The sequence below is a fragment of the Pontivivens nitratireducens genome, from assembly GCF_011290545.1.
In the GTDB taxonomy this organism is placed as follows: Bacteria; Pseudomonadota; Alphaproteobacteria; order Rhodobacterales; family Rhodobacteraceae; genus Pontivivens; species Pontivivens nitratireducens.
On sequence record NZ_CP049811.1, the window covers coordinates 2,760,546 to 2,814,815 of the forward strand.

The 54,270-nt window shown below is 63.3% G+C and carries 62 protein-coding genes (1 of these 62 cut by a window edge); 24 read left to right on the top strand and 38 right to left on the bottom strand.

Annotated features, from left to right (window positions below; genetic code table 11):
* A protein-coding gene (locus G8E03_RS13555; protein ID WP_166192958.1) for an electron transfer flavoprotein subunit beta/FixA family protein crosses the window boundary here: on the top strand, positions 1-716 show its 3' portion. Its footprint begins 46 nt before the window's first position; the window shows 716 of its 762 coding nt (coding positions 47-762); the start codon falls outside the window, past its left edge; it ends in the stop codon at positions 714-716.
* A 1-nt stretch (position 717) separates the two neighbouring features.
* Positions 718-1,647 (top strand): electron transfer flavoprotein subunit alpha/FixB family protein, encoded by a 930-nt coding sequence (locus G8E03_RS13560; protein WP_166192961.1) that lies wholly within the window; start codon positions 718-720, stop codon positions 1,645-1,647.
* A gap of 101 nt (positions 1,648-1,748) precedes the next feature.
* On the opposite strand, the gene G8E03_RS13565 is transcribed toward G8E03_RS13560, so the two are convergent.
* A complete protein-coding gene (locus G8E03_RS13565; protein WP_166192964.1) occupies positions 1,749-2,453 on the bottom strand; it encodes an NYN domain-containing protein in 705 nt (234 codons plus the stop codon).
* 58 nt (positions 2,454-2,511) lie between these two features.
* Complete coding sequence (locus G8E03_RS13570) at positions 2,512-3,354, bottom strand: DUF6473 family protein (protein ID WP_166192967.1); 843 nt, start codon at positions 3,352-3,354, stop codon at positions 2,512-2,514.
* Between the two features lie 122 nt (positions 3,355-3,476).
* Between G8E03_RS13570 and G8E03_RS13575 the strand changes: the two genes are divergently transcribed.
* From G8E03_RS13575 to G8E03_RS13585, 3 genes are all read left to right on the top strand, one after another.
* Positions 3,477-4,352, top strand: coding sequence for a 3-hydroxybutyryl-CoA dehydrogenase (locus G8E03_RS13575; RefSeq protein ID WP_166192970.1), 876 nt, complete (start codon positions 3,477-3,479; stop codon positions 4,350-4,352).
* A gap of 159 nt (positions 4,353-4,511) precedes the next feature.
* The gene (locus G8E03_RS13580; protein WP_166192973.1) at positions 4,512-5,081 is read left to right on the top strand and encodes a YceI family protein; all 570 of its coding nucleotides are present in this window, start codon (positions 4,512-4,514) and stop codon (positions 5,079-5,081) included.
* A gap of 52 nt (positions 5,082-5,133) precedes the next feature.
* Entirely contained in the window at positions 5,134-5,724 is a 591-nt protein-coding gene (locus G8E03_RS13585) for a cytochrome b (protein ID WP_166192976.1), read from the top strand.
* A 44-nt stretch (positions 5,725-5,768) separates the two neighbouring features.
* On the opposite strand, the gene G8E03_RS13590 is transcribed toward G8E03_RS13585, so the two are convergent.
* Genes G8E03_RS13590 through G8E03_RS13615 form a run of 6 tightly spaced genes read right to left on the bottom strand, consistent with a single transcriptional unit; the run spans position 5,769 to position 10,170 of the window.
* On the bottom strand, positions 5,769-6,035 hold the full coding sequence (locus tag G8E03_RS13590) for an HPr family phosphocarrier protein (RefSeq protein ID WP_166192979.1): 267 nt from the start codon (positions 6,033-6,035) through the stop codon (positions 5,769-5,771).
* A gap of 4 nt (positions 6,036-6,039) precedes the next feature.
* Positions 6,040-6,450, bottom strand: coding sequence for a PTS sugar transporter subunit IIA (locus G8E03_RS13595; protein WP_166194263.1), 411 nt, complete (start codon positions 6,448-6,450; stop codon positions 6,040-6,042).
* Positions 6,451-6,458: 8 nt separating this feature from the next.
* Positions 6,459-7,367, bottom strand: coding sequence for an RNase adapter RapZ (rapZ, locus tag G8E03_RS13600; RefSeq protein ID WP_166192982.1), 909 nt, complete (start codon positions 7,365-7,367; stop codon positions 6,459-6,461).
* Positions 7,345-7,791 (bottom strand): HPr kinase/phosphorylase, encoded by a 447-nt coding sequence (locus G8E03_RS13605; protein WP_240910365.1) that lies wholly within the window; start codon positions 7,789-7,791, stop codon positions 7,345-7,347. Before G8E03_RS13605 ends, rapZ begins: the two co-directional genes overlap by 23 nt.
* 2 nt (positions 7,792-7,793) lie before the next feature.
* Positions 7,794-9,470, bottom strand: a complete 1,677-nt coding sequence (locus tag G8E03_RS13610; protein WP_166192985.1) for an ATP-binding protein — start codon at positions 9,468-9,470, stop codon at positions 7,794-7,796.
* Between the two features lies 1 nt (position 9,471).
* Positions 9,472-10,170, bottom strand: coding sequence for a response regulator transcription factor (locus G8E03_RS13615; RefSeq protein WP_166192987.1), 699 nt, complete (start codon positions 10,168-10,170; stop codon positions 9,472-9,474).
* Positions 10,171-10,467: 297 nt separating this feature from the next.
* Between G8E03_RS13615 and G8E03_RS13620 the strand changes: the two genes are divergently transcribed.
* Positions 10,468-12,072, top strand: coding sequence for a phosphoenolpyruvate carboxykinase (locus G8E03_RS13620; RefSeq protein ID WP_166192989.1), 1,605 nt, complete (start codon positions 10,468-10,470; stop codon positions 12,070-12,072).
* Positions 12,073-12,148: 76 nt separating this feature from the next.
* On the opposite strand, the gene G8E03_RS13625 is transcribed toward G8E03_RS13620, so the two are convergent.
* Positions 12,149-12,526, bottom strand: a complete 378-nt coding sequence (locus G8E03_RS13625; RefSeq protein ID WP_166192992.1) for a VOC family protein — start codon at positions 12,524-12,526, stop codon at positions 12,149-12,151.
* 54 nt (positions 12,527-12,580) lie between these two features.
* Here G8E03_RS13625 and G8E03_RS13630 point away from each other — a divergent pair, with 54 nt between their 5' ends.
* On the top strand, positions 12,581-14,056 hold the full coding sequence (locus G8E03_RS13630) for a gamma-glutamyltransferase (protein ID WP_166192995.1): 1,476 nt from the start codon (positions 12,581-12,583) through the stop codon (positions 14,054-14,056).
* On the opposite strand, the gene G8E03_RS13635 is transcribed toward G8E03_RS13630, so the two are convergent.
* Positions 14,053-14,832, bottom strand: coding sequence for a sulfite exporter TauE/SafE family protein (locus G8E03_RS13635; RefSeq protein ID WP_166192998.1), 780 nt, complete (start codon positions 14,830-14,832; stop codon positions 14,053-14,055). The genes G8E03_RS13630 and G8E03_RS13635 overlap by 4 nt on opposite strands.
* A 170-nt stretch (positions 14,833-15,002) precedes the next feature.
* On the opposite strand from G8E03_RS13635, the gene G8E03_RS13640 reads away from it, so the two are divergent.
* Positions 15,003-16,634, top strand: a complete 1,632-nt coding sequence (locus G8E03_RS13640; protein WP_166193001.1) for an acyl-CoA dehydrogenase family protein — start codon at positions 15,003-15,005, stop codon at positions 16,632-16,634.
* Between the two features lie 75 nt (positions 16,635-16,709).
* Positions 16,710-17,186 carry a hypothetical protein gene (locus tag G8E03_RS13645; protein WP_166193004.1) on the top strand — a complete coding sequence of 159 codons (477 nt, stop codon included), beginning with the start codon at positions 16,710-16,712 and terminating at the stop codon, positions 17,184-17,186.
* Here G8E03_RS13645 and recO read toward each other — a convergent pair.
* The 11 genes from recO to folK all read right to left on the bottom strand — a co-directional run bounded on the left by recO (position 17,158) and on the right by folK (position 25,933).
* Positions 17,158-17,913, bottom strand: a complete 756-nt coding sequence (gene recO, locus G8E03_RS13650) for a DNA repair protein RecO (RefSeq protein WP_205793137.1) — start codon at positions 17,911-17,913, stop codon at positions 17,158-17,160. The genes G8E03_RS13645 and recO overlap by 29 nt on opposite strands.
* A gap of 13 nt (positions 17,914-17,926) precedes the next feature.
* Positions 17,927-18,262: a DUF1491 family protein gene (locus tag G8E03_RS13655; protein WP_166193007.1), complete on the bottom strand. Its 336-nt coding sequence runs from the start codon at positions 18,260-18,262 to the stop codon at positions 17,927-17,929.
* Positions 18,252-19,172: a GTPase Era gene (gene era, locus G8E03_RS13660; protein ID WP_166193010.1), complete on the bottom strand. Its 921-nt coding sequence runs from the start codon at positions 19,170-19,172 to the stop codon at positions 18,252-18,254. The genes G8E03_RS13655 and era overlap by 11 nt, the downstream gene beginning before the upstream one ends.
* A 6-nt stretch (positions 19,173-19,178) precedes the next feature.
* Positions 19,179-19,835, bottom strand: coding sequence for a ribonuclease III (gene rnc / locus G8E03_RS13665; RefSeq protein ID WP_166194271.1), 657 nt, complete (start codon positions 19,833-19,835; stop codon positions 19,179-19,181).
* 26 nt (positions 19,836-19,861) lie between these two features.
* Entirely contained in the window at positions 19,862-20,689 is an 828-nt protein-coding gene (lepB, locus tag G8E03_RS13670; RefSeq protein WP_166193013.1) for a signal peptidase I, read from the bottom strand.
* Positions 20,690-20,733: 44 nt separating this feature from the next.
* Positions 20,734-21,165 carry a holo-ACP synthase gene (gene acpS / locus G8E03_RS13675; protein ID WP_166193016.1) on the bottom strand — a complete coding sequence of 144 codons (432 nt, stop codon included), beginning with the start codon at positions 21,163-21,165 and terminating at the stop codon, positions 20,734-20,736.
* Between the two features lie 103 nt (positions 21,166-21,268).
* On the bottom strand, positions 21,269-22,009 hold the full coding sequence (locus G8E03_RS13680) for a pyridoxine 5'-phosphate synthase (RefSeq protein ID WP_166193019.1): 741 nt from the start codon (positions 22,007-22,009) through the stop codon (positions 21,269-21,271).
* Between the two features lie 25 nt (positions 22,010-22,034).
* Positions 22,035-22,688: a DUF2062 domain-containing protein gene (locus G8E03_RS13685; RefSeq protein ID WP_240910366.1), complete on the bottom strand. Its 654-nt coding sequence runs from the start codon at positions 22,686-22,688 to the stop codon at positions 22,035-22,037.
* A gap of 52 nt (positions 22,689-22,740) precedes the next feature.
* Complete coding sequence (locus G8E03_RS13690) at positions 22,741-24,915, bottom strand: RelA/SpoT family protein (RefSeq protein WP_166193022.1); 2,175 nt, start codon at positions 24,913-24,915, stop codon at positions 22,741-22,743.
* An 18-nt stretch (positions 24,916-24,933) separates the two neighbouring features.
* Positions 24,934-25,287 (bottom strand): DNA-directed RNA polymerase subunit omega, encoded by a 354-nt coding sequence (gene rpoZ / locus G8E03_RS13695; protein WP_166193025.1) that lies wholly within the window; start codon positions 25,285-25,287, stop codon positions 24,934-24,936.
* 94 nt (positions 25,288-25,381) lie between these two features.
* Positions 25,382-25,933, bottom strand: coding sequence for a 2-amino-4-hydroxy-6-hydroxymethyldihydropteridine diphosphokinase (folK, locus tag G8E03_RS13700; protein ID WP_166194277.1), 552 nt, complete (start codon positions 25,931-25,933; stop codon positions 25,382-25,384).
* 121 nt (positions 25,934-26,054) lie between these two features.
* Between folK and G8E03_RS13705 the strand changes: the two genes are divergently transcribed.
* The 6 genes from G8E03_RS13705 to G8E03_RS13730 all read left to right on the top strand — a co-directional run bounded on the left by G8E03_RS13705 (position 26,055) and on the right by G8E03_RS13730 (position 30,715).
* Complete coding sequence (locus G8E03_RS13705) at positions 26,055-26,603, top strand: LabA-like NYN domain-containing protein (protein ID WP_166193028.1); 549 nt, start codon at positions 26,055-26,057, stop codon at positions 26,601-26,603.
* Positions 26,604-26,665: 62 nt separating this feature from the next.
* Positions 26,666-27,613 carry a 4-hydroxy-3-methylbut-2-enyl diphosphate reductase gene (gene ispH / locus G8E03_RS13710; protein WP_430693181.1) on the top strand — a complete coding sequence of 316 codons (948 nt, stop codon included), beginning with the start codon at positions 26,666-26,668 and terminating at the stop codon, positions 27,611-27,613.
* Between the two features lie 483 nt (positions 27,614-28,096).
* A complete protein-coding gene (locus tag G8E03_RS13715; RefSeq protein WP_166193034.1) occupies positions 28,097-28,546 on the top strand; it encodes a DUF3429 domain-containing protein in 450 nt (149 codons plus the stop codon).
* Positions 28,543-29,571, top strand: a complete 1,029-nt coding sequence (locus G8E03_RS13720; protein ID WP_205793138.1) for a GFA family protein — start codon at positions 28,543-28,545, stop codon at positions 29,569-29,571. Before G8E03_RS13715 ends, G8E03_RS13720 begins: the two co-directional genes overlap by 4 nt.
* The gene (rnhA, locus tag G8E03_RS13725) at positions 29,564-30,019 is read left to right on the top strand and encodes a ribonuclease HI (RefSeq protein ID WP_166193040.1); all 456 of its coding nucleotides are present in this window, start codon (positions 29,564-29,566) and stop codon (positions 30,017-30,019) included. Before G8E03_RS13720 ends, rnhA begins: the two co-directional genes overlap by 8 nt.
* A 75-nt stretch (positions 30,020-30,094) precedes the next feature.
* Positions 30,095-30,715, top strand: a complete 621-nt coding sequence (locus tag G8E03_RS13730; RefSeq protein WP_166193043.1) for a trimeric intracellular cation channel family protein — start codon at positions 30,095-30,097, stop codon at positions 30,713-30,715.
* Position 30,716: 1 nt separating this feature from the next.
* On the opposite strand, the gene G8E03_RS13735 is transcribed toward G8E03_RS13730, so the two are convergent.
* A complete protein-coding gene (locus tag G8E03_RS13735) occupies positions 30,717-30,995 on the bottom strand; it encodes a hypothetical protein (protein ID WP_166193046.1) in 279 nt (92 codons plus the stop codon).
* Between the two features lies 1 nt (position 30,996).
* Positions 30,997-31,908 carry a methionyl-tRNA formyltransferase gene (fmt, locus tag G8E03_RS13740; protein ID WP_166193049.1) on the bottom strand — a complete coding sequence of 304 codons (912 nt, stop codon included), beginning with the start codon at positions 31,906-31,908 and terminating at the stop codon, positions 30,997-30,999.
* Between the two features lie 130 nt (positions 31,909-32,038).
* On the opposite strand from fmt, the gene G8E03_RS13745 reads away from it, so the two are divergent.
* The gene (locus G8E03_RS13745) at positions 32,039-32,788 is read left to right on the top strand and encodes an MBL fold metallo-hydrolase (RefSeq protein WP_240910367.1); all 750 of its coding nucleotides are present in this window, start codon (positions 32,039-32,041) and stop codon (positions 32,786-32,788) included.
* A 42-nt stretch (positions 32,789-32,830) separates the two neighbouring features.
* Here G8E03_RS13745 and def (G8E03_RS13750) read toward each other — a convergent pair whose 3' ends face one another.
* Both def (G8E03_RS13750) and def (G8E03_RS13755) read right to left on the bottom strand, forming a co-directional pair.
* The gene (gene def / locus G8E03_RS13750) at positions 32,831-33,334 is read right to left on the bottom strand and encodes a peptide deformylase (protein WP_166193052.1); all 504 of its coding nucleotides are present in this window, start codon (positions 33,332-33,334) and stop codon (positions 32,831-32,833) included.
* Entirely contained in the window at positions 33,334-33,846 is a 513-nt protein-coding gene (gene def, locus G8E03_RS13755; protein ID WP_166193056.1) for a peptide deformylase, read from the bottom strand. Before def (G8E03_RS13755) ends, def (G8E03_RS13750) begins: the two co-directional genes overlap by 1 nt.
* Positions 33,847-33,958: 112 nt before the next feature.
* Here def (G8E03_RS13755) and G8E03_RS13760 point away from each other — a divergent pair, with 112 nt between their 5' ends.
* A complete protein-coding gene (locus G8E03_RS13760) occupies positions 33,959-35,140 on the top strand; it encodes a MalY/PatB family protein (RefSeq protein ID WP_166193059.1) in 1,182 nt (393 codons plus the stop codon).
* Between the two features lie 60 nt (positions 35,141-35,200).
* Here the strand turns inward: G8E03_RS13760 and G8E03_RS13765 are convergent, their stop codons facing one another.
* On the bottom strand, positions 35,201-36,892 hold the full coding sequence (locus G8E03_RS13765) for an NAD(P)H-dependent oxidoreductase subunit E (protein ID WP_166193062.1): 1,692 nt from the start codon (positions 36,890-36,892) through the stop codon (positions 35,201-35,203).
* Between the two features lie 138 nt (positions 36,893-37,030).
* Here G8E03_RS13765 and G8E03_RS13770 point away from each other — a divergent pair, with 138 nt between their 5' ends.
* Genes G8E03_RS13770 through G8E03_RS13785 form a run of 4 tightly spaced genes read left to right on the top strand, consistent with a single transcriptional unit; the run spans position 37,031 to position 40,491 of the window.
* Positions 37,031-37,492, top strand: a complete 462-nt coding sequence (locus G8E03_RS13770; RefSeq protein WP_166193065.1) for a hypothetical protein — start codon at positions 37,031-37,033, stop codon at positions 37,490-37,492.
* Positions 37,493-37,535: 43 nt separating this feature from the next.
* Positions 37,536-37,973 carry a hypothetical protein gene (locus G8E03_RS13775; protein ID WP_166193068.1) on the top strand — a complete coding sequence of 146 codons (438 nt, stop codon included), beginning with the start codon at positions 37,536-37,538 and terminating at the stop codon, positions 37,971-37,973.
* Entirely contained in the window at positions 37,973-40,105 is a 2,133-nt protein-coding gene (locus tag G8E03_RS13780) for a thioredoxin domain-containing protein (protein ID WP_166193071.1), read from the top strand. Before G8E03_RS13775 ends, G8E03_RS13780 begins: the two co-directional genes overlap by 1 nt.
* Positions 40,102-40,491 carry a dsRNA-binding motif domain-containing protein gene (locus G8E03_RS13785; RefSeq protein WP_166193074.1) on the top strand — a complete coding sequence of 130 codons (390 nt, stop codon included), beginning with the start codon at positions 40,102-40,104 and terminating at the stop codon, positions 40,489-40,491. Before G8E03_RS13780 ends, G8E03_RS13785 begins: the two co-directional genes overlap by 4 nt.
* On the opposite strand, the gene xseA is transcribed toward G8E03_RS13785, so the two are convergent.
* The 8 genes from xseA to G8E03_RS13825 form a co-directional block, all read right to left on the bottom strand.
* A complete protein-coding gene (gene xseA, locus G8E03_RS13790) occupies positions 40,488-42,071 on the bottom strand; it encodes an exodeoxyribonuclease VII large subunit (RefSeq protein ID WP_166193077.1) in 1,584 nt (527 codons plus the stop codon). The two genes, G8E03_RS13785 and xseA, sit on opposite strands and share 4 nt — an antisense overlap.
* An 85-nt stretch (positions 42,072-42,156) precedes the next feature.
* Positions 42,157-42,750, bottom strand: a complete 594-nt coding sequence (locus G8E03_RS13795) for an OsmC family protein (RefSeq protein ID WP_166193080.1) — start codon at positions 42,748-42,750, stop codon at positions 42,157-42,159.
* 174 nt (positions 42,751-42,924) lie between these two features.
* Positions 42,925-43,887, bottom strand: a complete 963-nt coding sequence (gene hflC, locus G8E03_RS13800) for a protease modulator HflC (protein ID WP_166193083.1) — start codon at positions 43,885-43,887, stop codon at positions 42,925-42,927.
* The gene (hflK, locus tag G8E03_RS13805) at positions 43,887-45,068 is read right to left on the bottom strand and encodes an FtsH protease activity modulator HflK (protein ID WP_166193086.1); all 1,182 of its coding nucleotides are present in this window, start codon (positions 45,066-45,068) and stop codon (positions 43,887-43,889) included. The genes hflC and hflK overlap by 1 nt, the downstream gene beginning before the upstream one ends.
* Positions 45,069-45,131: 63 nt before the next feature.
* A complete protein-coding gene (gene gor / locus G8E03_RS13810; protein ID WP_166193089.1) occupies positions 45,132-46,481 on the bottom strand; it encodes a glutathione-disulfide reductase in 1,350 nt (449 codons plus the stop codon).
* A gap of 54 nt (positions 46,482-46,535) precedes the next feature.
* Positions 46,536-47,327 carry a ribose-5-phosphate isomerase RpiA gene (gene rpiA, locus G8E03_RS13815; protein ID WP_166193092.1) on the bottom strand — a complete coding sequence of 264 codons (792 nt, stop codon included), beginning with the start codon at positions 47,325-47,327 and terminating at the stop codon, positions 46,536-46,538.
* 102 nt (positions 47,328-47,429) lie between these two features.
* Positions 47,430-47,684 carry a WGR domain-containing protein gene (locus tag G8E03_RS13820; RefSeq protein ID WP_166193095.1) on the bottom strand — a complete coding sequence of 85 codons (255 nt, stop codon included), beginning with the start codon at positions 47,682-47,684 and terminating at the stop codon, positions 47,430-47,432.
* A gap of 35 nt (positions 47,685-47,719) precedes the next feature.
* The gene (locus G8E03_RS13825) at positions 47,720-49,165 is read right to left on the bottom strand and encodes a cobyric acid synthase (protein ID WP_166193098.1); all 1,446 of its coding nucleotides are present in this window, start codon (positions 49,163-49,165) and stop codon (positions 47,720-47,722) included.
* Positions 49,166-49,210: 45 nt separating this feature from the next.
* Here G8E03_RS13825 and G8E03_RS13830 point away from each other — a divergent pair, with 45 nt between their 5' ends.
* A complete protein-coding gene (locus G8E03_RS13830; RefSeq protein ID WP_166193101.1) occupies positions 49,211-49,867 on the top strand; it encodes a cob(I)yrinic acid a,c-diamide adenosyltransferase in 657 nt (218 codons plus the stop codon).
* A gap of 163 nt (positions 49,868-50,030) precedes the next feature.
* Here G8E03_RS13830 and G8E03_RS13835 read toward each other — a convergent pair whose 3' ends face one another.
* From G8E03_RS13835 to G8E03_RS13845, 3 genes are all read right to left on the bottom strand, one after another.
* Entirely contained in the window at positions 50,031-50,459 is a 429-nt protein-coding gene (locus G8E03_RS13835; protein ID WP_166193104.1) for an OsmC family protein, read from the bottom strand.
* Entirely contained in the window at positions 50,452-51,546 is a 1,095-nt protein-coding gene (locus G8E03_RS13840; RefSeq protein ID WP_205793140.1) for a T6SS phospholipase effector Tle1-like catalytic domain-containing protein, read from the bottom strand. Before G8E03_RS13840 ends, G8E03_RS13835 begins: the two co-directional genes overlap by 8 nt.
* A gap of 107 nt (positions 51,547-51,653) precedes the next feature.
* On the bottom strand, positions 51,654-52,100 hold the full coding sequence (locus G8E03_RS13845; RefSeq protein WP_166193110.1) for an acyl-CoA thioesterase: 447 nt from the start codon (positions 52,098-52,100) through the stop codon (positions 51,654-51,656).
* Between the two features lie 42 nt (positions 52,101-52,142).
* Between G8E03_RS13845 and G8E03_RS13850 the strand changes: the two genes are divergently transcribed.
* Entirely contained in the window at positions 52,143-52,823 is a 681-nt protein-coding gene (locus tag G8E03_RS13850) for an HAD family hydrolase (RefSeq protein WP_166193113.1), read from the top strand.
* A gap of 84 nt (positions 52,824-52,907) precedes the next feature.
* Positions 52,908-53,744, top strand: a complete 837-nt coding sequence (yghU, locus tag G8E03_RS13855; protein WP_166193116.1) for a glutathione-dependent disulfide-bond oxidoreductase — start codon at positions 52,908-52,910, stop codon at positions 53,742-53,744.
* Positions 53,745-53,774: 30 nt separating this feature from the next.
* Here the strand turns inward: yghU and G8E03_RS13860 are convergent, their stop codons facing one another.
* Positions 53,775-54,119: an antibiotic biosynthesis monooxygenase family protein gene (locus G8E03_RS13860; RefSeq protein WP_166193119.1), complete on the bottom strand. Its 345-nt coding sequence runs from the start codon at positions 54,117-54,119 to the stop codon at positions 53,775-53,777.
* Positions 54,120-54,270: the final 151 nt, after the last annotated feature.

Here is a 54,270-nt window from a genome sequence, read left to right on the forward strand (position 1 = left end):
AAGTCCGTGTGAAGGCGGATGGCAGCGGCGTCGATCTCGCCAATGTAAAGATGTCGATGAACCCGTTCGACGAAATTGCCGTCGAAGAGGCGATCCGCCTGCGTGAAAAGGGTACGGTCGAGGAAGTCGTCGTCGTTTCCATCGGTGTGAAGCAGTCGCAGGAAACGTTGCGCACCGCGCTGGCCATGGGTGCGGATCGCGCGATCCTGATCAATGCCTCCGACGATGTTCACAACGATATCGAACCGCTCGCCGTCGCCAAACTGCTCGCCGCAGTGGTGAAGGAGGAAGAGCCTGATCTGGTCATCGCCGGCAAGCAGGCAATCGATAATGACATGAACGCCACAGGTCAGATGCTGTCGGCGCTGCTGGGCTGGTCGCAGGCGACCTTCGCATCCGAACTGGCGATCGAGGGCGACAGCGCCGTCGTCACGCGGGAGGTCGATGGCGGTCTTCAGACCATCAAGGTCAAGATGCCCACAATCGTCACCGTCGATCTGCGCCTGAACGAGCCGCGCTACGCCTCGCTGCCCAACATCATGAAGGCCAAGAAAAAGCCGTTGGAGGAAAAGACCCCCGCCGATTACGGCGTGGATGTCACCGCCCGGTTGAGCGTCGTCAAGACCACCGAACCGCCCGAGCGGTCCGCAGGTGTCATGGTCGAATCCGTCGAGGAACTGATCGGAAAACTGAAAAACGAAGCGGGAGTCATCTGATATGGCCGTTCTTCTTCTTGCAGAAGTCAATTCTGGCGAACTGTCCATGGACGCCACCGCGAAGGCTGTCACGGCTGCAAAATCGCTGGGCGATGTGACGGTTCTGTGCGCGGGCGCCTCTGCCGCCGCAGCGGGTGAAACCGCCGCGACCATCGACGGTGTTGCCAAAGTGCTGGTCGCGGAGGACGCATCGCTGGGTCACCGCCTGGCCGAGGCGACGGCGGATCTGATCGTGTCGCTGGCGGGGGATTATTCCCACATCGTCGCCCCCGCGACCACGGATGCGAAAAACATCATGCCGCGCGTCGCGGCCCTGCTGGACGTCATGGTGATCTCCGACGTGTCGGGCGTCGTCGATGCAGATACGTTCGAGCGTCCGATCTACGCGGGCAATGCCATCCAGACCGTGAAGTCTTCCGACGCGACCAAGGTCGTGACGATCCGCACCTCGACCTTCGATGCGGCGGGTGCCGGTGGCTCCGCCCCTGTCGAGACGATCGACACACCGGCAGCATCCGGGCTTTCCGAATGGGTCGAGGACAAGATCGCCGAGAGCGATCGCCCCGATCTGACCTCGGCCAAGATCGTCGTCTCCGGCGGACGCGGCGTGGGGTCGGAGGAAAACTTCGCCATCGTCGAGAAGCTGGCGGACAAACTGGGCGCGGCTGTAGGTGCCTCGCGCGCGGCGGTCGATTCGGGCTACGCCCCCAATGACTGGCAGGTCGGCCAGACCGGCAAGGTCGTGGCTCCGGACCTCTACATTGCGATCGGCATCTCGGGTGCGATCCAGCATCTGGCCGGGATGAAGGATTCCAAGATCATCGTCGCGATCAACAAGGACGAGGAAGCACCGATCTTCCAGGTTGCGGATTATGGCCTGGTCGCAGACCTGTTCGACGCCGTGCCCGAGTTGGAGAAGGCTCTCTCCTGATCCGTTAGAACCATCAGACGGAACGGGGCGCCAACTGGCGCCCCTTTTCATTTATAGTCAGGTTCACGGAATGGGGGCCTCGCAGCTCAGGCAAGGGCGGATCAGTCTATCCGACGCACGACCACGTGGTTGCCGGTGTCGCGGCTCAACTCGAACGCGCCGGTCTTCTGCACCAGTTTGGACAGGCTGGGGCACCCATAGGTCCGCGCATCGAAATCCGGGCGGGCATTGCTGATCCGCTGTCCCAAAACGCCGAGCGATACCCAGTCGTCCTCACCCTCAAGCTCCGCCATCGCGGATCGGATGATCGGCACGGCGGCGGAGGGTGCCTGCGTCTTGCGCCGTTCAGGCGTGCCCGCGTCGGCCGCGCCATTCATCAGGTTTTCGTTATAGATGAACCGGGTGCAGGCCGCGCGGAACGCTTCGGGAGTCTTCTGCTCGCCAAAGCCGTAGACGACTGCGCCCTCCTCCTTGATCCGTTGCGCAAGACGGGTGAAATCACTGTCGGAGGAGATCAGGCAGAACCCGTCCACATTGCCCTTGTGCAGCAGGTCCATCGCATCAATCACCATCGTGATGTCAGAGGCGTTTTTTCCCTTCACATATGCCGGCTGATGCGTCGGGATCAGCGCGTGGGTGGCAAGCTTCTTCTCCCACCCCTGCATTTCGGATCGGGTATAATCACCGTAGATACGGCGCACATTCGCCTCCCCCAAGCGTGCGATTTCATCGAACAGCGCCTGTGCGACATTGTGATTCGTGTTGTCCGCGTCAATCAGAACCGCGAGTTTGAGGGAGTCAGCCATGATTACACCAGTATGGGTCAGGTTCGAAACAGGTAGCCCGTAAACCCGACTGAGCAACTTACATCAAGGACAATCCGAGCAATCGGGACAATGGATCGGACAGCAACTGCGCTGCCTCGTAATGCATGACATGCGAGGGGCAGCGGCGCGCAACGCGGGGTGGTTTCAAACCCGGAATACGGGGCCCATCCGCCGCCTCCGCCGAGGCTACATATTCGACATATATGTCCGCATAGGGGCGCAGTTCGTCGATCATCGCGCGATCCACGAAGGGAGGTGCCATTTCACGGGCAATGGATGGCTGCATCCTATCTGGATCGTCGGGGGAGGAATCGGAAAACCAGAACAGAATCTTCGGCGTTTCGATATCCGTCATCAGTTCGCGCATCCGTGCCAGCCAGGCCTGTCGCATTTCCAGTTCGACGACGGCGAACCGGTCCTCGCTGACCCTGTGCAGGGCGATCAGCATGTTGTGCACGAACCGGAACTGCGAAAACTCCACCTCGGGATACAAGGCCTGTAACATCGGGCTGACCGTCCGCAACCGCAGGTTCCGCCGGGTATAGACCGAATACAGCCGGTTGGACACGACATGCGCGCCCATGACCGCGATCACACAGGCACGTGCATTCGAGCAGGCTTCGAGCAGGACAGGATCCTTGAGAAAGAAGCTGGCCCCGGCCCCCGGCGTTCCCCAATTTGCACAGACATGGCCGAAATGATCCTCAAGCTGGACCGGCCACGGCTCCTGCGCGAACCGTCCATATGTTTCCGAGCCGCCGATACAGGCGATATAGGGTTTCTTGAGGTTGGGTTTCGGGCCGCGAAACACCTGCCGCGAGCGCCCCCACCGATATTCCCGATAATTCAGACCCGTCGCCAGCACCGACTGAAAATTCATCATCCACTCCCCCCACAATCCAATGATTTGCGTAAGGCAGAAATATTAACGGACCCTCAACATCTTGCGGACAATGCTTCGGAACGCCTATTGTCGCGGTGCAACATGTGAGGGGCTTGCCGATGGATATCAAAACAGTTGGCGTTGTGGGCGCCGGGCAAATGGGCAACGGAATCGCCCATGTCTTCGCCCTCGCCGGGTTCGACGTGACGATGACGGATATCTCGCCAGAGGCCCTCACCGCATCCGTGGACAAGATCGCCGCGAACCTGGATCGGCAGGTCACGCGGGAGAAGATGACCCAAGCCGAACGGGACGCGGCCATGTCGCGAATCACGACGACCGGCACCCTGACCGATCTGGCGAAGCTGGACCTCGTCATTGAGGCCGCGACCGAGAAGGAAGCCGTCAAGCACGCCATTTTTGCCGAATTGCTGCCGCATCTGGGCGAACAGACGATACTGACCTCCAACACGTCCTCGATTTCCATCACGCGCCTTGCGTCCCAGACCGACCGGCCGGAACGGTTCATGGGCTTCCACTTCATGAACCCGGTTCCGGTGATGCAACTGGTGGAATTGATCCGCGGCATCGCCACGGACAATGCAACCTACAGGTCGCTCGAAGCGGTGGTGGAAAAGCTGGGCAAGACCTCCGCCAGCGCCGAGGATTTTCCCGCCTTCATCGTCAATCGCATTCTGATGCCGATGATCAACGAAGCGATCTATACGCTATATGAGGGCGTCGGCTCCGTTCAGAGCATCGACACCTCGCTGAAGCTGGGCGCGAACCATCCGATGGGGCCGCTGGAATTGGCCGATTTCATTGGGCTGGATACCTGCCTGGCCATCATGAACGTCCTGCATGACGGGCTGGCCGACACGAAATACCGCCCCTGTCCCTTGCTGACGAAATATGTCGAGGCGGGCTGGCTGGGTCGCAAGACCGATCGCGGATTCTACGATTATCGGGGCGAAACGCCGGTTCCAACACGTTGAACCCCGGGGGGAATTTGATCGCTTTTTCGGAACAACGCGGTAACGCGCCCGTGACTGTTCTTGATGCCGATACAATCTGTTTGTCGCAATCGTAGGTGACAAGCATGGCCTGTCGCGCCCATTGTAGGAAAATTCAACTGGAAATGAGAGGATTTTCCAATGTTCCTGCGCCGCGTATCCCTTGCCACTGCCCTGACCCTGGCCCCGCTTGCGGCGTTCGCCCAGTGGCAGGCCGATCCCTCGCATACCTCCGTCACGTTCGAGGTCGACCATCTGGGCTTCTCCGTTCTGCACGGACGGTTCCAGAACATCGACCCCGTCGTTTCGTTCGACCCCGAGGATATCGAAGCGACGGAAATCTCCGTCACCATCGACGCCAGTTCCGTCTATTCGGGGTGGGAGAGCCGTGACGAACACCTCACGCAGGGGGATTTTCTGAACGCTGAGGAATTTCCTGAAATCACCTTCGTGTCCACCTCCGTTGCGCAAACGGGTGAGGACACCGCCGACATCACCGGCGACCTGACGATGCTGGGGCAGACGCGGGAAGTGGTCTTTGCCGCCACGCTCAACCAGATCGGCCCGTTCCCGTTCAATCCTGATATGCAGGTCGCGGGCTTCACCGCGACAGGCAGCGTGGATCGCACGGAATTCGGAATGGATTTCGGCGCTCCGGTGATCCCGGCCGTCATTCCGGTTACGGTCAATCTGGAAATGATCAAGCAGTAAAAATGCTGCCCGGGGCGGCAATGGGCCGCCCCGGCCACATCTGGAACACATCATGCCGTTTCTGAATTCCGAACGAAGCTGGGGCATTCCCACGCGTCTGATACACTGGATTACCGCTGGCATCGTGTTGTGGATGCTGGGGCTGGGCGTCTACATGACGAACTTCGTGCCCGATCCGCTGGACCAGTTCGCGCTGACGCAAATTCACAAGAGCTGGGGATTTGTGGTTTTCGTTCTGGCCGTGATCCGGGTGGTATGGATGAGCTTTTCGCGCAAGCGGCCCGGTCTGCCTGCCGATACGCCCAGATTGCAGGCACGTGTCGCCAAGGCGTCGCATCTGATCCTCTACGTCATGCTGTTCCTGATGCCGTTGAGCGGTTGGGCCATGTCGGCTGCCGCGCCGCTGCAGGATCTGCTGAATATCGACAACATGGTTTTCGACTGGTTCGCAATGCCGGACCCCTGGGTTCCCGGCGTCTCGTGGGTCGAGAATCTGGCGCGAGGCATTCATTTCTGGTCGAGCATCGTGCTGAGCGTGACGCTGTTCGCGCATGTCGGCGGCGCTATATTGCACGGCTTCGTCATTCGGGACGACGTCCTGCGACGCATGACCTTCGGTCGGGACAGGCCGGGGCTGGATTAACCGCGGTCTGGGAGGTTCCGGCGGAGGCGTAGCCTTGCCGAAAACTAGTCAGGCTCACCAAACTTGCTGAGGACCAGTGCCTTCAGATCCTCTGCCAGCAGTGCGGATTCGGGGCCGTGGGTCACCACCTCGATCCGGGTTCCCTGCGCACCCTCCAACATCAGCAGACCCATGATCGAGTCGCCGGAAACGGTTTCACCGTTGCGCGTGACCGAAGCGGTCGCGTCGCGGGCCTCGACACATTCGACGAAGCGGGCGGAGGCGCGGGCGTGCAGCCCTTTGCGGTTGGTTATATCAAGCGTGAATTTCATAGGCTCAGCAGGCAACGACAGAGGAAGGGGCGGGCGCGTGACGGGCATCCAGATAACGGTGCCCCGCATCGACCGCCGCGTTGATCGCATCGGCCCGTGGCAGGTGCCGCGACTTCGCCAGTTGCACCAGCATCGGCATGTTGGCCCCGTATAGCATATCCATCCCGTGGCGCATGGAGGCCTTCATCGCGAGGTTCGAGGGGGTGGAGCCGAACAGATCCGTCACCAGGATCACGCCCTGCCCCTGATTGACCTCATCCGACGCGGTCGCGATCTGATCCTGCCGGGTTTCCAGCTTGTCATCCGGGCCGACGGAAATGGCGCGCACACCCTTCAACGGCCCGACGACATGTTCAAGCGCAGCGAGATATTCCTGAGCGAGCCCACCATGGGCCACAATGACGATACCGATCAAACCCGGTTTCACCCTTCTTTTCCCGAAGCGGCGACCGTTGCTTCGGATGCCGTTTTCCGGTCGAGTTCCCTGTGGCGAATAGACACGCGTGTTTCCGCCTGCGCAAGACGTTTCCCGATCGCCTCAGCCATATAGACGGAGCGGTGTTGCCCCCCGGTACACCCGAATCCCAGACTGAAATATGCCTTGCCCTCATCACGATAGGCGGGAATCAGCAGGTCGAGCAAGGCGCAGACCTGATCGTGGAACGCATCGTGGCGCGGATCGGACTGAACATAGCGGGCCACCGCCTCATCCAATCCGGTCAGGGCGCGCAGCTCGGGCTGCCAATGGGGATTTTGCAGGAACCGGCAGTCCAGCACCATGTCCAGACCGCGCGGGATGCCACGTTTGTAGGAAAACGACTGGACGCTTACGGACAAGCCGGTGCGCCCTTCGGGGCCGAACCACGTGGCGATCTCCGCCTTCAGATCGTGCGGCGACAGGTCGGTGGTGTCGATGACGATATCGGCGCGATCCTTGAGGCCGCTGAGCATGTCCACCTCACGCGCGACGGCGGTGGCGGCGGCCTCATCGTCGAGCGGATGGCGGCGGCGGGTTTCGGAAAACCGGCGTGACAGAACCTCTTGCGTGCAGTCGAGATATAGCAGCTTGCCCGCGACGCTGGGCTCCTCCTGCATCCAGGACACGATGTCGAGCAGGTTGCCGGCGGAAAAGCCCCGCGTGCGGACATCCACACCGATGGCCAGCGGTCCTCGGGCGTCACCGGTGGCGACCTGTTCGATCAGAGACAGGGGCAGATTGTCGATCACTTCGAAACGCAAATCCTCCAGCGCCCGGATCGCCGTCGTGCGCCCCGCACCGGATGGACCGGTCACGAGCACCATCGGCGTTCTATCGTGAATCCCCTTTGTCATGTTCGCATCCGCCCTCGTCGATCAATTCGATTTCGTCACGTAGCCATAGTTCGATCACACTGCAAAGTTGCAAGATCGACCTGCCAGCGATCCGACGCAATGTGATGCCGCGATGATGCCAGGTCAGCGGATCCGGCTGCCGCCCGTCCGGTGTCGCGTCCAGATCCACCACCAGCGATAGCGCCGCGTATGGACGCGGTATCACACGTCCGATGCCGATGCCACGCAACTCGACCAACCCACGCAACGTATCGGGGGCGGAGGCGATCAGTTGACCGTCGCGCGGTTCGATCCTGACCCTGTCATCCGCCACCAGCCTGGCCCCGCGCGCCATCAGGTCCAGCGCGAGGGCGCTCTTGCCCGACCCTGCGGCCCCGATGATCAGGACCGCCCGGTGCGGCCCTGCTATAACAGTGCCGTGCACGGTCACAATGGCAGTTCCACGGTAAATTGCGCCCCTGTAACTTCACCTGCCGCATCGGTCAGATTCCGGGCGAAGATATGCCCGTTATGCGCCTCGACGATCTGTTTCGAGATCGCGAGGCCGAGGCCCGAATGAGTGCCGAATGTCTGTCCCGGCCGTTCGGAATAGAAACGGCTGAAGACATCCGTCAAATTGTCGGCGGGAATGCCCGGCCCCGTGTCCGAGACGGTCACGATGGCCTGCCCGTCCGCGATCGAAACCCGTACCGTCACGCGCCCCCCCGGCGGTGTGAAGCTGACCGCGTTGGTAATCAGGTTGACCACGACCTGCGCCAGCCGCCCCTCCAGCCCCTGCACGATAACGGCTGGCTCCGGTGTTTCGGCGCTCAGGACAACCTCGCGCTTGCTCGCCTCACCCTGATTGTATTCGACCAGCGCCGTTACCAGAGCGTTCAGATCGAAGGGCTCCATCTCCTCCCGCACCAGTTCACTGTCCAGCCGCGACGCGTTGGAGATATCGGTGACCAGTCGATCCAGCCGCTGCACGTCACTGGCGATCACATCCAGCAGGCGTTTGCGCTGCTCGTCCGTCTTGGCATATTCCATCGTCTCCACCGCGGATCGCAGCGAGGTGAGGGGATTCTTGATCTCATGCGCGACGTCGGCGGCAAAAACCTCGTTTGCCTCGATCCGTTCGTAGAGCGCCTGCGTCATCAGGATCAGCGCACGGCTGAGGTTCCCGATCTCATCGGGGCGTCCCGTCAGATCGGGGAAGTGAATACGCTCCGGCGCCATGTCACGGGTCGAGCGGCTGGCCCGCTGCGCCGCATTCGCCAAGGCCCGCAGCGGGCGAGCGATCGAATTCGCGAGAACAACCGACAGCGCAATCGAGACGGTCAGCGCCAGTAGGAACATCGTCATCATCTGTCGCCGCTCGTTGGAGACCAGTTGCGAGATGTCGCCGCTGCGCGTGGACATCACCAAAGCGCCCACCGGCTGGTTCCGCGAGATCACGGGCAGCGACACCGACAGAATGTAATCGCCGGCATCATCGCTGCTGACGATCTGCCGAGCCTGCCCGGACAACGCATCCTCGACGATATCATCAAGGACCTCGCGCGTCAGGGTTGCGCCCGATCCCTCCCTGCGCCGCAGCAGTGCGGAGATACGATCTATCACGGTATCGAACAGATAAACGGCAACCTCCCCGGCGGATGTGACCTCACCTTCCTCCATCTGCGATCGCGCCTGTTCCGCCGCGCTCAGACTGTCGGACAGCAAGTCACCGTCCATTCCGTACAGCCTGACCTGCGCGCCAGTGACAGGGCCGACCGACTGGACCACCTCGTCCGCGATGTCCATGTTCAGGACCGTGCCGTCGGCCTGAACACCGAATTGATGGATGGTGCGGGCGATCAGCAATCCGTCGCGAACCAGGCCCTGCGCGCGCTGTTCGACCAGCGATCGCTCAAACTGGCTGAGGAACAATATCCCGATTACCAATGTCGCCTGCGCCAACAGGTTGAAGAACACAATCTTTCGCGCGATGGGCGATGTGGAATACAGCTCATCAGGGGTATCGTCCTGATCGCGGCCAGATTGCGACGCGGCGATGGTCAGACCGCCTCCACGCTCCAGCCGTGGCAACGACAGCCCCCTGCGCTTGTTTCGATCCCGCACGCTAGACCTCGGTGAACCGATACCCGATTCCGTAAAGGGTCTCGATCGAGGAGAAGCCATCGTCGATGCGCTTGAACTTCTTGCGCACCCGCTTGATATGGCTGTCGATGGTGCGGTCGTCGACGTAGACCTGATCATCGTAGGCGGCATCCATCAACTGATCGCGATTTTTCACGAAGCCCGGTCGCTGGGCCAGCGCCTCGAGAATCAGGAACTCCGTCACGGTGAGGGACACAGGGTTGCCGTTCCAGCTAACGATGTGGCGCAGCGAATCCATGGTCAGCTTGCCGCGATGCATGATCGTGTCGGCTTCTTCCTCGGTTTCCGGCTCCAACCGTGCGGCACGACGACGCAGCACGGCGCGGATACGCTCCAGCAGCAAACGTTGCGAAAATGGCTTGCGAACGTAGTCGTCGGCGCCCATGCGCAGACCCAGCACCTCGTCGATCTCCTCATCCTTGGATGTCAGAAAAATCACGGGCATATCGTTCTTCTGCCGCAACCGTCGCAGCAATTCCATCCCGTCCATGCGCGGCATCTTGATGTCGAGCACAGCCAGATCGGCCTCGCCTTGGGACAAGGCTGGCAACGCGGACGCACCGTCCGAGAAGGTCGTTACCTCGAACCCCTCCCCCTCCAGAACCATCGCGACGGAGGTCAGGATATTTTGATCGTCGTCAACCAGTGTAATCCGGTGCATGTGGTGGCCCCCAAGCCTGAGACTCTCGTTTCGGGGACTATCGTCGAACACAAACGCAGTGTCACGTATTTGCTTCATTTCGGGTTAAGCGGAACAGTCCAAAGCGGTTGCGGAATAAAGTAACAAAAAATGTGGGCTGGAATTGCGCAATGTTGCCGGTTAAGGAAAAGCGTCATCGCATGATTCAGGTGCTCGCGCACTGTCGGACTGGCCCTCCGGCGGTATCATGCAGATAGAGACGCGGGGCGCGCCGCCAAGGTATTTGCGCGCCTCATACCCGCAGGAGCACAGTCCGAAATGGAGACTGGCAAGGTCAACCCGGACCAAACACTCGAACGGAACGGCATCAAAAATGTCGGCACCGTACATTACAATCTGCTCGAACCCGCGCTGATCGAAGCCGCTGTAAAGCGCGACGAGGGTACGCTGGGTGAGGGGGGGACGTTCCTCGTCTCCACCGGCAAGCACACAGGTCGGTCGCCCAAGGACAAGTTCGTCGTGGCCGAACCCTCAGTCGAGGACAGCATCTGGTGGGAGAACAACCCCCCCATGCAGCCCGACGCATTCGCACGCCTTCACGCCGACATGCTCGCCCATGTCGAGGGGGGCGAACTGTTCGTGCAGGACCTGTACGGCGGCGCGGATCCCGATCATCGCCTGAATGTGCGCGTCGTAACGGAGCTTGCCTGGCACAACCTGTTCATCCGCCACCTGCTGCGCCGGCCGGAGCTGGAGGAGCTGGAAAGCTTCGTTCCCGAATTCACGATCATCAACTGCCCGTCGTTCAAGGCGGACCCCGAACGGCACGGGTGCCGGTCCGAAACGGTGATCGCGCTCAGCTTCGAGACCAAGACGATCCTGATCGGCGGCACCTCCTACGCGGGCGAAAACAAGAAAAGCGTGTTCACGCTGCTCAACTACCTGTTGCCTGCGAAGGGCGTGATGCCGATGCACTGCTCGGCCAACCACGCAAAGGGGGATTCCGACGATGTCGCGGTATTCTTCGGGCTGTCGGGCACGGGCAAGACGACGCTCAGCGCGGATCCGGGCCGTATCCTGATCGGTGACGATGAACATGGCTGGTCGGACAACGGCGTCTTCAACTTCGAGGGTGGGTGCTACGCCAAGACCATCGACCTGAACCCCGAGGCAGAGCCGGAAATCTACGGCACGACCAAGATGTTCGGCACCGTGATCGAGAACATGGTCTTCGATCCGCATACCAAGGCGCTGGATTTCAAGGATGACAGCCTGACGCCGAACATGCGTTGCGCCTATCCGCTGGACTACATCTCGAACGCATCCGACACGGCGCGGGGCGGAATGCCGCGCAATATCGTCATGCTGACCTGCGATGCGTTCGGCGTGCTGCCCCCCATCGCGCGGCTGACGCCGGCGCAGGCGATGTATCACTTCCTTAGCGGATTCACCTCCAAGGTGGCCGGAACCGAGAAGGGCGTGACCGAGCCTTCGCCCACGTTCTCCACCTGCTTCGGCGCGCCGTTCATGCCACGCCGCCCCGAGGTTTATGGCGCTCTGCTGCGGGAGAAGATCGCTGAACATGGCGCGACCTGCTGGCTGGTGAACACCGGCTGGACCGGTGGAGCTTACGGCACCGGATCGCGGATGCCGATCCGCGCCACGCGCGCCTTGCTGACGGCGGCACTGACCGGCAAACTGGACGATGCGCAATACCGCCGCGACGAGAATTTCGGCTTCGAAGTGCCGGTTGCGGTCGCGGGCGTCTCCGACCTTCTGCTGGACCCGCGCCGCACTTGGGACGACAAGTCGGCCTATGATGCGCAGGCCCGCAAATTGGCGGAGATGTTCGCGCAGAACTTCGCCCAGTATGAGGCACATGTGGACGATGAGGTGATGCAGATCGCCGTCACCGCCGCCTGAGCATCCTGAACATGACGGGCGCACCCTGACCGGTGCGCCCGTATTCTTCTGTCCTCAAATATCCCCGCCGGAGGCGTTATTCATCATAGCGCGCCAGTTCGATCAGATTGCCGTCCGGATCGTTGAAATAGATTGAGACGATCGGCCCACGCGCCCCCGATTTGGTCACCGGACCTTCCACCACCTCCACACCCTGCGTCGCCAGATGCGCCAGCACGTCGGCATCGCCGGTCTCACGCACCAGGCACAGATCGCCGCTGCCGATGGCGGCATTGTTGCGTTGCTCCTGCCCCAGAACCTGCAAATTGATCTTCTGATCCCCGATTTGCAGTGCCCACCGCCCCTGCGCGAAGGTCACGGCCTCCACCCCCAGGACGCGGGTGTAGAATGCCACGGCGTCGTCGATATCGCGCACGGTCAGCACGACATGATCTAGGGACAGGGCGAGCGGCATGGCGTTCTCCGACAAAGCTTGACCGAACCCTACGCTACTGGCATCCGCTGAATTATGAAAGCTGATCGCCACCCTGTCGCCGCCGCCTGCGGCCACCCGCTGACCACACAGGCCGCGCATGATGTGCTGTGCGCGGGCGGCAGCGCCGTGGATGCGTGCATCGCCGCCGCCCTGATGGCCTGCGTGGTGGAGCCTGTGCTGGCAGGTCCGATGGGCGGCGGCTTCATGATGCTGTGCCCGGCGCAAGGGTCCGCGCGGGTGCTCGATGGCTTCGTCCAGACACCCCGTCGGCGTATCCCGGCGGAGGTTCACAGCATCGAGGCGGATTTCGGTGATACCCGTCAGATATTCCACATCGGTCCGGGCACGATCGCGACGCCCGGCCTGATACCGATGCTGTTCGAGGCGCATGCCCGCGCGGGCCGGATGTCGATGCCCGACCTTGCCCAACCGGCCGTGACCGCCGCCCGCGCGGGCCATGTTGTCACGACCTTTCAGGCGGAGGTCGCGCGCATCACCAGCCCGATCCTCAGCCACATTCCAGCCACCGCGCAGCGCTTCGGCATGGCGAAAGGGCCCCTGCAAGCCGGCGATCATCTGTGCACGCCTGATCTGGCCGACGCGCTGGAGGTTCTGGCGATCGAAGGCGCGCGCCTGTTCACCGAAGGGGAGGTCGCGCAGGCGCTTCTGTCGTTGGACGGCATCGCACTGACCGGCGAGGATCTGCGCCGCTATGCGCCCAGATGGCGGGAACCGCTGCACATGTCGCGGCACGGCTGGGACGTGGCGCTGACGCCCTCCCCCTCCATCGGGGGAACGCAAATCGCGCTCATGCTCGATGCTATGCCGCAGGAGGTGACCCCCGCGCTGCTGCACAGGGCACAGGCGGAATTGCTGGATCTGCGCGCGCAGTCGTCCGATCCGCTGACCTTCGATCCGGCACTGGTGGCGCAGTTGCGGCGCACGCTGGCCGGTCACGCGGCCCGCCAGCGCGGCACCACGCATATTTCCGTCACCGATCGGGGCGGAATGGGCGCGGCGCTGACGCTATCTAACGGCACGGGCGCGGGGGTCATCGTGCCCGGTACCGGCATCATGCCCAACAACATGCTGGGTGAGGAGGACCTGCTGCCGGGCGGGCCGGAAAGCTGGGCGCCGGATGTCCGACTTGCCTCCGCCATGTGCCCCATGTGCCTGCGCGCGCCGGACGGTTCGATCACGATGATGGGGTCGGGCGGTTCCAGCCGCATCCGCACTGCGCTCAGCCAGACGGCTTTGCACCTGATCGCGGGCCAACCGCTGGAGGACGCGGTGATGGCCCCTCGGCTGCACCTGGATATCGCGAACGGCCCCGTGATGGCGGAGCCGGGAGACGAGTGCTGGACCGACGCCTTGCACGATCTGCCTGCGGACGTGACGATCTGGCCCGAACGCTCGATGTATTTCGGCGGCGTCCATGCGGTGCGCAGCACCCGGGGCGGCGTCACAGCTGTCGCGGATCCCCGACGCGACGGTGTGGCATTGACCTAGCCCAGCAGGCCGCGCCGCAGAAGGTTCAATCCCGCCACGATCAGGACCAGCAGGGTCACCTTGCGGAAGGTTTCCTGCTCCAGCCGGTCCTGCACCAACAGGCCCACCGCCATGCCACCGAATGCAGGTGCGATCAACATTACGGACAAGGGCAATGTCGTCGCGTTCAACACGCCGGTCGAACCGTGGACCGAGATCACGACCAGCAGCCCCAGTAGGAAGATCACGCCCTGCACGCGCACCATCTCGACCTTGGGGACTTCACGCGCCAGCAGATACAACACGACCGGCGGCCCTGTTACCGCCGCCAAACCGCCGAATATACCTGCCAGTACGCCGGAGATCACCGCCGCGATCCGGCTCGCCCCGATCACGGGGCCGGGGCGCCATCCCGCCAGTTGCACGATCGCGAAGAACGTGACGCCGAGGCCAAGGATGACAAACAGCACCTCCGTCGACAGGATGCTGACCAACGGCGCGACCAGCCCCATCACACAGATGATCAGCAAAACGTAGAGGCGGAACGCCCAGAAGCTGTCCCACGCCGCGCGGGGCCCGTCGCGGAACGCCTGCCAGACATTGGTCAGCATCGCCGGCAGCATGACCGCCGCGACGGCCACAGGGGCAGGCAGCATCGAGCCGATGCCGCTGACCGCCAGCATGGGCAGCGCGAAACCGACCGCGCCCTTCACAAATCCTGCGAAGAACATGATCGACATCGCGATCAGAATCAAATCAAGGTCGATGCTGGTGAAAACCGGTGTGAAGAAAATCATGCGGCGGAGTTGGCATTTCCAGCACGCAAAACGCAATGCTAATAAGAGTGCGCCTTACCGCCGCACGGCGCACGATTGTTGCGAGGCGATCTTGACCCTGCGCGCGCCGCCTCATAATGTCCGCGCAACCGCAAAATAATTGTGCGCCGCACCATCAAGAGGCCCGACTCATGAAAGACACGCCGATGACCAAGGATCGCATTATCCCCAAAGCACAGGCTGCTGTCGCCCCCCTTCAGGCCCTTCGTGCCGATGCCGTGGACGCGCTGGGGAAACTCACGGAAACAGCCAGCGTCGATTCGGTACAATACGATGCCCACGGCGTCGCGTGGGTGTCCACCTATTGCGAAGCTCTGGTTCAGCTCATCGATTGGGCATCCCGCCTGGACGCGCAGGGCGCGTTCGGTGAGATGGAGGAGCTGATCCTGACCATCGGCCTGGGCGAATACCTGTCGCAACTGGGCGGCGGCATCGCGATGAGCCAGGGGGAGATGTTCCGCCTTTCCGAACTGGGATTGCATTTGCCCGAATCCCTGACCGCCCTGATGTCCGGCAACACCGATGCGGCGCGCCAGCGCCTCGCCACGCTGATGGTCGAACGGCAGGGCATCGCCAGCTTCGGTGCGACGGCTCTGGACGAAGAGTTCGAGATGATCCGCGAGCAATTCCGACGCTTCGCGGATGAGAAGGTCCTGCCCTATGCGCATCAATGGCATCTGAACGATGAACTGATCCCGATGAGTGTGATCGAGGAGATGTCCGAACTGGGCGTCTTTGGTCTGACCATTCCCGAGGAACATGGCGGTTTCGGGCTGGGCAAGACGGCGATGTGTGTCGTCTCCGAGGAGCTTTCGCGCGGCTATATCGGCGTCGGCTCTCTGGGCACCCGCTCGGAGATCGCGGCGGAGCTGATCCTGGGCGGCGGCACCGATGCGCAAAAGGCGGAATGGCTGCCCCGGCTTGCCAGCGGTGAAACCCTGCCGACAGCCGTGTTCACCGAGCCCAATACCGGCTCCGATCTGGGCGCGCTCAAGACGCGGGGGATCAAGGACGGTGATGACTGGATCCTGCGCGGCAACAAGACCTGGATCACCCATGCCGGCCGCACCGACCTGATGACCGTGCTCGCCCGGACGGTGCCCGATACGAACAATTATTCCGGCCTGTCGATGTTCCTCGCTCCCAAGACACGCGGCACAGATACCGATCCGTTCCCCGATGCAACGATTGATGGGGGGGAGATCGAGGTGCTGGGCTATCGCGGAATGAAGGAATATACCCTCGCGCTGGACGATCACCGCGTCCCGGGCTCCGCCCTGCTGGGCGGCAAGGAAGGCCAGGGTTTCCGCCAGTTGATGCGCACCTTCGAAAGCGCGCGGATCCAGACTGCGGCGCGGGCAATCGGCGTCGCGCAATCCGCGATGGAACTCAGCCTGCAATATGCGCTGGACCGCACCGCCTTCGGCAAGCCGCTGATAGATAAGCCCCGTGTCTATGCCAAGCTGGCGATGATGACGGTCGAAATCATGATCGCCCGTCAGCTCACCTATTTCTCCGCCCGGGAAAAGGACGCGGAGCGGCGCTGCGATCTGGAGGCGGGCATGGCCAAGCTGCTGGGTGCCCGCGTCGCGTGGGCGGCTGCGGATAACGGCGTGCAAATCCACGGCGGCAACGGCTTTGCGATGGAATATCCCATCAGCCGCGTGCTGTGCGATGCGCGTATCCTCAATATCTTCGAGGGAGCGGCGGAAATTCAGGCGCATGTCATCGCCCGCCGCCTGCTGGACACGCGGCAGGCGTGATGTAGAAGCGGCGACTTGCCCCGGCGGGGTGTGCGGGGTAGCTCTATGCGAACCCAACCAACGGATACCCCGCCTATGCTGCGCCTCGTGCCCCTGCTGCTGCTCGCCCTCGCCGCCTGTGACACCACCCCGCGTGAGGTCGTCACGCCGCCTGCGCCACGCCCTGCCCCCTCCCGCGGGGCGGAGATCGCGGCGTTGGAGACCCCAGACGTAACACCCGATGTGATCCCCAGCCGTATCGGTGACGTGGATTGGTCGCTCACCGTGCTCAACGATCGTCTGGTGGGCCAGGTGATGGAGGTAGACCTGTCCGGCGGCCTGATCGACGGCACCGGGCCGTGTCAAGCAATACGGGGGAATTACTTCGGCACCGGTCCGATTTTCGTCGTCGAGACGATCATCGTGCCCCGTCTGCCCGATTGCGAGCGGTCGAACCTGCAGGAGGAAATCGCCATCGCGATGATCGACGCCCGCTCCGCCGTGGTGGAAAACGGCGTGCTGGTCGTGCGCGATGCGGCGGGGGTCATCCGTCTGGAGTTTCTGCCCCTCTGACCAACTGCGCCACGATCGCACGCTCCGCCTGATCGCGTGCGTCCAGCACGGTCGTCCGGCTCAGCGTCGGGGCCAGCCAGCGGCGCAGGAAATGCCCGGTCAGGCGCAAGGCATCCCGCGTGTCGTCCGCCGAGGCATCGCCGCCCATCAGCAGGAACAGCGGCAGCGGCAACAGACGATCCGCCCAGTCCCCGGCACCTGCCTGCGACACCGCCCGCCCCGATTTCGGAGAAACGAAGCGCAGCTGCTGTGTACCCCCCGTCACCGCGCAGGTGGTCAGGTCGAGGCCAAATCCCAGATCCGCCAGAAGCGACAACTCCCATTGCGCGTAAAGCTGCGGCCAGTCCGGCTGCCGCGCCAGCGCGTCCAGCAGATCGAGCGTCCTGTCATGCAATTCCTCGATCGGCTGACGTTCGGGCAGGCAGGAGGTCAGCAGACCCGCAACGGATTGCAAGGTCGCCAGCGCCGCCCGGTCCGCCATGATCGGAACCGCGCGCGACCGCACGGGCTCGGCCACGAACGATCCGATATGATCCTCGATCCGGGCGCGCCATGTCAGGTCCAGTTGCGCCCCGATCTGCAACAGGGGCGCCTGCCTGCGTGATGCCCCGCCGCGCACGACGCCTGCGTGCAGGCCATGGTCGCGGGTCAAAACTTCGATGATGGCGTTCGCCTCACCGTGCCGGCGCACAGACAGCAGGATGCCCTGTTCGCGCCATTCGATCATTCGGCGGGCGGCCTCACCGCAGGCCCTCCTGATCCAGCAGGTGGCGCCCGGCGCGATCCTCAACCTCCACGATCCACAGATCGGGATCGGCGGCGCGCTGGCGCGCCAGTTCCGCCTCCACCACTGCATCGTCACCGGCGACCAGTTCTGTCCAAACCCGCCGGTAATCCATGTCGTAGGAGCGGTGGAACGCCTGCGCGGCCCCGTCCAGCGTGTTCAGCTTCACGATCACGGCACCGGCGGTAGGATCGCCCTTTGCCGTCACGAATACCGGGATGTCGTTCAGACGCAGCCGCGCCAGATAGGCGTGAACCCAGAAATCGGAGGTGAGGCGCGGCTCAGCCGCCATCTTTGATGTCGAGCCCCATTTCGGTGAAACGCTCGGCCTCATCCAGCCAGTTCGGCCGGACCTTGATTTGCAGGAACAGATGCACCTTGCGGCCCAGGAATTCCGTCAGTTCCTCACGCGCGGCCATGCTGACCGCTTTGATCGTCTCACCCTTCGGACCCAGGGCGATGCCCTTGTGACCGTCGCGCATGACGTAGATGATCTGGTCGATCCGCACGGACCCGTCCTTGCGCTCCTCCCAGCTTTCCGTCTCCACCGTCAATTGGTAGGGCAGTTCCTGATGCAGGCGCAGGGTCAGTTTTTCGCGGGTGATCTCCGCCGCGATCATGCGCAGCGGCAGGTCGGCGATCTGATCCTCGGGATACATCCACGGCCCCTCGGGCACGCGGCCCGCCAGCCAGGCCTTGAGGTCATCCACGCCATACCCCTTCTCCGCCGAGACCATGAAGATCTGGGCGAAGTCGAACTCCTTCGACATTTCCGCCGTCAGGGCCAGCAGGCGGTCGCGGGGAATGCGGTCGATCTTGTTGATGGCCAGCGCGACCTTCTGCCCCTCGACGTTGCGTTCCTTCAGTGCGGCAAGGATCGCATCGACGCCATCGGTTTTTCCACGGTGCGCCTCGATCAGCAGCACGACGATGTCCGCGTCCGCCGCACCGGACCACGCCGCCTTGACCATCGCGCGGTCCAGATTGCGGCGCGGGCGGAACAGGCCGGGCGTGTCCACCAGCACCAGCTGGCTGTCGCCCTGCATCGCGACGCCGCGAATACGCGCGCGGGTGGTCTGTACCTTGTGCGTCACGATCGAGACCTTGGCCCCCACCATCGCGTTGGTCAGCGTGGACTTGCCTGCATTCGGCTCCCCTATCAGGGCAACAAAGCCTGCGCGGGTCTGTTTTTGCTCACTCATGTTTGCTCACTCATCGGGCGAAATCTCCTGAAGCAGGCGGCGGGCGGCCTGCTGTTCGGCGTCGCGCTTGCTGCTCGCCTCCGCCGATGCGGCCCCACCGGATTCGAGCGTCACCTCGACCGTGAAGACCGGCTTGTGATCCGGTCCACGCCGGTTGACGATCTTGTAGACGGGCAGCGCCTCACCACGCGCCTGTGCCAGTTCCTGAAGCCGGGTCTTCGCGTCGCGGGCGTCTTCCTCAGCCTCGGCGATGCGGTCCGCCCACAGGCGCAGGATGACCTCCCGCGCCTTGTCCATTCCGGCGTCGCGATAGACGGCGGCAATCACGGCCTCCATCGCGTCACCCAGCAGGGCGGTCTTGCGCCGACCTCCGGTCTGCGCCTCGGACCGGCCCAGGATCAGCGCGTCGCCTATGCCGATATGTGAGGCAATCGCGGCGCAGGCTTCCTTGCGCACCAGGGCGTTGAAACGCGGGGCGATCTGCCCCTCGGCGGCGGATTTGTCTTCCTTCAGCAATGCCTCCGCGATGACCAGTCCCAGAACCCGGTCGCCCAGAAATTCCAGTCGCTGGTTGTCCGGACGCGCCCGGTTCGCGATAGAGGAATGCGTCAGCGCACGCTCCAACAGGGCCATATCCGTGAACTGATGGCCCAGCGCCCGCATCAGGGCGGCGCGTGCTTCCTTCGCGCTCACTCCACCCACTCGAAGAACCTGTCGAGACGCCAGTTCCACGGCTTGAACAGCGAGGTGCCGGCGGCGGACAGAACCACCAGGTTCGCCTTGCCAATCAGCAGATCGCGATGCACGAAGCCGACGCCACCGCCGTTGAACGCGGGCGGGCCGCTCAGCGAGGTGCGAAACTCTGAGATCTGCATCCGGTTGAAAAAGCGGCTGTCGATGGAATTGTCGCGGTTGTCGCCCATGAAGAAGTAGTGCTCCTCCGGCACGGTATAGACCGGCGTATTGTCAGACGAGCGGTCCGCGATGTTGAGCACCATATGCTCCACCCCGTTCGGCAGGGTCTCGACGAATTGTTCCTTCTGGCAGATCGCACCCAGCGACACGGTGCCGTTGGCGCATTGCGGCCGGGTGGCCTGCTGATCCTCGTAGATCTCCTCGAACGTCTCCGCCGGGGCGAGGGGCAGCATCTCACCGTTGATGATCAGACGGCCGCCCTGCATCTGGATCGTATCGCCGGGCAGGCCGATCAGTCGTTTGATATAGTCCGTGCCGTTCGCCGGATGCGCAAACACGACAATGTCGCCGCGTTCCGGCTCGGTGAACCAGATGCGCCCGTCAAAGGGGCACAGGCCCAGCGGGCAGGATTCTGCGGAATAGCCGTAGGCGAACTTGTTCACGAACAGAAAATCGCCGACCAGAAGCGTCGGCTTCATCGAACCCGAGGGGATATAGAACGGCTGAAAGAACAGCGTGCGGATCAATCCGGCCAGAAGCAGGGCGTAGACGACGGTCTTGAGCGTGTCGAGCACGCCGCCCTCGGATTTCTTGCTGGCCATGAAACGCTATCCTTACTGGTTTTGACGCTTGTGCGGTTTTTGCGCTAAGCCCCCGGAATGTCAACTGAGACTGGGCGTTCCATCGGTCGCGCCTCGATCACGACAAAGGCGCTGGCCCAGGGGTGATCGTCGGTCAGGGTCACGTGGATGAACGGCTCGAACCCCGGTGGAACCATGGTTTCCAGCCGATCCGCCGCCCAGCCGGTCACGCGCATGGTGGGCTGGCCGGTGCGCAGGTTTCGCACCTCCATGTCGCGCCATGCGATGCCCATGCGCAGGCCGGTGCCCAAGGCCTTGGAGCACGCTTCCTTGGCCGCCCAACGCTTCGCATAGCTTTCCACGCGATTGGCGATCCGTTCGGATCTGGCCCGTTCGACATCGGTGTAGCAGCGGTTCAGGAACCGATCACCGAACCGCTCGATCGTACCGGCGATCCGTTCGATATTCGCCAGATCGGTGCCAATGCCCAGGATCATAAGCGCGCCCGAACCTGGCTGTGACATGACTGCGCGGCGGCTGCACTGTCCCGCACGATTGGCGAGGGAGAGAACCGACCCGGCGCAGGCGGCACGGAACCGCTCACCGTGCGGCGTCCATCAGGCGGCGCATATGACCGATGGCCCCTTCGAGCCCCAGAAAGATCGCCTCACCGATCAGGAAATGCCCGATATTCAGCTCCCGCATTTCGGGGATCGCGGCGATGGGACCGACCGTGTCGAAGGCCAGACCGTGACCGGCGTGAACCTCCAACCCTGCCGCATGTGCCTGTTCGGCGGCGGCACGAATGCGGGCAAGCTCGAAGTCGCGATCCTCGAACCGGCCCTCGTTATGGGCATCGCAATAGGCGCCTGTGTGGATCTCGACCACGGCGGCACCGACGCGGGACGCGGCCTCGATCTGCGTCGGGTCGGCGGCCACGAACAGTGAGACGCGGCTATGTTCGGCCAGCGGAGCAATGAAGGCGGCCAGGCGCTCGGTATCGCCCGCGACCTCCAGCCCGCCCTCGGTCGTGCGTTCCTCACGCCGCTCAGGCACCAGGCAGATTGCGTGGGGCTTGTGACGCAGGGCGATGGCGTGCATCTCATCCGTTGCGGCCATCTCGAAGTTCAGCGGCACGCTGAGTTCCGCGACAAGAGCGTCGATATCGGCGTCCCGGATATGGCGTCGATCCTCGCGCAGATGCGCGGTGATACCGTCGGCCCCGGCCCGCTCGGCCAGCTTCGCGGCGCGGAGCGGATCGGGAACGTAGCCGCCCCGGGCATTGCGCACAGTGGCCACGTGGTCGATGTTGATTCCCAGTCTGAGGCGGTCGTCCTGCATGATCGCTCCTTACGATAATCTGATGTCAGTCGGTCTGCTGGTTGACGTTTGCGATACGCTGTTTCGCCGCGGTGCGTGCGGCAATCCGCTTCAGCTTCTTCTCACGCCGGCGGGTTTGATAGGCCCGCACCAGCGGTCGGCTGAGGTAATAGGCCAGCACGCCGCCGATCAATCCCGGTATGATCCCGCCGATCAGGTAGGGCAGGAAAAGATCGTAGAAAAACGCGGCCAGCCTGTCCCAGGAGGACGGCCCATAGCCGAAGAAGCTCTTGGTCGTCAGCCAGACCCCCTCCGCCGCGCTGGCGAAGGATCGGGCGATGACGCCGAAATCACTGGTCCCCCCCGCCCCGGTCAACCAGCGTCCGACCTCCAGCGAGATATAGGCGATAAATGGAAACGTGATGGGATTGCCGAAAAACGTGCCGATGGCCGAGGCGAGGACATTGCCGCGCAGGATCCACGCAAGCCCCATTGCAACAATGATGTGCAGCCCGAAGAACGGAGAAAACGACGTAAAGACACCGCAGGCTATTCCCAGCGATATCTTATGCGGACTGTCCGGCAGGCGGCGCAGCCGATGGACAAGATATTCGACAACCCGCCGCCAACCTGCGCGGGGCAGGATGCCCTCACGCACCCATTGCAGGATGCTCAGCGGTTTTCTGCGCTTGAACACCATGATGTCGCCTGTCCTTGGTCAGGGGTTTCGCGGATCTCGGCAAAGGGCCGTTTCAGGCTGATTGCCTTACCCCCGGGTTACGCTGACGCAGAACGTCTGTCACCGCCGAATCGGCCTTGATCGCCGTCTCGATCCGCGAAAGATGCTTTAGATCCCGCACATCGACACGGAATTCCACAACGTAGAAATCCGGTTTCGGGTCCACGATGCGCACATCCGATATATTGGCGTTATGTTCCCCAACGAGAGAGCACAAACGCCCCAGCACACCGGCATCGTTCGCCATGGTGATCGACAGGCGGGCCGAATGGGTGCCGAGGCTTTCGCCCACTCCCCATTTCAGATCGACCCAACGTTCGGGCTGTTCCTCATATTCGCCCAGGCGGGGGCAGTCGATGGCGTGGACTTCCACCCCCTGCCCGCGAAACGTGATGCCCACAATCCGTTCACCCGGCAAGGGTTCGCAGCACAGCGCGGCGCGCGCGGCCTGACCGGGATCCAGTCCGATGACGCCATCGGCGCGACCGCGCCCCTCGGGACCGATATCGACCAGTTCGGAATACAGCGACGCGACCACCGCATCTCCCGACAGGTCGGTCGCGCCCAGTGCGCGCAGCAATTCGTCGGAGCCGCCCTGAATATTCAGCCTCTCCGCCGCGGTGTCGAGCGCCTTGTCCGTGGCCTTTTTGCCGACCTTGGCGAAGGCCACGCGGGCGAATTCCTGGCCCAGACGGATCTGGGCCTCGCGCTCCTCTTCCTTTGCGTGACGGCGGATCGCGGTCTTGGCCCGACCCGTCACCACCAGTTCGGCCCAACTGGTCTGCGGTTTCTGCCCCGGCGCGGAAATGATCGTCACCGATTGGCCGTTGCGCAGGCGGGTGAACAGCGGCACGCGGCGGTTGTCCACCTTCGCACCGACGCACGAATTGCCCAGATTGGTATGGATCGCATAGGCGAAATCCAGCGGAGTTGCCCCGCGCGGCAGCTTGACCACCTTGCCCTTGGGGGTGAAGCAGAACACCTGATCCTGAAACATCTCCAGCTTGGCGTGCTCCAGAAACTCGGACGGATTGTCGGAGTTGGCCAACCCCTCGCTGAGGTCCTTGAGCCAGGCCAGCGGATCGGCTGCGAACGGATTCTCGAACCGCACACCGTCGCGATAGGTCCAGTGGGCGGCGACACCGCTTTCGTTGACGTCATGCATCTCACGCGTGCGGATCTGCATTTCGACACGCCGGGCGGAGCGGCCGGAGACCGTCGTGTGGATCGACCGGTAGCCATTGGATTTCGGCTGGGAGATATAATCCTTGAACCGCCCCGGCACAGCATTCCAGCGGCGGTGAACCACCCCCAGCGCGCGATAGCAGTCTTCCTCGCTCTGCACGATGATCCGAAATCCGAAGATGTCGGAGAGGCGGTAGAAATCGCCCTCGGGGTCGTTCTTGTCGTTCAGCTTGCGCCAGATCGAGAAGGGGCGTTTCTCACGCCCCGTGACCTGGGCGGGAATGCCGGCCTGCGCCAGCGCCTTCTCGATATCGTCGGTGATCTTGGGAATGATCTCACCGGTTTCGTATTTCAGCGTGATGAAACGGCGAATGACCGAGGATCGCGCCTCGGGCTGAAGCACGCGGAAGCTGAGATCCTCCAGCTCCTCACGCATGGACTGCATCCCCATGCGCCCGGCGAGCGGCGCGTAGATGTCCATCGTCTCCTGCGCCTTTTGCTTCTGCTTTGCCGGACGCATGTGGCGGATGGTGCGCATGTTGTGCAGGCGGTCGGCCAGCTTGACCAACAGAACCCGCAGGTCCTTCGCCACGGCCATCAGCAGCTTGTGGAAGTTCTCCGCCTGTTTCGTTTCGGCGGAAGAAAGCTCCAGCTTGGTCAGCTTGGTCACGCCATTGACCAGATCGGCGATTTCCTGCCCGAACAGGAGCGTCACCTCCTGATGGGTGGAGCCTGTATCCTCAACCGTGTCGTGCAGCAGGGCCGTAACGATGGTGGCATCGTCGAGTTGCTGGTTCACCAGCATTTCCGCCACGGCAAGGGGATGCGTGAAATACGCCTCGCCCGAGCGGCGGCGCTGATCGGAGTGGGCCTTCTGCGCATATGCATAGGCGGCCTCGATCAGGGCGGAATTGGAGTTCGGGTTGTATTCACGTGCCCGCGCGGCGAGGTCCGCCGCAGCAGGCTGGAAGAGAGAGCGGCCTTCGGTGCTGCCGTCAGCCATGATGCCCTCTCATCGCGATCATTTCTCGCCTTGCGCTTCCATCAGGGCGCGCAGCAGCGACTCCTCGGACATGTCGTCCTCGGTGGGCTTGTCGCCGCCATCGCCCATCAGCAGAGCCATTTGATCTTCCTCGGGCTCGTCCACCTCGATCTGGCGCTGGTAATACTCGATCGCCTGCTCACGCAGCTTGTTGGCGGTCAGGGTCTCATCCGCGATTTCACGCAGGGCGACGACCGGGTTCTTGTCGTTATCGCGATCGACGGTCAGCGGTGCGCCGGTGCTCAGCTCACGCGCGCGGTGGGCGGCCAGCATGACCAGCTCGAACCGGTTGGGAACCTTGTCTACGCAATCTTCGACTGTAACGCGTGCCATGGGGTGGCCTCCACTGATTTCGTGGTCGGGGAAAACATGCATGTAACGCGCGCCGGGGCGGGATGCAAGGCGGGTGAAAGGCCAAATTTCCGGGTCAGACGCGACGTATGACGCCGCGCGCATCCGCAGGCAGCGCCGCACACATCTGCGCCACCGTATGACCGGTCAGCGGATGCACCCAGTCGGGCGCCACATCGGCCAACGGAACCAGGACGAATGCGCGTTCATGCAGACGCGGATGCGGCAGGATCAGACCCGTCGGAACCGGTGGCGCTGCGTTCGTCGTATCAAGGTCCATCCACTTCTGAACCTCCGCCCGATCCGGCAGGATCAGATCATCGCTGCCCAGCAGATCCAGATCACAGATCCGCGCGCCCCACCTGCGCCCGCGCACACGGCCCAGCTCGGCCTCGATCCCGTGCAGAATGTCCAGAACCTGATAGGGCGACCGGGTGGATTCGGCGCACAGGGCCGCATTTGCGAAATCCGGGCCGGAATCGGCGGGCCAGGCGGGTGTGGTGTAGGTTGGACTGCGCGCGGTCACGCGCATACCTGCGGCCTGAACCTGATCCATGGCGCGGCTCAGCGTCTGCGCGGGGGTGCCGAACGGACCGGAAAGATTGGCGCCAAGGGCGATCAGATGCATCACGGCGCTCTCCCTTCCAATATGTCTTTGCACGTCAACCCCTTTTTCATAGTGTGTGCATATTGCACAAGTCGTCCGCCCGGATTTTTCACGCGGACACGCCTATCGGATTGGAGAAAAAATGTTTTATCGCGATGAAAAGCTCGCCTTGTTCATTGATGGCGCGAACCTTTATGCCGCGTCAAAGGCCCTGGGTTTTGACATTGATTACAAGCTGTTGCGCACTGAATTCATGCGCCGGGGAAAGCTGCTGCGCGCCTTTTACTACACCGCATTGCTGGAAAATGACGAATATTCCCCCATCCGGCCGCTGGTGGACTGGCTGAACTACAACGGATTCATGATGGTCACGAAACCGGCGAAGGAATTCACCGACTCCATGGGCCGACGTAAGGTAAAGGGCAACATGGACATCGAATTGAGCGTCGATGCGATGGAGATGGCGCCGCATATCGATCACATGGTCCTGTTTTCGGGCGATGGCGATTTCCGGCCTCTGGTCGCGGGCATCCAACGGCAGGGCGTGCGGGTGTCGGTGGTGTCCACCATCCGCTCGCAACCGCCTATGATCGCGGATGAGTTGCGCCGGCAGGCGGACAACTTCATCGAGTTGGAGGAGCTGAAGGACGTGATCGGCCGCCCGCCGCGCGATCCACGCCCCGAGGACTGACCCCCGGTTTATCTGACCGCCACGGCACGCTATATGTAGCCGAGCGAATGACGGAGAAGCCGATGCCGCCCCTGAAAATCTACCTCGCCGCGCCGCGCGGTTTCTGCGCCGGTGTGGACCGCGCGATCAAGATCGTGGAGATGGCGCTCGAAAAATGGGGCGCCCCCGTCTATGTGCGGCATGAAATCGTGCACAACAAATACGTGGTGGACGAATTGCGCGACAAGGGCGCGATCTTCGTCGAGGAGCTGGACGAATGTCCGCTGGATCGCCCCGTCATCTTCTCGGCGCACGGCGTTCCCAAGAGCGTCCCCGAGGCCGCCGCCGCGCGTCAGATGCTCTACGTCGATGCCACCTGCCCCCTGGTCAGCAAGGTGCATATCGAGGCAGAGCGCCACCATGCCAACGGCCTTCAGATGGTGATGATCGGCCATGCCGGCCATCCTGAGACCATCGGCACCATGGGCCAACTGCCCCCCGGTGAGGTTCTGCTGGTCGAAACCCCTGCGGACGTCGCCGGACTGAGCCCGCGTGACGCGGGGCGGCTGGCTTATATTACGCAGACCACGTTGAGTGTGGATGACACGCTGGAAATCGTGCAGGCGCTGAACGCGCGATTCCCCGATATCATCGGGCCGCACAAGGAGGACATCTGCTACGCCACCACCAACCGGCAGGAGGCCGTGAAGGCCGTCGCCCCCAAGGTGGACGCCCTGCTGGTGATCGGCGCGCCCAATTCCTCGAACTCGCGCCGTTTGGTCGAGGTCGGCGCCCGCGCCGGTTGCGCCTATTCGCAACTGGTCCAGCGCGCGGTTGAGATCGACTGGCGGGCTCTGGACGGGATCACCGCATTGGGCATTACCGCCGGGGCCAGTGCGCCGCAGGTGCTGATAGATGAGGTCATCGACGCCTTTCGCACCCGCTACGACGTGACCGTCGAAGTGGTGGAGACGGCACAGGAAAACGTGGAGTTCAAGGTGCCCCGTGTCCTGCGCGAGAGTGCCGCCTGACCGCTCGACCAACCTGCGCGAAACCAGTCCTTCATCGTGCCCGTCACAGGTGCGAATGCCCTGATGACATTTGCAAACAGGTGCCGCTCTGAAGTTCTTCTCCAGAGATTCACACAAATTAAGAAAGATTGAAACTATCTTACCTGCAACGAAATCGCCCCCCCGCGGTTGATGCTGCACAGGCGAGGGGTCGCCTGCAACGACCGCACAGGGGATCGGAGCTGGGGAGCACCGGGTGCAGGTCGAAAGGACGCTGTCACGTCCGGAAAACTGGCCAGGCTGGGGAGCGTTGGGCAGTATTTTCGGAAGGATGTCCGGCAAGAATGCCGTTCACGTGCAGCGAGGGGGAATGCCCCGAAGCCATCACTTTCAGTCACTTGCAGCCATCGTGTAGCCACCGTGCAGATCGCGATCCTGCGGCGGCCGCTCTTGTCCACGCCCGGGGGGGCGTGTAGCGAGGGGGCTGACAGTGGGAGGCCAGACATGAACGACATTCCAAGGCCCGCGCTCATTCTTGCGCTGGCCGGGCTGATCCCCTTTCTTGCCGGGGCGATGAGCGTGGCGTTGCCTGAATTTCTGCCCCGGATCGGGCGATTTGGTGGAACGGCTGCGGACGGGCGGGCGCTGCTGGCACTCTATGGCACCGTAATCGTGTGCTTCATGTCGGGATGCCTGTGGGGGTTCGCCTCTCGCCACGGGCGCAAACCGGGTTGGATGGAACTGGGGGCAAGCGTGCTGCCCCCGCTGTTCGTCTTCTTCTTCGTCGCGGACGATGCGACGTCGTGCCTGATCTTGACCTATGCCTTTGCGGGATTGCTGCTGATCGAATGCTGGTTCGCCCGCCGCGCCGTCGTGGTGTGGTGGTGGTTGAGCCTGCGCATCCCGCTGACCGTCGTCGTTTCCATATGCCTGCTGATCGGAGCGTTCGCATGAGCCTGACCGGAGGGTGCCAGTGTGGCGCCATACGCTACGAAATCCACGGCGAGCCACTGGGCTTCGCCCGCTGCCATTGCACCGATTGCCAGCGACAAAGCGGTTCGGCCTTCGGGCTGTCCCTTTACGTAGCGCCCGGTGATGTGGTGTGGACCGGTGAAATGTCGCAATGGAACGACGTCGCCGCCAGCGGTCGCAAGGTGATCCGCGATTTCTGCCCCACCTGCGGCACCCGCCTGATGAACCGCCGGGCGGAGGGGGGCGATTTCCTGTCGCTCAAGGCCGGTACGCTGGATCCCGGTCACGACCTGATGCCAAGGGCGGAGCTTTGGACGGATTCCGCCCTGCCCTGGGTGCCTCTGATCGCGGACGTGCCGACATATCCCGGTCAGCCTCAGGATCACGAGGCCCTGCGCGCGGCGTGGAGCGATTGGCGGCGCGGGAAAACTCTCGCCTTTTATGACGACAACGCCGCGCGCTATGCGGACTATTCCGAACGGGAGGAACCTCATCCCAGGTTGAGCGCATGGCTCGACACCCTCACACCGGGCTCGCGGCTCCTCGATCTGGGCTGCGGGGTCGGCTGGGCCACCGCGCAGATGCGTCAGCGCGGGTTCGCCGCCCGCGCGATGGACGGATCGCGGGGGCTGGCGGAACAGGCAAAGCAACGCCACGGCGTCGAGGTAGAGCTCGTCAGCTTCGGTGAACTGGTCGAGAAGGCCAGCTTCGATGCGGTCTGGGCCTTTTTCAGCCTTATGCACGCGCCGCGCGACCGGATGCCGGATCATCTGCGCCGCATCTATGATGCAATGGTCCCCGGCGGGCGGCTTTATCTTGGCCTGAAGGAGGGTGAGGGCGCCGCACGTGACCCGCAGGGCCGTCTGTACACCTACTATACCGAAACGGAACTGCGCCGCAGGCTGGACCACGGCGGGTTCGAAGTGACCGCCCTGACCCGGGGTGAGGGTGTCAGCTTCGACGGCACACCGACCGCGAACCTGTATGTGGAGGCGACCCGTGGCTGAATTCTTCGCTTACACCGACGGCGCGTGCTCGGGCAATCCCGGCCCCGGTGGTTGGGGCGTGCTGATGCAGGCAAAGCAGGGCGACAAGGTCGTCAAGGAACGCGAACTCAGCGGCGGCGATCCGCAGACCACCAACAACCGAATGGAACTGATGGCCGCGATCAGCGCGCTGGAAACGCTGGGCCGCCCGACGGAGGTCACGATCGTCACGGACTCGTCCTACGTCAAGGATGGCCTGACCAAGTGGATCCACGGCTGGAAACGCAATGGCTGGAAGACAGCGGCGAAAAAACCCGTGAAGAACGAGGATCTGTGGAAACGTCTGGACGCCGCACAGCAGCGCCATCGGGTTTCATGGGAATGGGTCAAGGGTCACGCCGGCCACCCGGAAAACGAGCGCGCCGATGAACTGGCCCGCGCGGGGATGGAGCCCTTTAAGTCGAAATGACAGTGCCCAATTCACTTTCCCGAAATATCCCCGCCGGAGGCATCCTCGCCTGTCCTGCGCCACGGGTGCCATGACATGCTGGTCGTCGTTCTCGATCTGCTGGCCGTGTTCATCTTTGCCCTGACCGGGGCGTTGACGGCCAGCCGCGCGCAACTGGATGTGGTGGGCTTCGTGTTCGTTGCCTGCCTCACTGCAATGGGCGGGGGGACCGCTCGCGATGTCTTGTTGAACCGAGAGGCCGTGTTCTGGATCGCTGATCCGCGCTATGTCGCCGTGGCGATGGTGGCTGCGATCTTTGTGTTCTTTACGGCCCACATGCTGGAAAGCCGGTTGAAGGCGCTCTACTGGCTCGACGCGCTGGCCGTGGCGGTTGCCGTGCCGGTGGGGGTCGCGGTGGCGCGGAGGATGGAGTTCGACTGGCCGGTCCTGTTGATCATGGGGATGGTCACGGCATGTATTGGCGGGTTGGCCCGCGATGTGGTGTGCAACGAGGTGCCGCTGGTCCTCAAGGCGCGGGACCTTTACGCCACGGCGGCATTGGCGGGGGCGGCGATCGACGTGGTGGTCTTCTGGGCGACGGGCAATGCGCTCTTCTCCGCGCTGGCCTGTGCGGGGCTGACCTTTTTCATCCGGGCAGGATCGCTCGCGCTTGGCTGGCGCGCGCCGGTCTATCGCTCCCGACCGCCGCGCATGTAGCCTATCTGCGCCGGTTGCGTGTGCGGCTGCGTGACCGGGCGCGGGTCGCGGCCTCCGTCGGGATGAGGATCAACGCCCCAGCGGCGGAGATGATCGCGTTCAACCCGTGACTGCCAAAGCTGATGCCGAACATCACACGGACCATGAAGAACAGCACGACACCGCCCAACGCGATCACGATAGACGGGAGGTAGCCGTTATGCGTGAAGCCCAGACGCTCCGCCGCATATCCGACGATTCCGCCCAGCATCATCGATCCGAAAAAGGCTAAGAAGCCCATGTCATTCTCCCAATCTGTCAGCGGTACATATAGGATGTCCGCGCAGGAATTCATCCGCATCCTGCACGCCGCGCCCCTCACGTTGCAACCGGATCAGACGGATCGCACCGTCACCGCAGGCGATGGTCAGCGCATCGTCCAACGCGGTGCCCGGTGAACCGTGACCATCGGTCAACGCGCTCAGGTGCAATTTCAGGCGTTTGCCGCCGTGCGTCGTCCAGGCACCGGGAAAGGGGGAAAGCCCGCGAATTTGCCGATCGACCTCGATGGCGGGGCGGGTCCAGTCGATGCGGGCCTCGGCCTTGTCGATCTTCGCGGCATAGGTCACGCCATCCTCGGGTTGCGGTGCGGGCGTCAGGTCCGGCAGCCGGGCCAGCGCATCCACCATCAGACGCGCGCCGATATCGGCCAGACGGTCGTGCAGGGTCGCGGCGGTATCGTGCGGCGTCAGCGGTGTCGCCTCACGCATCAGGACCGGGCCGGTGTCCAGACCTGCCTCCATCTGCATGATGCACACACCGCTTTCGGCATCGCCCGCCATGATCGCCCGCTGGATCGGCGCGGCCCCGCGCCAGCGCGGCAGCAGTGAGGCATGAATGTTGAAGCATCCCAGACGCGGCGCATCCAGCACCGCCTGAGGCAGGATCAGGCCATAGGCCACGACAACGGCGGCATCGGCGTTCAGATCCGCGAAGGCCTCACGCTCCTCCTGCCCCCGAAGGCTGCGCGGGTGGCGCACGTCGAGTCCCATCGCCTCCGCCGCCAGGTGAACGGGCGTCGGACGGTCCTTCTTTCCCCGTCCCGCAGGCCGGGGGGGCTGGGTATAGACAGACACGATTTCGTGACCCGCATCGATCAGCGCGTCCAGAACGGTGACGGAAAATTCCGGAGTTCCCATGAAAACAAGTCGCATAGCGTTCCCTCACTCAACCCGAACACATCGAAATGACGTCTTGTCACTGATCGGGTAAGGCTCGCAACCCGCGACAGGCTCGTTTTCCGCGCTATCTTACACGCGGAAACCCAATAACAGGAGTATCATCATGGATAGACGCAAGTTCCTCGCCACCTCCGCCGCGCTGAGCGGTGCGACCTTCCTGCCCTTCGGCGCATTCGCTGAGGCGCATTCCAGCCCCTTCTCGTTCGATACGGATGGCGGCCCCATTCAGGTGCATCCGATCAACCACGCCTCATTCGTGATGGAAGTGCCGGGCATGGTGATCTATGTCGATCCGGTCGGTGAGCCATCGCTCTACGCAGACAAGCCTGCGCCCGATCTGATCCTGATTACCCACCACCATGGCGACCATTTCGAAATGGCGACCCTGCGCGGCGTGGCGACAGCGAAAACCGCCTTTATCACCAATCAGGTGGTGTATGACGGGTTGGAGGAGTTCCAGACCCGTGCCGAGGTCATGGACAATGGCGACGTCACACTGGCCGGAGAATACGATATCTTCGCCATCCCGGCCTACAACATGACCGAGGACCGTCTGGAATATCACCCCGAGGGGCGCGACAACGGCTATATCCTCGATATCTTCGGCACGCGCGTCTATATCGCGGGCGACACCGAGGATACGCCGGAGATGCGAGCCCTGCAGGACATCGACATCGCGTTCCTGCCGATGAATCTGCCTTACACGATGGATATCGACGCGGCGGCGGATGCGGTCATGGCCTTCAGCCCGACCTATGTTTTCCCCTATCATTACGGCGAAAGCGATATCGACGCGTTCACCGCGATGGTTGGTGACCATGCCAATGTGTTGCGCGGCAACTGGTACGGCTGATCCGGCAGCGCCGCGATTCAAGGAAACGATTTAACGGCGGGGTCAGCCCCGCCGTTTCGCTTTGAGGTGCTTGGCCAGCAGCATCTTGCGCTTCACCGGGCCCAGGCGATCGACGAACACCTTGCCGTTCAGGTGGTCGATCTGATGTTGCACCGACGTTGCCCACAGGGCCACGAAATCACGCTCCACCTCGGCACCACTCTCATCCATGAAGGCAACCGTGACGGCGCGGGGCCGGGAAATCGTGGCGGACAGGCCGGGCAGGTTCGGTGATGCCTCCTCATGCTCACGCATCTGGCCGGACGCGTGCAGCACGCGCGGATTGGCCATGCGCACCGGCTGATCCATTCCGGGGGAACAATCCACCACGGCCAATGCCTGCATTTGCCCTATCTGCGGCGCAGCCAGACCGACGCCCGGCATCGCATACATGCTGTCGAGCATGTCATCCCAGATCGCGCGCACCTCATCCGTAATCGCCTCCACCGGGGTGGCGACCGTACGCAGACGTTTGTCGGGCCATTGCAGGAACGGACGTCGCGCCATCAGGAGGCCCGCGCCCTTTTCAGCTTCTTCATTTTGTTCGTAATCATCGAGCGTTTGACCGTGCTGAGGTAGTCGATGAACAGCTTGCCATCCAGATGGTCCAGTTCATGCTGGGCGCAGGTGGCGCTCAACCCGTCGAAATCGGCCTGCTGCTCGTTTCCGTTCAGGTCGAGCCAGCGCATCGTCACCTCGGCCGGGCGTGTCACCTCGGCATAGATGTCAGGGATCGACAGGCATCCTTCCTCATAAACGCCAAGCGCGTCCGACGCGGCGACGATCTGGGGGTTGAGCATGACGATCGGGTTCGGTTCGTCCTCGGCGTCGGCGCAATCCATGACGAACATCCGGTTCAGCACACCGACCTGCGGTGCGGCCAGGCCGATGCCCGGCGCGTCATACATCGTCTCAAGCATATCGTCCGCAAGTTTGCGCAGCGCGTCCGAGGAATCGGCGAGCGGCGGGACGACCTTCTTCAGGCGCGGGTCGGGGTGGATAAGGATCGGTCTAATCATGCCGAATCATGTAGGCGAAGCGGCACAAAGGTGCAATCGGCTGGTACAAAAGCGGACTTGCCCCCGCCCGCCCTGTGCCTACTCTGTGGTCGAGCCAAAAGGAGCCTGCCCCATGTCCATCGACCCCAGCACATTCGACGAAATCATCGACCGCCGTGGCACCCACTCCGTCAAGTGGGACGCGATGGAGGCGCTGTACGGCGTCCCAGCCGAGGACGGCATCTCGATGTGGGTGGCGGACATGGACTTCCGCCCACCACAGGCCGTCAACGATGCCCTGGCGCAGGCGGTGCAGCACGGCATCCACGGCTATTACGGCGACCCCTCGGACTATGCCGCCGCCATCACCGGCTGGATGAAGCGGCGGCACGACTGGGACGTGGACCCGGCATGGCTGTCCACCACGCACGGGCTGGTCGCAGGTGTCGGGCTATGCCTGCAAGCCTTCACCCAGAAGGGCGACGGCATCATGCTGTTCACGCCGGTCTATCATGCCTTTGCCAAGATGATCGGAGCGAACGATCGCAAGGTCGTGGAATGTCAGATGGACGTGGTCGACGGCCGCTATTCCATTGATCTGGAAAAGGCAAAAGCGCAGGTCGAGGGGGTGTCGATGGTCATCCTGTGCTCACCCCACAATCCCGGCGGCACCGTCTGGACCGAGGCGGAACTGCGCGCCATCGCGGCGTTCTGCGTCGAAAACGACCTGATCCTGCTGTGCGACGAGATCCACCACGATCTGGTGTTTGCCGGGCAAAAGCACCATGTCCTCGCCAACCTTATGCCGGAATTGTCAGACAGGCTGATCACGCTGACAGCGGCGTCCAAGACATTTAACCTGGCGGGCGGCATGACCGGAAACGTCGTCATCGCGGATGACGAGATGCGGGCGAAGTTCGCGAAGGTACATCTGGCGGCGGGTGCCTCACCCAACCGGTTCGGAATGCTGATGACCACGGCGGCCTATTCGCAGGGCGATGACTGGCTGGACGCGCTGATCGGCTATATCGACGGAAACCGGCAGATCCTGGAGGAAGGCCTCAGCGCCATTCCCGGCGTGCAGGCGATGCCCCTCGATTCGACCTATCTGTGCTGGGTCGATTTCGCCGGCACCGGCATGGACGCGGCAGAGGTCCAACGCCGGGTTCAGGATGAGGCGAAGGTCGCCCCGAACCATGGCGACAGTTTCGGCAAGGGGGGGGAGACCTTCCTGCGCTTCAACGTCGCCACCCCCCGTGCGCGGGTGGTCGAGGCGGTGGAGCGGATTCAGAAAGCGTTTTCTGACCTTCAGTGATGTGCGGAAAATTCCCGTCGGATGCCTCCGGCGGGGATATTTCGGGAAAGTGAAACCGGGCTAGACCTCCTCCGGGAAGTGTTTCATCACCAGCCGGATCGGATTGGGGGCGGCTTGGCCCAGACCGCAGATGCTGGCATCGACCATCAGGGCAGACAGGTCTTCGAGCAGGGTCCGGTCCCAGCTCTTCGCTTGCATCAGCTTCACCGCCTTTTCGCAACCGACGCGGCAGGGGGTGCATTGGCCGCAGCTTTCGTCCTCGAAAAATCGCAGCATGTTCAGGGCGGCATCGCGCGCCCTGTCCCGGTGCCCCAGAACCACCACGGCGGCGGAGCCGATGAACGTGTCGTGATCCTGTAGCGTGTCGAAATCCAGCGGAATGTCGTTCATATGCGCCGGCAACAGGCCGGAGGACGGCCCGCCCGGTTGATAGGCATAAAATTCGTGCCCCTCGGCCATGCCGCCGGCCAGGTCTATGAGCTGCGCAATGGTGTTGCCCGCCTCGACGATATAGACACCGGGAACGGCAACGCGGCCCGAGACGGAGTAGGCGCGCAGCCCCTTGCGACCATTGATGCCGTGATCGGCGAACACCCCTGCCCCCTCACGGCAGATGCGCGCGATCCAGTGCAACGTCTCGACATTGTGCACCAACGTCGGGCGGCCGAAGATGCCAACCTGCGCCACATAGGGCGGGCGGTGCCGGGGGAGGCCGCGCTTGCCCTCGATACTCTCGATCATCGCGGATTCCTCGCCGCAGATATAGGCGCCCGCACCGCGACGCAGATCGATATAGCCCGGTGCCACCAGACCCGCCTGTTCCAGCGCGGCAATTTCCTCGGCCAGGATATGCAGCACGGCTGGGTATTCGTCGCGCATGTAGATATAGCAGGTCGTAGCCTCCACCGCCCAGGCGGCGATCAGCATTCCTTCGAGGAAGCTGTGCGGCGTGCGTTCGAGCACGTAGCGATCCTTGAAGGTTCCCGGCTCCCCCTCATCGCCATTGACGGCCAGATATCGCGGCCCCGGTGCCGCGCGTACGAAAGACCATTTGCGACCCGAGGGAAAACCCGCGCCGCCCATGCCGCGCAGGCCGGATCCGAGGATGTCCTCCTGCACCTGATCGGGCGTCCTAGCCCCATTACGCAAAGTCATCAGCGTGTCGTAGCCGCCCGCCGCGCGATAGGTGTCGAACCCTTCGTATTCGGGAATGGTCGGGTGGGTCGCACCGGCGGCGATGGCTGCCTCGACCTTTTCCAAGGTCGCGTGTTCGATATGGGCGTGGCCCAGCTCCAGCACCGGCGCGGCATCGCAGCGACCCATGCAGGGCGCGCGCAGGATGCGGACTTGCGATGCATCCAGCCCGTCCTGCAAGGCCGCCATCAACGCCTGCGCCCCGGCCAGTTCGCAGGATAGGCTGTCACAGACCCGGATGGTCAGGGCGGGGGGCGGGACCTCCCCCTCCTTCACCACATCGAAATGGGCGTAGAAGGTGGCGACCTCGTAGACCTCTGCCTGCGCCATGCGCAGTTCCTCGGCCAACGCGCGCAGATGCGCGGCGGATAGGTGACCGTAAGTGTCCTGAATCAAATGCAGAAACTCGATCAGCAGGTCGGCACGACGGGGGGCATCCGCCAGCAGGGCCTGAACCTCGGCCAGGGCCTGATCCTCGTATTGCCGACCCTTGGGCGTACGCCGCCCCTTGCCGCGCCCCGATTTCCAGACACCCTTACGTTTGTCGAGCGGCGCCATCGCCCCACCTCCCCCGGTTTTTGCGGCCAGATTTTCGATCATCCGCTATTTCGCAGCCTTGCATTGTCGCAAACAGAGTAAGCCGGCATAGTTATACAGGACAGCGCAAAAGCGGCGGTTCAAGGGGGAGAGGACGACATGACGGTTTCGTATCGAGCGGTGATCAGCACACTGGCGGCTGTGATGATCGCGACACTCGGCCCCGCGACCGCCCAACAGGTCGAACCTGCGCCCAAGGCCCCCGCCCTGCGCGACATACCGTTGGACGAATGGATGGATCGCACTTTGGGCCGCACCGTCTACTACACCATCGACGGGGCCGCGTTCGGGCGCGAGTACTACGCCCCGGACGGGCAAGGTGTCGTGTTTCAGCATGTCGATGGCACCTGCATGGAGGGGGAGTGGTTCTATCGTGAGGAGGCCTCAGCCTATTGCTTCATATGGCCTTTGTCGCTGTCATGCTTTCGCCATGTGGATCGGAACGAGGAGACCCTGATCCTCGCCGTCGATCCGGACGGGACCCCTACGGGCGACCTGCCGCAAAGGGTTGAGCGGATCGCCATCGTTCCCCTGTCCTGCGGGCCCGCGGTTACAAGTTGAGGGACCCCGAGCATACCCACATATCCATTTGACGGAGTTTTCGATGCGTCTGTTTTCGCCTTGCCTGATGGTCCTGTTCTCGCTCTGCCTGTCGGTGGTGCCCCTGACCGCGCAGGAGGACGGCCCTGCCGAACCGCGCGACATCCCCCGTGCCGAATGGCTGGAGCGGGCGCTGGGAAATTCGGTGCATTACTCCATTGATGGGAGTTATATCGGCCGCGAATTCTATCTGCCCGATGGGCAATCCGTCCGCTATGAGGATGCGTTCGGCAATTGTCAGGACGGGCGGTGGACGTTCAAGGATGCGGTCTATTGTTTCGCATGGCCCGGATCGCTGGTCTGTGCCCGGCATCTGGACTTGGGTGAGGGGCGGCTTGCCTTCCCATCGGTCGATACGGACGGCACGCCGATCCCGGACACAATGCAACATGGCACCATCGTCGAGGGCGGTTTCGCCTGCGGTGCTGCGGTGACCTCCTGATGGCGGTCCCCCCCGGCAGCACCCGCGACGCGGCCTTACAGGCGGAACTGGATGCGGCGCTGGCCGCGCGCGGGTCCGATTATACGCCGCGCACGCATCTGATGGATGGCGACGCCCCCCGCTATACCAATCGCCTGATCGCCGAGGCCTCGCCCTATCTGGTGCAGCACGCCCACAACCCGGTGGACTGGCGACCCTGGGGCGCGGATGCCCTGGCCGAGGCTGCGGCCCGCGATCTGCCGATCTTCCTGTCCGTAGGATATGCCACCTGCCACTGGTGCCACGTGATGGAGGAGGAAAGCTTCGATGATGAGCAGGTCGCCGCCCTGCTCAACACCGGTTTCATCCCTGTAAAGCTGGACCGGGAGCAGCGCCCCGATGTCGATCAGGTCTATATCCTGGCCACCATGCTGCAACACCGCCACGCCGGGTGGCCGAACTCGCTGTGGTTGATGCCCGACGGCAGGCCCTTCCACACCGGCACCTATTTCCCGAAACCGCAATTCATGCAGGTTCTGGGCGCGATCACCCAGGGCTGGCAGGGCGCGCAGCGCAGCCAGTTTGCCAGTGTCGCCGATCAGCTGAGCGAGGCGATGCAGCGCATTCCCGCCCAGACAGCCCCGCCCGCAGCACTGGATCAGGCCCCCGCAGCCGCGCTGACCGATCTGGTGCGCAGCTACAATCCGGTTGAGGGCGGGTTTTCCCACGGGACACAATTCCCGCAGGAGGGGCATCTGCTGTTTCTGCTGGATCACTGGCGGCGCACCGGGGACGCCGGGGCGCGCGACATGGCCAGAAACAGCCTATCCGCGATGGTTGCGGGCGGCATCCACGATCAGATCGGCGGCGGATTCCATCGCTATACCGTCGATGTGAACTGGCGCACCCCGCATTTCGAGAAGATGCTGTATAATCAGGCGCTGATGACCCGTGCGCTGGTGCAGGGCTGGCAAGTGAGCGACGATCCGATGATGCGCCGCGCCGTCGCCCGTTGCATCAGCTATGTCCTGCGCGACATGACCGCGCCGGACGGCGCGTTCTATTCAGCGGAGGATGCCGACAGTCTGAACGATCTGGGCAAGCTGGAGGAAGGCGCGTTCTACGTCTGGTCCCCGGCTGAAATTGCGGATGACTGGGTGATCGAAACGTTGGGCCTGCGCGAGGCTGCGACGCTGGAGGCAGGTCCGGTGGCCCATCTGCGCGGCGAGGTGCAGGACTTGGCGCGGCTGGATGCAGCGCTGGACGATCTGCGCATCCGGCGCGACGCCCGTCCGCGCCCCCTGCGGGATGAGAAGGTCATCGGCGGCTGGAACGGCTTGATGATCCGCGCGATGGCGGAGGCGGCAGTGGCCTTCGACCGGCCGGACTGGATGGATGCGGCCGGACGGGCCTTCGATGCCGTGCTCGAACGCCTGGGCCCGGTCGGGGCGCTGGCCCGGCTCGACATGGACGGACGGCGGCGGGAGGAGGCGAACCTGTCGGATTATGCGTGGCTGGGTCTGGGCGCCTTTGCGCTGGGTCGGATAGACGTGGCACAGATGATCGCAGACCTGATCCTCGATCGCTTCACCCTTGATGCACGACTTGCACTCAGCACCGATGGGCCGCTGGGGGCTGTTCTGGAAACGGAGGACGGCGCGACACCCTCAGGCGAAGGGTCAGCACTGGAACTGCTGGCCCTGCTGGCCGAGGCCGCGCCGGATCCGCAGCGCGATGCCCGCGCGCGTGCCCTGCGCGACGCGATATCGGGCAGAATGGCGGAGATGCCTCTCGCCCGGCTCGACACATTGCGGGCGGCCAGAATCCTGGCCGAGGGAACGTCGGATTGGGCCCGGCGGATCGGGCCGGTATATGTGCGGCTGCATCCGGCGGACGAAGGCTACGAGCTGATCTTCGAGATCGCGCAGGGCTGGACCCTTGCCGCCGACGGGCAGGATGACCTGACGCCTCTGCGCATAGACGGGGCGCGCGTGAGGTGGCCCGATGCCACGATACAGGATGGCAAGCCCGTATGGGCAGGGCATCTGACCCTGCCTATTGTGTGCGACACGCACGGCGTGACCGTATCCTGGCAGGCATGTTCCACCTCCGAATGTCTGTTGCCTGTCACGGTGGAGTTCCGCTTGCCATGATCCGCACCTTCGCTGCGCTATTGATTGCCACCCCCCTCGCCGCGCAGCAGATCGTGGATCCTGAAAGCGTGCTCGATCTGGTTGAGGGGCGGGTGCTGGAATATTCGGCGCAGGGCCGCGAGATGGGGCGCGAACAGTTCCTGTCTCGCACCGAAGTTTTTCTGCGCAGCGCCAGCGGGAAATGCTTGTATGGTGAGGTGAGCGTGCGCGGCTCCGCCTTGTGTTTCGAGTATGAGGACAGCCCGACGCTGCACTGCTGGTCCACCTTCCGGTTTCCCGATGGCAGCCTGAAGATGCGCCTCACCAGCCTGAGCAGTAACACGCTGCTGGACCTGTCCGACATCAACGACGATCCGGTAATCTGCGATCCGGCGGGTACGGTCTAGAACAGACTGCCCTGCCCGCCGTCGGCCTTGGGCGGACGCGGCTTTGCCCGGGGCTTCGGTTTCGTTTCCGGCGTCGGCCGGGCTGCTTCGCCCTCGACCAGAACCGGGGTCGTGACCTTGCCCGCAAACTCGATGGTCAGATGATCGCCGGGGGTCAGCGTGTTGCCATCCTTGACCAGTTCACCATCGCGCCAGACGACGGCATAGCCGCGTTCCAGCGTTTTTTCATAGCTCAGCGTCTCAAGCGTACGGCTCAGTGAGGCGAGCGCTGCCCTGCGATCGGGCAGATCGCGGGCCGCGGCACGGGTCAGGCGGTCGGTCCTGGCCGTCAACCTTTCGCGATGCTGCGTGACGCTTCGGCTTAGGATGGTGGCGTCCAGACGGTGCTTTGAAAGGGCGTTCTGCGCCCGCTCTATCCGCCCTGCCAGAGCACGGCTCAGCGACAGTTTGCGCAGCGTCACGCGCGGCTCGGCCAATCTGGCGGTCAGACGTGCCGGGTCCAGCGCCGCGCTGGCCCTCGTCAGGGCCAGCCGCTTGCGATCCGCCGTGCGGCCCAGTGCGGCGGGCAGTTTGTCACCCACCATGTCCAGCCTTTGCCGCCGTTCGGAAACCAAGGCCTGTGGACGCGGCAGCGCGCGCGCATTGGCGCGGATCCGGTCGCTGCGGTCGCGCAGCATTCGCGACATTCCGCCTACGCGCCGTTCGTCCAGTTGCGCCAGCGCCGCGCGCAATTCGGCCCTGACCGGCACGGCCATTTCCGCCGCTGCGGTCGGTGTCGGGGCGCGACGATCCGCGGCGTGGTCGATCAGGGTCGTGTCCGTCTCATGCCCCACGGCGGAGATCAGGGGGATCTCGCTGTTGGCAGCGGCACGCACCACGATTTCCTCATTGAACCCCCACAGATCCTCCAGCGAGCCGCCGCCCCGCGCGACGATCAGCAGATCCGGGCGCGGCACCGGGCCACCGTGTTGCAAAGCGTTGAACCCCCGGATCGCCGCAGCGACCTGTTCGGCGCACCGCTCCCCCTGCACGGCGACGGGCCAGACCAGGACCTCTCGCGGGAACCGGTCGCGCAGGCGGTGCAGAATGTCGCGGATTACGGCGCCGGAGGGGGAGGTGACAACGCCGATAACCTTGGGCAGGAAGGGGATCGGGCGCTTGCGCTCCGCATCGAACAGCCCCTCGGCGGCCAGCGCCGTGCGGCGTTTTTCCAGCATCGCCATCAACGCGCCGACCCCGGCGGGGGCGAGGCTTTCGATCACCATCTGATAGCGTGATTGCCCGGCAAAAGTCGTCAGCCTGCCGGTGACGATGACCTCCATCCCCTCCTCCGGCTGGGTGCGCAGCTTGCTGGCCACCCCCTTCCAGATGACGGAGGCCAGAACCGCGCGGTCATCCTTTAGGTCGAGATAAACATGCCCCGAGCGGGGGCGGGACACGCGCCCCACCTCCGCGCGCACGCGCACATGGCCGAAACCGCCCTCGATGGCGCGCTTCACCGCGCCGCTCAGTTCGGAAATCGTGACCGTAGGCGCATTGCCGCCGGCCCCCGGTTCATCATCGTCGAAAAGATCACTCATGCCCCGGACCATAGCGTTTTGGGCAGGTGTGAAAAGAGCAGAACGCGCGGCGATCCTGCCCCGGCTGCACGAGCCAGGACGCCGATCACCCTTCGCGGTTCAGCAGTTCCTCACCGTTGTGAATCAGGCGCGATTGCCACGGGATCGGATTACGCAATGCGAAATGCGCCATGCAGGCGTTTTCAGCCTCATCCATCAGATCCTTGATCCGCTCCTGCGGCTCATCACTGTCGATCAGGACATGCGTTTCGATCCCCAATGTCTTGCCATCGGTGGTGTGACCCAATTCGCGCATGTTGCTGAGATTCGTCTCGAACCGCACCTTCTGCTCGATCTTCATGGATTTGATCCGGATTTTGCGCGCCGTGTAGATGTCGGTCAGGTGCGTCATCAGGCAGAACCCGATGCCCGCGCAGAAAAAAGCCAATGGGGGCGGCGCGGTGTCGTCTCCGACGGGAACCTGTTCGTCGCAATACAGTTTGACGGGGGAAAATCCCGGAATGTTCACCTGAACCGAGCCTGATTTCTTCTGTCGGTCATGCGCCTCCGCCGTCATGTTGACCTCAAACTGAAGCGGCTCGGGCGGACGGCCCTTCTTGAAGGGGCTGGGTTCGTATTGCGTGGGCTCGGGCATCTTGGCGGACAGTTCACCGACGTGAAATTCCTTGGTATCACTCATGTCTCTTCCCCTTGGATCCGGCTGTTGTTGTTGGTGTCTGACCGGTTGAATGTCAGCCTGAACGGGCTGCGGTCCCACTCAAGCGGCCCTTGCGCATCAGTTCAAGGGGTCATTGATGCCACGAAAAAGGGCGGGCCAGTACGGCCCGCCCTCTCGATTCAAGGTACGACGAAATCACTGTCCGACAGGGGCCGGAACGTTGGATTCGGTCCGCACGGGGGCATTCGTCGGGCGCACACCGGCGGCGGCGCGGGCGCTGCCTTCGATCTGATCGCCGCCGAAATATTCAAAGAACTCACTGTTGGGTGAAATCACCAGAGTGGAATTCTGCCCCTGCAGCGCCTCCTCGTAAGCGGAGAGTGAGCGGTAGAAGGCAAAGAACTCAGGATCTTGACCGAAGGCGTCGGCAAAGATCCGGTTCCGCGCCGCATCCGCTTCACCGCGAATGATGTCGCTGTCACGCTGCGCTTCGGAGCGAAGTTCGGTCGCGGTCCTGTCTGCCAGCGACTGCACACGCAGCGCCGCCTCTTGACCACGGGCGCGCTCATCCTCGGCCTCACGCTCCCGCTCGGCCCGCATCCGGTTGAAGGTTTCCTCAAGGTTCTGTTCGGGCAGGTCGGCCCGCTTGATCCGCACATCGACCACTTCGATGCCCAGTTCGGCGGTTTCACGCGCGGCCTGATCGCGAATCTGGTTCATCAGCGCGACCCGGTCCGCCGACAACACGGTGTTGGACGTGACCGAACCCAGAACCTCACGCAGGGCGGAGTTCAGAACGGTCTGAAGCCGCTGCTGGCCCGCGATGATGGCAAAATCGCCATCCGCGCCGGTCCGCTCACGGAAGCGTTCGACATCCGAAATCCGCCAGCGGGCGAAGGCATCGACGACCAGACGGCGATCGTCGAGCGGTGTCACCTCCAGCGAGGCCGTGTCGAGGCTGAGGATACGGTCGTCATAGTACACGACCTGCTGGATGAACGGGATCTTGAAGCCGATGCCCGGCTCCTCCTTCACGTCCTTGATCTGACCGAATTGCAGGACGAGCGCCCGCTGCCGTTCATCCACCACGAAGATGGACGACAAGAGCAGGACGAGAAGCAGCACGACGGCTGCGATGGCGATGACGAGACGGTTCATCAGTTGTTACCTCCGCTGCGGAGTTCATTCAGCGGCAGATAGGGCACGACGCCCTGCCCGCCTTCGCCACCGGTGGTGCTGGGGTCGATGATGACCTTGTCCACAGTGCCCAGCACACGCTCCATCGTTTCAAGGTAGAGACGTTTGCGTGTTACCTCCTCGGACCCCTGATATTCGGTCAGGATGCTGATGAAGCGCGCGGCCTCACCATCGGCCTCGTTCACGACCCGGGCGCGGTAGCCTTCGGCCTGTTGCAGCAGCTGAGCAGCCTCACCACGGGCCGATGCCAATGCGCGGTTCGCATAGGCGTCGGCGCGGTTTTGCAGGGTGATGCGCTCCTGCTCGGCAGCCTGAACGTCGCGGAAGGCGTCGATCACGTCCTCGGGTGGGTCGGCGCGGTCGAAGTTCAGACGAACGATGGACACACCGCTGTCATAGGTATCGAGCGTTTGCTGGATCAGCTCGGACACCTCGGCCGAGATCACGCCGCGATCCCGGTTCAGGATCGGCGCCAGTTCGGAGCGGGAGATAACCTCACGCATCGCGGACTCGGACACAGCCTCGATGGTTTCGCGCGGGTCGCGCAGGTTGAACAGGAAGGCCGCAGGGTCGCCGATGTTCCAGACCACCTCGAAGTCGATATCGACGATGTTTTCATCCCCGGTCAGCATCAGACCATCATCGCCGCGCCCCGGACGGTCGCCGGTGCCGACATTCACGGTCCGCTCGCTGGTGACTTCGACAATCTCATGCGTGACAATCGGCCACGGTGCGAAGTTCAGGCCCGGCGATCCGGTCGAGGAATACTGACCGAAGGTCAGCTCGACCGACCGCTGCGAAGGCTGCACGGTATAGACGGAGGCGAACAGCCACGCGCCGACAGCCACCACTGCGGCGATCAGCAAGACAAACTTGGGCGAAGGGCCGTCGCCGCCGGTTCCGGTGTTGTTGCCGCCGGTGCCACCGCCATTGCGTCCGCCGATCAAGACCTTGAAGCGTTCCTGCCCCTTGCGCAGCATATCCTCCAGATCGGGGGTCTGGCCGTTGTTCGGGCCCTGCCCGTTGCCATTGTTCGGGCGGTTGCCGCTTCCCCAAGGGTTGCGATCATCGCTTCCCTTGTTCTCACCCCGGTCGGTCCCCTTCTTGCCCCAGGGCCCGCCGGAATTGTCGTTATAGGGCATCATATGTCCTGTCTGTTGTGCGTATCTGTGCGAGAAGTGGATATTCCCGCGTTCATTATCAACCTAGCGGATTGGTGACTTGAGCGTAACCAGCTCTTCTGCCGCAGTCGGGTGGACGGCGACGGTGCGGTCGAAATCGGCCTTGGTCGCCCCCATCTTGATCGCGATACCGGCAAGCTGGATCATCTCACCCGCGGCATCACCCACGATATGGCATCCCAGAACCTTGCCGTCGGAGCGTGCGACGATCAGCTTCATCAACATCCGCTCGTCCCGATCCGCAATCACATGGTTCATCGAACGGAAGGTCGTGCAGTAGATATCGACCTCACCGTAATTATGGGCGTGATCCTCGGAGATGCCGACAGTGCCGATCTCGGGCTGGGTGAACACAGCCGTGGGGATCAGGTCGTAATCGGCCTGGGTGGGATCGTTCCCGAACACGGTCTGGGCGAAGGCCTGCCCCTCGCGGATGGCGACGGGTGTCAACGCCACGCGGTCGGTCACATCGCCCACCGCGTAGATCGTATCAACGGTGGTCCTGGACCAATCATCCACGCGGATCGCGCCGCCCTTGCCCGTCTCAACGCCCGCATCATCCAACCCCAGATCGTGCGTGTTAGGAACACGGCCCGTGGCGTAGAGAACGGCGGAATACTCGGCGCTGTCGCCGCTTTCAAATTCCAGCCGAACGCCGGTATCCGTCTTCTCGATCTGCTCGACATCGCAATCGGTCACGATGCGGACGCCCTTCTTCTCCATCTCGCCGGCGACATGGTCGCGGACTTCGCGGTCAAAGCCGCGCAGGATCTGTTCTGACCGGTAGATCACATCGACCTTGACGCCCAGACCGTTGAGAATGCTTGCGAACTCACAGGCGATATATCCGCCGCCGACGATGGCGATCGAGGCGGGCATCTCCTCCATCAGGAAGATATCGTTCGAGACCATGACATGCTCGCGTCCCGGAATGTTCGGAACGAACGGTGTCCCGCCGACGGCGATCAGGATATGGCCTGCCGTGATACGCTGCCCATCCATCTCCACCGTATTGCCATCCACGACAGTGGCGCGGCCGTCCAGAACCTTGACACTGGCATTGGCCAGATTGCGCCGGTAGATGCCTTCGAGGCGGTCAAGCTCGGCGTGGATGTTGCGGCGCAGAACCGGCCAGGAAAATTCGGGCTTGCCCACGGACCAGCCATAACCGGCGGCGTCCTCGAAAGCCTCGGAAAAGCGGGAGGCATAGACCATCAGCTTCTTGGGAACGCAGCCCCGAATGACACAGGTTCCGCCATAGCGGTATTCCTCCGCGATGGCGACGCGCGCGCCGGTTTCAGCCGCGATCCGCGCGGCGCGCACGCCGCCGGAGCCGCCACCGATCACGAAAAGATCGTAGTCGAAATCGCTCATTAGAATGCTCCTGCAATGCCGCCCTGTTCGCTCAAATGATCAGGACAATACGCCTTATACCTGGTTCAGCACACGTTTCAGAAACGCCTGTCCGTCGATCCCGTCGGCAAAGGCCACGGGCCGCATCACGCCGCCTTCCTCAAGCAGATGCGCCTCTCCGCTTTCGTAGCCGACCATAACCTGATCTGCGATGCCCAGAAACAGGCCGTTTTCGACCACACCGGCCACCTGATTGAGCAAGGGGGACAGCCGGTGCGGATCACCGATCCTTTCCAGATGCAGATCAAGGATATGGTTGCCCTCGTCGGTGCGATACAGCACGGCACCATCCATGCGCGGCGTCACCTCGCGCCCGGAAACGTCGATCTGCTCCAGCATCTCCTCAATGATGGCGCGGGTCGATTTCCAGCCCATCGGGATGACCTCGACCGGCAGGGGGAATGCGCCCAGCGTGGCCACCAGCTTGCTGTCGTCGGTAATGACAACCATGCGGTCAGACGCGGTGGCGACGATCTTTTCCTGCAGATGCGCCCCGCCACCGCCCTTTATCAGGTTCAGGGCGGGGTCGACCTCATCCGCGCCGTCGATGGTCAGGTCCAGCCAGCCGGCCTCGTCCAGATCGATCACCTCGATCCCCTCGCTAAGGGCCAATGCCGCGGTCCGGTCCGAGGTGGCAACGGCGGTCAGCTTGATGCCGTCCACCCGGATCCGTTCGCCCAGCAGCCTGATGAACCAGTTCGCGGTGGATCCGGTCCCCAGACCGAGCTTCATGTCCGGCTCAACCAGCGAGAGCGCGGCGCGCGCCGCCGCGAATTTCGCCCGATCGGCGGGAGAGAGGGTGTTCATTCGGGATATCTCCGGCAGGATGTTTTCCCGCCTTATATCAGCGAAGTCGCGCGGCGCGAGAGGGCACCGGAACTTTCTTCACGCAGCTGTGAAACATGTGCGTCACCCCCCACGAACTTCGCCAGCCCCGTCGCGGGGCCCGGCGCGAGTATAACCCCGGCGCAGACGGTCGGCGGCGTGCGATGCCTCCAGCAGTCCCTCAAACAGATCGACACGTTCCCGCGCCTGTCCACCCACCCGGCCCCATTCACGGATGACGGAAAACTCACCGAACAGATTGCCGACGATTTCCACCCGGTAGAAATGAGGTCGCATCCGGGCGCGTCGCGGCGGCAGCAGCATCAGGCAGGTCGTCACGGGCATCCTCCGGGATCGGTCGCCGCATTCTAGCGTCAGCGCGCGATCGCCGCAATCGCGTCGAGGTCCATCGACGCTTCCAAATGCTCGGCCAACCTGTCCAGCACGTCCTCGACCACCTGCGCATAGATCAGGTCGCCCGCCTGATGGCCGAGCCGGGCCAGATATGCCGCACGAAACGCGTCGTGCGCAAACAACCCGTGCAGATAGGTGCCGCTGACCTGCCCATCGGCCGAGGTCGCGCCATCGGGTCGTCCGTCCAGATGCAGCAATGGCCGGTCCGTGTCGGTGCCGGTGGTGTGGCCCATGTGGATTTCGTAACCTGACACCGGCACCTGTCCCCCGGCCATCGTGCCGTGCACCAGTCCCAGACGCTTGACCGGACGCATGGTCGTGTGGATGTCGAGATGCCCCAGCCCCGCGACACTGCCCGCCACGCCGTCCACGCCGTCGGGATCATCGACCACGCGGCCCAGCATCTGATAGCCACCGCAAATGCCCAGCACGTGCCCGCCACGCCGCAGATGGGCCGCGATATCCACGTCCCAACCCTGCGCGCGCAGAAACGCCAGATCGCCGGTCGTGCTTTTGGAGCCCGGCAGGATCACCAGCGCGGCATCCCCGGGCAGCGCCTGACCGGGCGGCACCATCACGACCTGCACACCCGGTTCCAGCTTCAACGGGTCGAGGTCATCAAAATTGGCGATGCGGGCCAGCATGGGAACGGCAATCTTCAATGCCCCGGTCCCGCCCGAGGCGATGCCCAACGCATCCTCCGCCGGCAGTTTCGAAGCCTCCGCGAACCAGGGGATCACGCCGACGCTGGGCCAGCGCGTAAATCGCTCGATATCCGCGACCCCCTCATCAAACAGCGAGACGTCGCCGCGAAACCGGTTCACAGCGAACGCCGCGACCTGTGCGCGGTCCTCCTGTTCCATCACGGCGGCATGGCCTGCAAGCTGTGCGATCACGCCGCCGCGATTGATGTCCCCCATCAGGATCACGGGCACATCCAGCGCGCGGGCGAAGCCCATATTGGCGATATCGTTGGCGCGCAGGTTCGTCTCCGCCGGGGAGCCTGCGCCCTCCACGATCACCAGATCGGCGTTGTTTCGCAATCGGGCGAAGCTGTCCGCCACCGCGGCAAGCAGCTCCGCCTTGCGCTCCGCATAGGCACGCGCCTGCGCGCGGAACGCGACCTTTCCCTGCACGACGACCTGCGCGCCGGTCTCGCTCTCAGGCTTCAGCAACACGGGGTTCATGTCCACGCCGGGCGGCACGCCGCAGGCCAACGCCTGCAAGGCCTGCGCGCGCCCAATCTCACCACCATCGGCGGTAACGGCGGCGTTGTTTGACATGTTTTGCGGCTTGAACGGCATGACCCGCAATCCGCGCCGCACGAACGCCCGGCACAGCCCCGCCACGATCAGCGATTTGCCAACGTCCGATCCGGTGCCCTGGATCATTACCGCCTTGCCCATCGCGTTTCGCCTCCTAGCATTCGTTCAACCCCGAAGGGAGCGACCATGAGCGATCAAGACGAGGGCAATGGCAAGAGCGACACCCCGATGCAACCCTCCACGGGGAATCGGGCGTCCAACACGGATCGGGCCGACAGCGCGCTGGCCCCCGCGCCGCAGCGCAACGCACGCACCGCGCTGCGTGAACAACGCGGCATTCTCATGGTTTTGACCGGCGATGGAAAGGGAAAGAGCACCTCCGCCTTCGGTGCGGTCGCCCGCGCCTTGGGCTGGGGGCACAGGGTTGGCGTCATCCAGTTCGTCACCGGCGAATGGCAAACCGGCGAGCAGAAATTCTTCGCGGACCATCCGCAAGTGGACTGGCACATATCCGGCGCACGGTTCGACTGGTCACATGAGAACAAGGAACAATCGTCACAGGCGGCATTGGAGGCGTTTGCGCAAGGGGCCGCGATGATGGTTTCAGGCGACTACGATCTGATCGTGCTGGATGAAATCAACTGGGCCCTGCATCAGGGCGATCTGGATCCGGGGGCGGTGCTGCACGCCATCGCGGCACGTGACGCTGCATGCACGGTGATCCTGACGGGTCGCAACGCACCCGATTCCGTGCGGCAAGCGGCGGACCTGATTACAGACATGAACGACAGCCGCCATCCCCACGAAGAGGGTCGCGCCGCAGTGCGCGGGATAGAATACTGAGCGTTCTTTGTATAAAACTTGGGCGCGTCGGACTAACTGAGTCCTGCGGCGCTATACGCGCGGGAACCCGCATCGCGGCCTTCGCGGGTTGATCCGCGAAGGCTTCCGTCATCAAGGTTCAGACATGCCGGCGGTGGCCGCGCCGGGCATCTTGCTTCGCCAGTTAGCTCAGCTTTGCATCCATCGTGATCTTGGCCCCGGTCAGAACCTTGGAGACCGGGCAATTTTCCTTGGCCTTGCCTGCGGCTGTCTGGAAATCCTCCTCGCTGGCGCCGGGGATCGACGCCTCGACGTCCAGGTGGATGGTGGTGATCGCGAAGCCGCCATCCTTTTCTTCGAGCGAGACCGTCGCCTTGGTTTCGATGCTGTCAGGCGTCAGATCGCTGTCTCCCAGAATCATGGACAGCGCCATGGAAAAGCAGCTGGCATGGGCCGCGCCGATCAACTCCTCGGGGTTGGTGCCGTCCGCCCCCTCGAACCGGGTGTTGAAGCCGTAGGGTTGATCGTTCAGCACGCCCGTCTCGGTCGAGACGTGGCCCTTGCCCTGCTTGAGATTGCCCTGCCACTTCGCGGAACCAAATTTCTTAATCATGTGTAAACTCCTGATTGGTGTCTGGCACAACGTGCGAAGTGTCCTCCTGTTCCAAGGGAACCGACAGCGCGTGCGCCGCGGCAATTTCCGCACTGGGGCGATAGCCGCGCAAACCGCGGATGCGCGCGCCGACGCTGGGGTGCACCTGCTGCGAGGCGCCGGGCTGAACCAGCCGCTTGATACGAAAGAGAAACAGCTTGGCCGACCCGCGCCAGTTCCCGCCGGACGGCGCCAGCGGATCGGTCGGGAAACGGTCGCGCCAACCCTCCGGCAGCTCGACATGACACCTCTCCAGCCGTTCCAGCATCCAGATCAGCGAAATATTGGCCAGCGGTCGCGCAGGGGGGCTGCGCCAGACATGGCCGCCAACATCGCCGTGATTGCCCGCGAACCACATCTGCTGCATGTTGCCGGGCCAATCGGCCCGAGGCTGCCACAGGATGGGATCATAGGCGGCGCGGGTCTCATCTATGGCCAGCGCGTGATACGCATGGCGCACCCCGTCACCGATCCGGTCGTCATGGAAATCCGTGACCATCGGCGCCAGCCTGTTGAGCAGCGGATAGGGCAGCCCCAGCGCCGACACGGTGTCCCAGACGCCCACCATCTCAATGCAGACATCGCGGTGGCAGTACCGCTCGGAAAAGCGTTTGGCTGACACGCTGCGCCGGGAGGTTTCGTAATAACGGAACGAGCGTTGCACCCGCCGCTGCATCGCGTGTTGCGCCTTGAGCAGACCGACCTGACCGATCCACCCCGCAAGGCTGCGCACCGCATAGGCCCCCCGCGAATAGCCCATCAACACGATCCGGTCGCCCGGACGGTAGCGTGAGGCAAGGGTGGCGTACCCCTCGGCTATCGCTTCGTTGATCCCCAGCCCGGCGGCGGCGGCCAGCCATTTGCTCCACCCCTGCCCCTGCACGCCGGGGTGATAACCGACGGACTGCGCAACCGTTTGCCCCACTTCTTCGAGCAAACGGTAGGTCTGCCCTGCATTCGTCTCATGCCCCTCGATCAGCCGCGAAAACGTGCCGTCGATAATGAAGATATGCGTTCGGGACGGACGCTCTGGCATTTTGGCTGGCATTTTGGCCGGCATTTTATCAGGAATTTTGGCTGGCATCGTGGCTGACATTCTGTCTGATCTTCGGGCAAGGGGCCCCGGCATTGCCCCGGATGCTAGCGGCGCTTCGCTCACGTGGGGGCGGCGCATTCCAGCGTTTGCAGGGCCGTGGCGAAATCCGTCGGCAGCGGCACCGGGCGGCGCGTCCGGGCATCGACATAGACATGGGTGAACCCTGCCTCGGCGGCCGCATCGGTGGCATCGCCACGAAACAGACCAACCTCGTATCGGACCGAGCTGCGCCCGATCCGCGCCACGCGCAACCCCGCATCGACCGGATCGGGAAAGCCCAGGGCCGCGTGAAACCGGCATTCCGAGGCGACGACCAGCCCGATCACCGGCCCGTGCGGCACGATCAGCGTTTCGCTGCGGATGATCCAGGCGTTCACGGCCGTATCGACATATTCATAGAAGACGGCATTGTTCATGTGCCCATAGGCATCGTTGTCGCGCCAGCGCGTTGGCAGACGCTGAAAGACGCGGTAAGCGTCACGGGTCAGGGGGGCCGCCTTGGTCATTGCTACATCCGGCTCGCTCAATTCATTTCGTCAGGACCATCCATGCCGCAAGCCATCATCTTCGACAAGGACGGCACGCTGTTCGGCTTCACCCAGACCTGGGCACCGTGGTGCGTCGATTTGATGCGCGACCTGGGGCGGGATGACGTTCACGCACGCGCCCTGTCGGATGCGGTGGGGTTCGATCTGGACACCGGCACCTATGCCCCCGACAGCCCGGTGATTGCCGGCACGCCGGATCAATCCGCCGATCTGATGCTGCCGTTGCTGCCCGACTGGCACCGCGCGGATCTGATCGCTCACATGATCGAGCGTCCCGTCACGCCAGTGCCCGCCACCGACCTGCTGACCGTGCTGGAGGCGTTGAAGACCCGCAACATTCCCATGGCGATCATGACGAACGATTCCGCTGCTGCGGCGGATGAACAACTCGCCGCCCTCGATCTGGCCCATTACTTCGACGCCATTGTCGGCTATGACAGCGGCCACGGCATGAAGCCGGACGCGGCGCCCTTGCTGGCCTGCGCGCGGCTGATGAACGTGCCGGCGCAGTCGTGCATGATGGTGGGTGACAGTCCACACGACATCAATGCCGGACGGGCCGCTGGAATGCGGACCCTGGGTGTGTTGACGGGTGTGGCGAACGCTGCGTCGCTGTCCGCCGCCGATGCGGTTATCGCGGATATCGGTCTGCTGCCCGATTGGCTGGATACGCAAACCTAGTACACCGTACGCGACACGCCATGTCCGGTTGATCTGCCGCGCCGCGCACACACATGACACCACACGCCAATCGAGGAGCGACCGATGACCGACACCTACACCCCGCCCGAAGTCTGGACATGGGACACGGAAAGCGGCGGAAAATTCGCCAACATCAACCGGCCCATCGCGGGCGCCACCCATGACAAGGATCTGCCCATCGGGGAGCATCCACTTCAACTGCATTCCCTGGCCACGCCCAACGGCGTCAAGGTCACGGTGATGCTGGAGGAATTGCTGGAAAAGGGCCACGCAGGTGCCGAATACGATGCCTGGCCGATCAATATCGGTGAGGGCGACCAGTTCGGCTCCGGCTTTGTCTGGGCCAACCCGAACTCCAAGATCCCGGCCCTTGTGGACCGATCCGGCGACACCCCGGTGCGGGTCTTTGAATCCGGCTCGATCCTGCTGTACCTGGCGGACAAGTTCGATGCTTTCCTGCCCAAGGAGCCGGCAGCCCGGGCGGAAACCATGAACTGGCTGTTCTGGCAAATGGGCTCCGCGCCCTATCTGGGCGGCGGCTTCGGGCACTTCTACGCCTACGCGCCCGAGAAATTCGAATATCCGATCAACCGGTTCACGATGGAGGTGAAACGCCAGCTCGACGTGCTCGACCGACAGTTGGCCGAGCGTCCGTTCATCGCGGGCGACGAATATACCATCGCCGACATGGCAATCTGGGCATGGTACGGCGCATTGGTGCTGGGCAAGCTCTATGACGCGGCGAAGTTCCTGTCGGTTCACGAATACAAGCACGTGACCCGCTGGGCGGAACAGATCGCGGAGCGTCCCGCCGTTAAACGCGGTGTGCGGGTGAACCGCACCTGGGGGGATGAGGACAAGCAGGTGCCGGAACGTCATTCCGCCGCCGATTTCGACTGATCCGACGCACCAGAGTAAGTTGCCCCGGCCTCAGTCGTGTATCGCGCGACTGTCGGCCGGGGCCTGTGCACGCTCGTTCATACCATAATCGCGGATCACCCCGGCGATGCGCAGGCGATAATCGGCGAAATACTCATTCCGCCCGGCCTTCTGCGCGGTTCGGTGCCGCTGAACGTTGCGCCAGCGATCCAGCGCCGCCTCGTCCTCCCAGAAACTCAGCGACAGCAGCTTTCCGGGGGTCGTCAGGCTCTCGAACCGCTCCACGGAGATGAAGCCCTCCAACCCCTCGAACAGATCGCGCATCCCTGCCGCGTGATCCAGATAGGCCTGACGCTGGTCGACCTTGGGCTCGACCTCGAAAATGACTGCCAGCATGGGCTTTTCCCCGTTTTATTCCCCAGAATGCACGACGCCGGATGAACCGCCGCTTTGGTCGTTTCCGTCCGGCGCGCATGTACACGCCAACTGGGCGCGACAACCTGATAAGCTGATAGATTCCGAGAATTGTAAATGGTGCCAAGATTTC

What these genes read in the sequence shown, in the direction of transcription:
- G8E03_RS13560 (WP_166192961.1), top strand. Translation starts at nt 718, where the DNA reads ATGGCCGTTCTTCTTCTTGCAGAAGTCAATTCTGGCGAACTGTCCATG.
- G8E03_RS13565 (WP_166192964.1), bottom strand. Translation starts at nt 2,453, where the DNA reads ATGGCTGACTCCCTCAAACTCGCGGTTCTGATTGACGCGGACAACACG.
- G8E03_RS13570 (WP_166192967.1), bottom strand. Translation starts at nt 3,354, where the DNA reads ATGAATTTTCAGTCGGTGCTGGCGACGGGTCTGAATTATCGGGAATAT.
- G8E03_RS13575 (WP_166192970.1), top strand. Translation starts at nt 3,477, where the DNA reads ATGGATATCAAAACAGTTGGCGTTGTGGGCGCCGGGCAAATGGGCAAC.
- G8E03_RS13580 (WP_166192973.1), top strand. Translation starts at nt 4,512, where the DNA reads ATGTTCCTGCGCCGCGTATCCCTTGCCACTGCCCTGACCCTGGCCCCG.
- G8E03_RS13585 (WP_166192976.1), top strand. Translation starts at nt 5,134, where the DNA reads ATGCCGTTTCTGAATTCCGAACGAAGCTGGGGCATTCCCACGCGTCTG.
- G8E03_RS13590 (WP_166192979.1), bottom strand. Translation starts at nt 6,035, where the DNA reads ATGAAATTCACGCTTGATATAACCAACCGCAAAGGGCTGCACGCCCGC.
- rapZ (WP_166192982.1), bottom strand. Translation starts at nt 7,367, where the DNA reads ATGACAAAGGGGATTCACGATAGAACGCCGATGGTGCTCGTGACCGGT.
- G8E03_RS13615 (WP_166192987.1), bottom strand. Translation starts at nt 10,170, where the DNA reads ATGCACCGGATTACACTGGTTGACGACGATCAAAATATCCTGACCTCC.
- G8E03_RS13620 (WP_166192989.1), top strand. Translation starts at nt 10,468, where the DNA reads ATGGAGACTGGCAAGGTCAACCCGGACCAAACACTCGAACGGAACGGC.
- G8E03_RS13625 (WP_166192992.1), bottom strand. Translation starts at nt 12,526, where the DNA reads ATGCCGCTCGCCCTGTCCCTAGATCATGTCGTGCTGACCGTGCGCGAT.
- G8E03_RS13630 (WP_166192995.1), top strand. Translation starts at nt 12,581, where the DNA reads ATGAAAGCTGATCGCCACCCTGTCGCCGCCGCCTGCGGCCACCCGCTG.
- G8E03_RS13635 (WP_166192998.1), bottom strand. Translation starts at nt 14,832, where the DNA reads ATGATTTTCTTCACACCGGTTTTCACCAGCATCGACCTTGATTTGATT.
- G8E03_RS13640 (WP_166193001.1), top strand. Translation starts at nt 15,003, where the DNA reads ATGAAAGACACGCCGATGACCAAGGATCGCATTATCCCCAAAGCACAG.
- G8E03_RS13645 (WP_166193004.1), top strand. Translation starts at nt 16,710, where the DNA reads ATGCTGCGCCTCGTGCCCCTGCTGCTGCTCGCCCTCGCCGCCTGTGAC.
- recO (WP_205793137.1), bottom strand. Translation starts at nt 17,913, where the DNA reads ATGATCGAATGGCGCGAACAGGGCATCCTGCTGTCTGTGCGCCGGCAC.
- G8E03_RS13655 (WP_166193007.1), bottom strand. Translation starts at nt 18,262, where the DNA reads ATGGCGGCTGAGCCGCGCCTCACCTCCGATTTCTGGGTTCACGCCTAT.
- era (WP_166193010.1), bottom strand. Translation starts at nt 19,172, where the DNA reads ATGAGTGAGCAAAAACAGACCCGCGCAGGCTTTGTTGCCCTGATAGGG.
- rnc (WP_166194271.1), bottom strand. Translation starts at nt 19,835, where the DNA reads ATGCGGGCGCTGGGCCATCAGTTCACGGATATGGCCCTGTTGGAGCGT.
- lepB (WP_166193013.1), bottom strand. Translation starts at nt 20,689, where the DNA reads ATGGCCAGCAAGAAATCCGAGGGCGGCGTGCTCGACACGCTCAAGACC.
- acpS (WP_166193016.1), bottom strand. Translation starts at nt 21,165, where the DNA reads ATGATCCTGGGCATTGGCACCGATCTGGCGAATATCGAACGGATCGCC.
- G8E03_RS13680 (WP_166193019.1), bottom strand. Translation starts at nt 22,009, where the DNA reads ATGCAGGACGACCGCCTCAGACTGGGAATCAACATCGACCACGTGGCC.
- G8E03_RS13685 (WP_240910366.1), bottom strand. Translation starts at nt 22,688, where the DNA reads ATGGTGTTCAAGCGCAGAAAACCGCTGAGCATCCTGCAATGGGTGCGT.
- G8E03_RS13690 (WP_166193022.1), bottom strand. Translation starts at nt 24,915, where the DNA reads ATGGCTGACGGCAGCACCGAAGGCCGCTCTCTCTTCCAGCCTGCTGCG.
- rpoZ (WP_166193025.1), bottom strand. Translation starts at nt 25,287, where the DNA reads ATGGCACGCGTTACAGTCGAAGATTGCGTAGACAAGGTTCCCAACCGG.
- folK (WP_166194277.1), bottom strand. Translation starts at nt 25,933, where the DNA reads ATGCATCTGATCGCCCTTGGCGCCAATCTTTCCGGTCCGTTCGGCACC.
- G8E03_RS13705 (WP_166193028.1), top strand. Translation starts at nt 26,055, where the DNA reads ATGTTTTATCGCGATGAAAAGCTCGCCTTGTTCATTGATGGCGCGAAC.
- ispH (WP_430693181.1), top strand. Translation starts at nt 26,666, where the DNA reads ATGCCGCCCCTGAAAATCTACCTCGCCGCGCCGCGCGGTTTCTGCGCC.
- G8E03_RS13715 (WP_166193034.1), top strand. Translation starts at nt 28,097, where the DNA reads ATGAACGACATTCCAAGGCCCGCGCTCATTCTTGCGCTGGCCGGGCTG.
- G8E03_RS13720 (WP_205793138.1), top strand. Translation starts at nt 28,543, where the DNA reads ATGAGCCTGACCGGAGGGTGCCAGTGTGGCGCCATACGCTACGAAATC.
- G8E03_RS13730 (WP_166193043.1), top strand. Translation starts at nt 30,095, where the DNA reads ATGCTGGTCGTCGTTCTCGATCTGCTGGCCGTGTTCATCTTTGCCCTG.
- G8E03_RS13735 (WP_166193046.1), bottom strand. Translation starts at nt 30,995, where the DNA reads ATGGGCTTCTTAGCCTTTTTCGGATCGATGATGCTGGGCGGAATCGTC.
- fmt (WP_166193049.1), bottom strand. Translation starts at nt 31,908, where the DNA reads ATGCGACTTGTTTTCATGGGAACTCCGGAATTTTCCGTCACCGTTCTG.
- G8E03_RS13745 (WP_240910367.1), top strand. Translation starts at nt 32,039, where the DNA reads ATGGATAGACGCAAGTTCCTCGCCACCTCCGCCGCGCTGAGCGGTGCG.
- def (WP_166193052.1), bottom strand. Translation starts at nt 33,334, where the DNA reads ATGGCGCGACGTCCGTTCCTGCAATGGCCCGACAAACGTCTGCGTACG.
- def (WP_166193056.1), bottom strand. Translation starts at nt 33,846, where the DNA reads ATGATTAGACCGATCCTTATCCACCCCGACCCGCGCCTGAAGAAGGTC.
- G8E03_RS13760 (WP_166193059.1), top strand. Translation starts at nt 33,959, where the DNA reads ATGTCCATCGACCCCAGCACATTCGACGAAATCATCGACCGCCGTGGC.
- G8E03_RS13765 (WP_166193062.1), bottom strand. Translation starts at nt 36,892, where the DNA reads ATGGCGCCGCTCGACAAACGTAAGGGTGTCTGGAAATCGGGGCGCGGC.
- G8E03_RS13770 (WP_166193065.1), top strand. Translation starts at nt 37,031, where the DNA reads ATGACGGTTTCGTATCGAGCGGTGATCAGCACACTGGCGGCTGTGATG.
- G8E03_RS13775 (WP_166193068.1), top strand. Translation starts at nt 37,536, where the DNA reads ATGCGTCTGTTTTCGCCTTGCCTGATGGTCCTGTTCTCGCTCTGCCTG.
- G8E03_RS13780 (WP_166193071.1), top strand. Translation starts at nt 37,973, where the DNA reads ATGGCGGTCCCCCCCGGCAGCACCCGCGACGCGGCCTTACAGGCGGAA.
- G8E03_RS13785 (WP_166193074.1), top strand. Translation starts at nt 40,102, where the DNA reads ATGATCCGCACCTTCGCTGCGCTATTGATTGCCACCCCCCTCGCCGCG.
- xseA (WP_166193077.1), bottom strand. Translation starts at nt 42,071, where the DNA reads ATGAGTGATCTTTTCGACGATGATGAACCGGGGGCCGGCGGCAATGCG.
- G8E03_RS13795 (WP_166193080.1), bottom strand. Translation starts at nt 42,750, where the DNA reads ATGAGTGATACCAAGGAATTTCACGTCGGTGAACTGTCCGCCAAGATG.
- hflC (WP_166193083.1), bottom strand. Translation starts at nt 43,887, where the DNA reads ATGAACCGTCTCGTCATCGCCATCGCAGCCGTCGTGCTGCTTCTCGTC.
- hflK (WP_166193086.1), bottom strand. Translation starts at nt 45,068, where the DNA reads ATGCCCTATAACGACAATTCCGGCGGGCCCTGGGGCAAGAAGGGGACC.
- gor (WP_166193089.1), bottom strand. Translation starts at nt 46,481, where the DNA reads ATGAGCGATTTCGACTACGATCTTTTCGTGATCGGTGGCGGCTCCGGC.
- rpiA (WP_166193092.1), bottom strand. Translation starts at nt 47,327, where the DNA reads ATGAACACCCTCTCTCCCGCCGATCGGGCGAAATTCGCGGCGGCGCGC.
- G8E03_RS13825 (WP_166193098.1), bottom strand. Translation starts at nt 49,165, where the DNA reads ATGGGCAAGGCGGTAATGATCCAGGGCACCGGATCGGACGTTGGCAAA.
- G8E03_RS13830 (WP_166193101.1), top strand. Translation starts at nt 49,211, where the DNA reads ATGAGCGATCAAGACGAGGGCAATGGCAAGAGCGACACCCCGATGCAA.
- G8E03_RS13835 (WP_166193104.1), bottom strand. Translation starts at nt 50,459, where the DNA reads ATGATTAAGAAATTTGGTTCCGCGAAGTGGCAGGGCAATCTCAAGCAG.
- G8E03_RS13840 (WP_205793140.1), bottom strand. Translation starts at nt 51,546, where the DNA reads ATGCCAGCCAAAATGCCAGAGCGTCCGTCCCGAACGCATATCTTCATT.
- G8E03_RS13845 (WP_166193110.1), bottom strand. Translation starts at nt 52,100, where the DNA reads ATGACCAAGGCGGCCCCCCTGACCCGTGACGCTTACCGCGTCTTTCAG.
- G8E03_RS13850 (WP_166193113.1), top strand. Translation starts at nt 52,143, where the DNA reads ATGCCGCAAGCCATCATCTTCGACAAGGACGGCACGCTGTTCGGCTTC.
- yghU (WP_166193116.1), top strand. Translation starts at nt 52,908, where the DNA reads ATGACCGACACCTACACCCCGCCCGAAGTCTGGACATGGGACACGGAA.
- G8E03_RS13860 (WP_166193119.1), bottom strand. Translation starts at nt 54,119, where the DNA reads ATGCTGGCAGTCATTTTCGAGGTCGAGCCCAAGGTCGACCAGCGTCAG.